This window comes from Bacillus sp. 05T22 (assembly GCF_056396765.1).
This window is the reverse complement of sequence record NZ_JBFTMC010000004.1, coordinates 57,672-105,790: the sequence shown is the minus strand read 5'-3', so window position 1 is coordinate 105,790 and position 48,119 is coordinate 57,672. Positions and strand designations below refer to the sequence as shown.

Genomic DNA, 48,119 nt, shown 5'->3' with positions numbered 1-48,119 from the left:
GCAGTTCGGTAGCTCGTCGGGCTCATAACCCGAAGGTCGCAGGTTCAAATCCTGTCCCCGCAACCAAATGGTCCCGTGGTGTAGTGGTTAACATGCCTGCCTGTCACGCAGGAGATCGCCGGTTCGACCCCGGTCGGGACCGCCATTTATTTCTGGCTCGGTAGCTCAGTCGGTAGAGCAGAGGACTGAAAATCCTCGTGTCGGCGGTTCGATTCCGTCCCGAGCCACCATTTTAACTAAATATGCCGGCTTAGCTCAATTGGTAGAGCAACTGACTTGTAATCAGTAGGTTGGGGGTTCAAGTCCTCTAGCCGGCACCATGTAAGTTTCGGAGGGGTAGCGAAGTGGCTAAACGCGGCGGACTGTAAATCCGCTCCTTCGGGTTCGGCAGTTCGAATCTGCCCCCCTCCACCATTTACATTTTATATAGGGGTATAGTTTAAAGGTAGAACAGAGGTCTCCAAAACCTCCAGTGTGGGTTCAATTCCTACTACCCCTGCCAAAACATAACATGGCGGTTGTGGCGAAGTGGTTAACGCACCGGATTGTGGCTCCGGCATTCGTGGGTTCGATTCCCATCAGTCGCCCCATTTTCATTTTTTAACATTTGTAAATAAAGTAGTTAATACTTGCATATAATGAATTAAAACTTCGGTGGGCTATAGCCAAGCGGTAAGGCAACGGACTTTGACTCCGTCATGCGCTGGTTCGAATCCAGCTAGCCCAGCCATTTTTGCGGAAGTAGTTCAGTGGTAGAATACAACCTTGCCAAGGTTGGGGTCGCGGGTTCGAATCCCGTCTTCCGCTCCAAATTAATTTAATATGGCGGCATAGCCAAGTGGTAAGGCAGAGGTCTGCAAAACCTTTACCACCGGTTCAAATCCGGTTGCCGCCTTTCTTATTATGCCGATGTGGCGGAATTGGCAGACGCGCACGACTCAAAATCGTGTTCCTTCGGGAGTGTCGGTTCGACCCCGACCATCGGTATCGTTAAATGTTTATCGGGAATTACAGAAGAATTAAGTAATAGCAACGTTTAAAACGTCTTTCTACAGTTTGTAGGAAGGCGTTTTTTTGTGTTTTCAGAGATGTTTTTTACTGCAAAATCCACTTTTAAAATCGTATTCATTGGTCGTGTTCACAGGTAAAGAAAGGTGGTTAACTTTTGGCTAGAAGAAAAAACACTTTAGATGAAAGTGAATTAGCTGTTATTAAAAAACAAAGTAAATCTTATGTTGAAACGTTTGATGAAGCTATCACTTTGTTTGTGAAGGACTGTGAATTAAGAAATCTTAGACCGTTTACCATTAAATATTATTTAAATGAGTTACAAGCTTTTCTAAATTTATTAACAGAACAAGAAATAGACGCTTCTATTCTAAAGCCTTACAACATGACAGAAGAACATGTTAAAGAAAACGTAATACTTTACATGAAAAATTATAGGGGAATTAAGGTAGTTTCTATTAACACTCGTTTACGTGCATTACGTGCTTTCTACAACTTCTTATACAAACAGAAGCACATTCCTAGAAATCTAATGGAAAACATTAAGTTGTTGAAAGACAGAAAACGAATCATTCCCACTTTTTCAAAGGAACAGCTTAATAAATTGTTTCGTCAGCCTAATTTAAGGACGTTTACTGGCGTTAGGGATTACACAATTATGATGTTAATGCTTGAAACGGGAATACGTGTAAATGAACTGGTAGGGCTATCAGTAAAGGATACTCGCTGGGAAGATAGTTTACTCGTAATTCGTAATGCTAAAAGCTATCGAGAACGGCAAGTGCCTATACAAAGGGATATGAAAAACCAGTTGAAAAAATATATTGCGATTCGAGGTTATGTTGAAAGTGATGCTTTATTCGTCACTGTTGATGGTACACGGCTTACTAGAAGAGGAATACAACAACGAATATCCATATATGGCAACATGGCACAAATAAAAGATGTGCGTTGTAGTCCACATACCTTTCGTCATACGTTTGCGAAATTAAGTGTTCAACAAGGGGCGAATATCTTTGAATTACAAGCTATATTAGGACACACCAACATGGAGATTGTTAAAACGTATGTAAATCTATTCGGTACTGATGTAAGAGAAAGACATAAAGAATTTTCACCGTTAAAAGTGCTTAATAAACGGTACGTATAAAAAGTTTAGACAAAGAAAAAAGTCACCTGTTACAGCAGGTGACCCAAAGTTTGAAAAATCGACTCAAAACTAAATAAAAGGAAAATTAAGGTCTTAAAAACAATATTAAACTTCTTGTTTTTATGCAGAGAAAACAAAAACAGAAAATATAGTAAAAATAATAGAATCACATTAATAATTATAGTTCCTCTGATGTACCATACTCTTTCGCTTTTACTCCACATTTTGTTGAGGTCGTCGTAAAAACCAATATTGAAGACTACAGCAGCAAATAGATAGAAAATAGCACCTAAGAGTGTAGATAAAATCACATTCCAAAATTTTAATTTTACTTGTGTGGCTTTATTTAAATACAATTTATCAATTTCCTTAGTTGTTGCCGCTATTACAAGTTGATTAGCACTATATAGTACAGCCGTTATAAGTAGACCTATAAGGGTAGTTATAATCGCAGTGAACGCAGGTGGAAGCTTACTAATTGTATCAATTGTTAATCCATTGAACATTCTCTCTGTTCAGTCCTTTCATGGTTAAATTCCGATAAAAAAGAACGTCACCTTTAGAGAAGGACGTTCTTTTTATTAATTAAATTATTGTTTCACCATGCGTATTCGTAGGTGCAGGGGGTCTTCCATGGTCATAAGCAGGAGAACCAGTGTTACCATCAGCTACACCCCAAGGTTGTCCGTGTGTGTAAGCAGGTGCAGGCGTGTCATCTTCAGCTTTATTACTTGCAATACCAGTATCTCCATGTGCGTAAGATGGAGACCAAGTGTCACCTATATTTAATGCTAAATCAGGTCTTTGAGGTGACCAACCTTCTCCATGCGTTGATTGTAACTTATTAATGTTATCTGCCTGTGCAGTTTGTTGTGTTTCTGGATTGATACTTAATCCGAAAGACATAAGACCTGTAGTAGCTAAACTCATTACCATTAAACCAAGCTTTTTCATTATTTTAACGCCCCTTTAGCTAATAATTTTGTTCTTGCTTCAAGACCTAAACAGAAATAGTCACTAGATGTTTGGTAGTCACACACAGTATGTAATCTAGTTGCTAACAGTTCTGCATATTCTTCTACATAATCCCAAAGTGCTTCTCTTTTGAAATAGGAGATACCTGCAATAGTTACTCTTTTTAATTCTTCAATAGAAGCATTGTTATTTAGTGCTTTTAAAATGGTAAAGTGATGTGTGTATTCTTCATTCTCTAGGTTTAAACAAATTTTTAAACCTTTTTCAACAAAGTCAGAAGCAATATTTGTTTCACCTAACTTAGAATATTCTCTAGCTTGTAGAAAAATAGCTTTGAAATGATTAGGGATTTTCTCTGTTACTTCTGATAAGTGACGAATAGCTGATTCAGAAAGGTTTTGACTTGAATATAACCAACCCAAATTGTGACGGACTAATGAAATTAATGTTTCTTCGTTATTCTTATATAATAAGTTTAATGCAGAATTTAAATGTTCCTCGGCTTGTTCAAATTGTTTTAGAGATACACAACTCATTCCAATTGTATTTTCACAAGAAGCTGCATTACTTTCATAACCTTGGTATTTAGAGAAGATATCTTTTGAAGTAGTTGCATAACGAATAGCTAAAAGTGGTTCGTAGGTGTTATGGTAAAACAAGGCTAACTTAGATTGAAATTCAGCTTGTTCGATTTCATTGGAAACATATTTCAAAAGAGATTCAGCTTTTTCATAATGATTTTGTGCCTCGTTATAGTCAGTAAGTATCATGAAATGTACAGCTTTATAAAAATGATAATAATAAGCTAAGAAACCATCAGTCGGAGTTTCAAAAGAATCAATTTCATCAAAACTATTTTTTGTGATACTGAATCTATCGGTAAGTGTTTTGAAACGGAAATCTAGCAAAGAGTAGTATAATAATAAATTTCGGTTTTGTAGTTCTGTGTTTTCTTCAGTCTTTAAAATGTTAATATATTCATCAAGTTCTTGTTTTAAGTTTGTTACTTTTGAAAGTTGTTGTTGTAACATTGATTGATACCAGTCATTAAGTAACCTTGTAACCTTTTCATTCCCCTTCACTGGAACGTGCATATAATCCCTTCCTTTTCTGAATAGTCTTACATTAAATGATAACAAGAATAAGATTTAATAAAAATAAAATTTCTATATTTCTCAACATTTGTTTAACAATTTTATTTTCAAGTATATAACTAATCGCATTCGTTCTCCCTGTTAGTAATTTCAAATATTTGGAACAGTAGAATGATTTAACATGATATAATTTTCTTGATGAATATGGAACTAGAAAGGATTTAAGCGATGGGAAAATTTCAAAGTAATTTTCAAGTGGCACAACAAATCGCTACTCAAATGAGGAATGCTTCGGATACAATCCAAAGTGCAACAAGTCGTTCTATAATAAAGGCGACGCGTACAACACTATCTGTTAACTCCAAAGCACAAGAAGCGAATCAACAAGTTTTAGATTTAACAAAACAATTTTCTGCTGCTTTTCAACAAGCGGCTGATAATATTCATTCGGTAGCTAACGAGTTTGAGAGAATGGATAAAGAACTTCAAAATACTTTTCGCTAATGTAATAACCTATATAAAGTAAAACGATAGGAGGAAAAAGATGAGTCAAGATATTGAAAAACAAATTAATCAATTAAATCAAAAATTACGAAGTGTATTTGAAGAACAGAATCGAAATCAATCTGCGATTCAAACACAGGGACAAGCAGAAGAAGATTTTCATGTATGGAAAAATCAAAACCATCGTTTGTTTGACCGTATTTTAGGAACTTGGCATGGAGATAGAGAAATGTCACTGTTTTTTATGGATATGCGTCAAGATGCACAACAAATGGAACGAAAACTCACATTCGAATTGGAAAATCAAAAAGAAACGTTGCTTAAAGAGAAACGAGACCTTAGTGATTTAGAAAACGACCTTTCCTATCAGCAACAACAATTAGCAAGGGGGACCAATGCATGAGTTTAAATATGTATTTGGGAGAAGTACAGAACCAAACTCAAAGCATGAACGCTGTATGTACCGCTACCATTCAAGGCATGGAACAAGCCATTCAGTCGATTGACGCTTTTACAATTGATACTGTTCTACAAGGACAAACATATAGCAGTGCAAAATCATTTTTTGTACAAACCTTTCGTCCTTTAGCACAAGGAATCATTTACTTATGTGAAGAATTAATCCGTCAGAATGATGCCTTTCCAAGTCAATTTCAATCAAAGGTAGCTTCAACTGATGTYATTGAACAAGAAATATTAGAACAAATCCAAGGGATTGACCAAACAAAAGCAGGTATTGAAGGAATTAGTAATGTCCTTCCAGGTATGCAAGCAATGATGGGTATTTTTGATATGATGAAACGGAAACTGCAAGAAAAGTTAGAACATCTACATGAATTTAATTATACTTCTAGTAGTAACTATGATACAGCACTTCAACTAGCTGCTAGTATTGCGACGGGTTTAGCGGAAGTCCAAAACGGAAAAGGTTTTATTCCTGCAAGTGGTACATTTAGTACACAAGGGTTGAATATGGAATGGGCAACGTCTATTCAAGCGATAGAAGAAGAGAGGGCACGTAAAGCGGACAATTCAATTGAAGAAGGGGCAATGTGTGGCAAGCTTCTTCCGAAATCTGACCTCGAAAAAGCTTGGGATAAAGAAAAAAAGGATTTGAATGCCGCATGGACTGGTATTTCTACTGGTTTTGTAGATGGTGCTGAAGATGCATGGGAAGGGTTCGTAGCTTTAGGCGATAAAGAAACCTGGTTGAATATGCGAGATGCGATTATAAACTATGATGAAACTTTTCCTGCAATGTGGAATACTTTTTCAGATTCGTTTATAAATAATTTTTGGAATGGGGATTTGGAAAGCAGAGAACATTATGTAGCTTATGGTGTAGCATCGTTGGGGCTGGGGTTTCTGGGTGATAAAGGTCTTAGTAAAGCAGGACAAGTAGGGAGAATAGCAGCCGTTACAGGCTTTACAAAAGGAAAGTCGTTCATAACTAATTCTGCTACGTATAGAAATGCGTTAAATACATTAAATAATTTTAAGTTGAACACTGGAAACCGCTTTGCTTATGCTGGTGTTGGGGGAAATTCTTTAAAATCCAGCTTTGTTGATACTTAAACTATCGCCTTATCAATATACTAAAAGTACTACGGACGGAGACGTTTTTGTTGGCAAATTATACGGAAAAGATGTACCTCTTAAAGACGTCAGAGTTGATGACATTACGTATACTAAGAGACCTAGAGAAGAATTTGAACAACTTAGGAAAGCTTTTGATAGCAGGATAAGACAAGAGTTTCTTAAATCCTTGGTAAATGACCCTGTTAAGCTTACTGAACTTAAGAAAGCGGGAATAACAGATGGTAATATAGAATTAATGAAAAAAGGAAGACCTCCAGTAGGGTGGCAAGTACATCATAACCTTCCTTTAGACGACGGAGGAACAAACGCATTTGAAAATTTAACTTTAATACAAAATCACCCATATCATAAAGCTATAACTAATACACAACGTACATTAACTAGACACTTACAAGATGGCGATAGTACAGACATAAGTTGGCCTATACCAAAATATAACATCTATCCTAAGGGAGAATAAATAAACTTAGAAAGAGGTTTTTATATGTGGAAAAATCTGGTTTTAGAAATTGGAGATATACTGAAAAGTGTTAACTTTAATTTGAACACACCAGCAACAGATACTGAAGTTCATAGATTAAGAGAACACGTGAAAGAGAAATTTAATGTTGATTTATCGATTGAATTTGAGGAGTTTCTTAAAAACGTAAATGGTTTAGATTTTGGTGGACTAGTTATTTATGGAGTTGATCCTTCTTTACTAGAAACAGAAAGAAACGAACCAATTTGTGGATTTATAGATACGAATGAGATTTGGTATGAAAATGAATTTCAAAAAGAGTATCTTTTCTTTGGAGATTCAAGTATTGCGTGGTTTTGTAAAAACTTATCTGACGGTACTTACTTAGAACTTGATAAACCATCGGGAACAGTGATGAAAACATATAATAATTTCAATACAATGCTAGAAGAAGCATTGAAAACAGCCCTTCTTTAATAAGGAGGATTACATATGAACAATATTACATGGTTTGATGTAAGTGAAAAGAAAATTACGGATGAACAAATTCAGAAATTAGAACAGTATTTGGGTATTAAATTTCCTAACGACTTTATTGAATGTGTGAAACAATATGATGGAGGGTACCCGCATCCAAAAGTATTTGATATACAGGGACAAGATGGAGGTTCATTCAGTTACCTATTAACTTTAGATTCAGAAAGTAGGTACTCCATTCTTCGGGTGTATGAAGGCATAAAAGGCAGATTAGTAGATAAAGTATATCCGTTTGCCACAGACCCGTATGGAAACTTCTTATGCTTTGATTATCGAAATAATCCCGAAGCACCAACGGTTGTATTTTGGGAACATGAGGAAGAAGAAATGGAAAAAGCAGTTTATCCTGTTTGTTCGTCTTTTACAGAACTGCTTGATAGCTTATGCGATTATGACGATGAAGAGTAATTAATTATGAGTAACAAAAGTGAGACTTATGTGAATTACGCATAAGTCTTTTTAATATGTACCAACACAAGTTAAGAGGAAGTTTTTATTGCTTTTATAGTAATTCATATGTACTATATGAAATGTAAAGCACTATTAGTATGAGTGTTAAATGACAGAACAAGGGAAGGGAATTGCAGTTGGAATTATTTAAACAAACAAACTTAGATAAAACGGAACTATTGTTACTATACATTATGAAAGAATTAGAGGCAGATAAAGTACCAGTGAAATTATCATATAACCAGTTACAGGACTATTTAAGGGCTAACCGTAATACAACATCTAAGGCGATAAAAGGACTGAAAGAACATGGTTTACTGTCTGTTACAGTGGGGCAGGGAAAAGCTTCCAACACTTATCAACTTACATTAGAAACAGATGTATAAGGAGAAGGGTGATTATATAATAGTAGAAAAAATATATTGAAAATCTCGCCTGCTAGAATTATACTGTAAAGTATATAGTAGTCGTGTGAACAGGCTAACTGTAATACCCTGCAATTACTTGTAGAATTACTTAATATAACTGTAAAGAAATGATAATAAATAATGATATAACGGAAAAAACCGACTCAAAATCGTGTTCCTTCGGGAGTGTCGGTTCGACCCCGACCATCGGTATAAAAAAGACGAGTAATCGTCTTTTTTATTTGTCTTCGGATTGATTATATCGTACATATTAAGCGCTTCTTACTTCGGTAAGGAGTGCTTTTTTTGCGAATAAACGTAAAAATTCTTGTCCACAATAACTAAAGAAGATATCTTAAGCTATTCGTAGCAACCTCCAGCAAATGTTTTTTGTACGACCGTTCTTGTAAAAGAGGCGGTCTTATTTACGTATTGCTATAAATACAAAGAAAATCTCTTATAGTATCAGTCATTCCGTTATTGGTACTAACTGAACAAAAGTTAACACTACGAGCAGTTCTCACCGTTCGCACCACGCATTAAAACCGTGCATCGTAATCGGCAGTGAGTCCGAGAGTCCGATGAACCAAATCATGCGCATTATGAGGAAACGCACTTTGTATTAAATAAATTTGGAGATGAATTGCTAGATTATTAACGAAATCTGGAGACCTTTCAGAACCAAAATAATGGGTTGTAAAAGTAGGCTTCCATTTTAGGAGGCTTTTTTCATGTACATTGTCAAATCATGTTATTTGAGTGTTAAATTCGTAATGAATTATGAATTTAAGGTATAATATAATTTGGTGAATGAACAAAATTATATTGATTTATATTATGTCAGTAATGCGAATCAATAATGAACTTTTTGTATTTATTTTGAAAAAGTGTTGAATAAACATTGTATTTCATATTAATATTTTTATGTAGATTTAAACGTGAAAGAGAGTGGAACAGTATGGGCCGTAAATGGAATAATATTAAAGAAAAAAAAGCATCAAAAGATGCAAATACAAGCCGCGTATACGCTAAATTTGGACGTGAGATTTATGTAGCGGCAAAACAGGGTGAACCAGATCCAGAATCAAACCAAGCTTTAAAAGTGGTATTAGAGCGTGCAAAGACGTACAGTGTACCAAAAACAATTATTGACCGTGCAATTGAAAAAGCAAAAGGTGGTTCAGAAGAAAACTATGACGAACTTCGTTATGAAGGATTTGGACCAAACGGATCAATGGTAATTGTAGATACACTTACAAATAACGTGAATCGTACTGCAGCAGATGTACGCGCTGCATTTAGTAAAAATAGCGGTAACATGGGTGTGAATGGATCAGTAGCATATATGTTTGATGCGACTGCTGTTATTGGGCTTGAAGGAAAAACAGCAGATGAAGTGCTTGAAATATTAATGGAAGCAGATGTAGACGCGCGTGATATTCTAGAAGAAGAGGAAGCAGTTATCGTTTATGCTGAACCTGATCAGTTCCATTCGGTACAAGCAGCGCTTAAGGATGCTGGTATTACTGAATTTACAGTTGCTGAGCTAACAATGCTTGCACAAAATGATTTAACACTTCCAGAAGATGCACAAGTACAATTTGAAAAAATGATTGATGCATTGGAAGATTTAGAAGATGTTCAACAAGTGTACCACAATGTTGATTTAGGTGAATAATATATAAAAAAGAGACCTTTTGTTATTTATAACAGAAGGTCTCTTTTCTTATATTATGTAAGTAAAAGTGTCTAGTATGATGTGTAATCGGTGAAACTAGGTAAGGTAGTAGGATATATATAGTAAATACATATTGATTACAGGAACGTTTGTTTGGTAATATGTTTATATTGCTCAAATTGTATTATTGTATTAATTTCTTTAGAAATGCTGTAGAAAAATTTTAGGGGGGAACCAGCTAAATCTGAAAATATGCCAGGTGATATAATAGAAGAAGGATGGATATGTGATTTTTAAAGCGATTCATCTGAATATATATATCCATTTTGATTTCCAAATATATAAGTCGCGGCTATGCAAACAAACTCTCTTTGTTTGCACGTGACATGGGGATAAAAAAAGTACTGACCGCTTCTATACATGATCAGATTCTCTCTCCCAACTAAAAAGAAGAGGATTATGTCATTTTTTAAGTTGAATGTATATAGAAGTTTGCTACTTTTTCTGCTAGAATATGTATTTTATAGCTTACAACATTGTAAGGTAAGTGTAAGAGAAATCAATTGGGGATTGCTTTGAGAAACAGTATTCTTAATGTAAAGATTATATGGTTGTAAGGAAAAGAGGTGTGCATAATGAAAGAACGAGTACTATCTAAAGTTAACTATCATCAAAAAGTTTCATTCAATCCAATTACAAAGTTTCTTTATAAAGCTATTATTTTATTATTACTACTTAGTTGTACATTATTATTCATAGGAAATGTAATGATTGAAAGAAGTGATATTAGTAAGCTACATGTACCTGCTAAATTAGAGGTACCAGAATCTCTGGCTCACGCATTTATTGCGACAGAAGATAAAAGGTTTTATCACCATAACGGCTTAGACTATATAGCAATTGTTCGAGCTTCTATTGAAAATATAAAAGCTGGTGGTATTGTACAGGGCGGAAGTACAATTACACAGCAGCTTTCCAAAAATGCTTTTTTATCTAATGAACGTACATTTTCTCGTAAATGGAAAGAAGTTTTTTATACAAAAAAAATTGAGCGAACATTTACTAAAGGTGAGATTTTGAAATTATATGTAAGCAATATTTATTACGGAGAAGGTGCATGGGGGATTGAAAAAGCATCCAAGCTATACTTTGGCAAAACGGTAAATCAATTAACATTAAGTGAGAGTGCAATGATGGCTGCTGTTGTGAAAGCTCCTGCTTATTATTCTCCTGCTCAAAATTATGACAAAGCAGTAGAAAGACGAAATGTTGTTTTGAAATTAATGGAACGAGAAGGATATATTAGTCATGATGAATATGTGCAAGCAATTAGTGAAAAATTAGTAATTCGTCATGACATTTTAACTCAGCATTCATTGCAAAAAGTAGCTCGTGAAAAAGCGGTAAGTTAAAAGTGAAGTTCCATAGGGGAACTTCACTTTTTTTTGAATAAGACTGCCAAAGAAGAGACACAATATTGACACATTTGTTGTGTTTTCGGAAATTATGTGAGCGTGTTCATTGCATGATGTATAAAAGTATTGATATCATGTGTAATGTGTACAACAATGTATACAGAATATGAATTTAAAGAGGAATGTATATGAAATCATCAAATAAAATCATGGCTCTTGGTATTGTTTTTTCTATTGCAGTGTTAATTGTAATTGGAACAGTTGCGTACAGTATCATAAATGACAAAAAAGATAAAGGGAATGAAATGTTTGCTTATTCCACGCAGCAATCTTTAGGTAAGGAAGATGCACCCGTTAAGGTTGTTGAATTTGGGGATTTTAAATGTCCAGCTTGTCGAACTTGGGATACGACAGTATTACCTCGTTTAAAAGAGGAGTATATTAATAAAGGGAAAGTCCAGTTTTATTTCATTAATTTTCCGTTTGTTGGAAAAGATTCTAATTTAGGTGCAGCGGCTGGTGAAGCGATTTATAAACAAGACTCAGAATCTTTCTGGACATTTTATGATGAAATTTATCAAATTCAGAAGAAAGATACTGAAGAATGGATTACAGAAGAACTGCTTCTTAATATAGTGAAGGAAAAACTTCCGAAAGTTAATATAGAACAGTTTAAAAAAGATTTACATAGCAAAGAAACCCAAGACAAAGTACGTAAGGATTACGATCGTGCACAAAAATTAAAAGTACAAGGTGCTCCTTCAGTATATGTAAATGGGAATCTTTCAAATCCTGATTATGATAGTATGAAAAAGGCAATCGATAAAGAATTGAAAAAGTGATGATTATTCATCACTTTTCGACTTTTTTCGATAAAATTCTTGCTTGGGCTTTTATTACATGCTATACTATTTTACATAAGTTATTTCAATATCTTATGTTTTTTCATATTTGCGGGTGTAGTTTAGTGGTAAAACAAGAGCCTTCCAAGCTCTGGTCGAGAGTTCGATTCTCTTCACCCGCTCCAGATATTATTTCATATTCTCATAATAAATTGTGATCAACGCAGTGTTTCGTTTCTAGGATAAACGAGGCATTGCGTTTTTTAATGTTTGGAAATGAAGATTTTATGCGAAAATAGAATTAAGGACTATGATTACGAAGTGGATTGCTAACCATCAGTAGGTGATTACTTGTTTGATGAGGATATGTATTCATCGTAGAAGGAGGCAAAGCATGAATTTTGAGCAATTAAAGCAAGATGTTATAGCGTATAGTAAAACAATTGGAATAGATAAAATAGGCTTTGCGAGTGCCTCACCATTTGAAGAATTAAAACAGCGTTTAATTCAGCAGCAACAATTAAATTATCAGTCTGGTTTTGAAGAACCTGATATTGAAAAAAGAACAAATCCACAGTTACTATTGCCGGGAGCAAAATCAATTATTGCAATTGCATTAGCGTATCCATCARAGTTGAAAAATGCACCGTTAAGTAAACGAGGAGAAAGACGTGGTATTTTTTGCCGGGCATCTTGGGGACAAGATTATCATCTTGTTTTGCGGGATCGCTTGCAAAAATTAGAGGCGTATTTAATTGAGAAGCTTCCTGATATAGAAGTGAAATCAATGGTAGATACGGGAGAATTGAGTGATCGTGCTGTTTCAGAGCGTGCTGGTATTGGATGGAGTGGTAAAAACTGTTCCATTATTACGCCAGAATTTGGCTCTTATGTGTATTTAGGAGAAATGATTACGAATGTACCATTCCCACCGGATCAACCAATAGAAGACCAGTGCGGAAGCTGTACAAAGTGTATTGATATTTGTCCAACTGGTGCACTTGTACAAGGAGGACAATTAGATTCAAAAAAATGTATTGCTTTTTTAACACAAACAAAAGGATTTCTTCCAGAAGAATATCGGGATAAAATTGGAAACCGTATTTACGGATGTGATACGTGCCAAACAGTTTGTCCAAAGAACAGAGGGAAGGATTTTCATAATCATCCAGAAATGGAACCCGATCCAGAGCTTGTGAAACCACTGTTAACGCCATTATTAACGATAAGTAACCGAGATTTCAAAGAAAAATACGGTATTATGTCGGGGTCATGGCGCGGGAAAAAACCATTGCAACGAAATGCAATTTTAGCCCTTGCTCATTTCAAGGAAACCACAGCAACTCCGGATTTAATTAGTGTTATGAAAGATGATCCAAGACCCGTAATTCGTGGGACAGCAGCATGGGCTCTAGGGAAAATTGGTGGTGAAGGTGTAGGAGAAGCGATTGAAAAGGCGATGGAACGTGAAAAGGATGAAGAAGTTCTTCATGAAATGAATCGTGGTCTTGAAATGTTAGCTGAGAAAAAACAGTAGATAATACCTCTTTTTTTCATATTGTGTAATATGGGGGGGAGAGGCCTATGTTGGTAAAGAAACAGCTTGAACAACAGATGCAACAATTTTTAGCGTATATTACAAATAAACGTGTAGGTGTCGATAAGATTCCTGCTGATTTACTACAAGTATTACAGCGAAAAAGAAATTTGTTTCAAAAACGTGATGCTGAAATTGTAAAGGCAACAGCAGACGTATCTTTTATAAGACAATGGAATAGTAAGCAATATCAAGAAGTAGATTATCAAGTTCATTTGAAATATTTAGTTCATCATCATGAATTATTCTACATGGAAGAAGAACAATTAGAACGGCGTGTTTATCTGAAAGATGGGCGTATTGTAGAAGATAAAGATATTACAGTGAAAGAAGAAAAGGTCCAAGGGGAAATGTTAGAGCGTGAGATAACGAAAGGAAAGTATGATTCGTATCAATATAATCGCTTAGAAGCTGTCAAATATGCGGAGCGTTGGTGGGATGATCGAAACCCGGCGTATCGTAATTTTCCTGATAATTGTACGAATTTTATTTCACAGTGTCTGCATATTGGTGAAACACCAATGACTGGGTATCCTAACATTCGTAAAGGATGGTGGCAAAGGGAGAATCAGTGGAGCTGGAGCTGGGCAGTTGCTCATTCATTTTATTGGTATTTATCAGGGGCTACAACAGGACTTCGTGCTAAAGCGGTAGAAAATCCGGAAGACCTTCTACTTGGTGATGTAATTGTTTATGATTTTGAAGATGATGGTAGATGGAATCATACAACAATAGTTGTAGCCAAAGATGCGGACGGCATGCCGCTTGTAAATGCCCATTCTGCTAATAGCCGCAGGCGTTATTGGAATTATGAAGATTCCAGTAAATATACACCACAAATGAAATATAAATTTTTTCATATTATTAATGGGTAGAGATTTTTCACTCAAGTGGTATAATACGTAGTAGACAAAAGATTGAGGTGAATATAACGTGGGAGTACATGTTGTTTTATATCAACCAGAAATTCCAGCAAATACAGGGAACATTGCACGTACTTGTGCAGCCACTGGAACAGAATTACATTTAATTCGACCACTTGGATTTTCAACGGATGATAAAATGTTAAAACGTGCCGGTCTTGACTACTGGCAGCACGTAAAAATTACGTATTATGATTCGATTGAAGAGTTTTATGAAAAAAATAAAGACGGTGAATTCTTCTATTTAACAAAGTATGGTGAAAAAGCACATACAGCGTTTGATTATAGTAAGGTAGAGAAAGATTATTATTTTGTATTTGGAAGAGAAACAAACGGATTGCCAGCAAACGTAATTGAAGAAAACTTCGATCATTGTTTACGTATTCCAATGACTGACAAAGTACGTTCTTTAAATTTATCCAATACAGCAGCGCTTTTAATTTATGAGGCATTCCGCCAACAAAATTATCCAGGTTTAGATTTAGAGATTGTATATTAAAATTTAAATGTAATAGCAAACAAAAAGTGATGGGCTTAGGCCCATCACTTTTTGTTTGTACCTGGTTTATCATTATATCCTGAAGTGAAAATTGCAGTAAGAAATGTAAGTGAGACACCTAAAATTAATAATAATTTCATGTGGGACCTCCTTCTTCATATTTTATTTAAAATAATTTTGATCTGAAGTTTATGTAGATTCTATGGAAGTAAAGAAGATATATCCTGTAAGAATGGAGAACAAGTTCCCCGGTATTTTCATTATACCGAATTTTCTTTTAACTTTGGGATAAAATTTATAATGTTTGTAGAAGATTTCATTTTGATTTAAAGAATGTTTAAGGACATCCTCGCATACCTTTTATAATAATCCGATTGAACAAGGAGATGGGGGAGGAGCTATAATGGATATTCTAAAGAAAATTGAACAGCATCGAGAAGCAGAAGAACGTTTACAATGGGAAGGTACGTTTGCGGAATATTTGGAGCTTGTTAAAGAACGACCATGGGTGGCTCAAACTGCACACTCTCGCATTTACAATATGATTAAAGATGCTGGCATTGAAGAAGTAGAGGGTAGAAAAAAATATAATTTTTTTAGCAATCGGCTATTTGGATTAGAAGAAGCATTAGAGCGCCTTGTAGAAGAATATTTTCATCCGTCTGCGAAACGTTTAGATGTTAGAAAACGGATTTTATTATTAATGGGACCAGTGAGTGGTGGGAAATCAACGTTAGTCACTATGTTAAAACGGGGATTAGAGACATACTCGCGTACAGATCGAGGAGCTATTTTTGCGATAAAAGGTTGTCCGATGCATGAAGATCCTCTTCATTTAATACCACATCATTTACGTGATGACTTTTACGATGAATATAGCGTAAGAATTGAAGGGAATTTGTCACCATTAAATGTGATGCGTTTAGAAAAAGAATATGGTGGAAGAATTGAAGATGTAATTGTAGAACGTATTTTCTTCTCGGAAGATCGCCGGACAGGAATTGGTACATTTAGTCCTTCAGATCCAAAATCACAGGATATTGCAGATTTAACAGGGAGTATTGATTTTTCTACAATTGCAGAATATGGTTCAGAGTCAGATCCACGTGCATACCGTTTTGATGGAGAGTTAAATAAAGCAAACCGTGGTATGATGGAATTTCAAGAGATGTTAAAATGTGATGAGAAATTTTTATGGCATCTATTATCTCTTACACAAGAGGGGAATTTCAAAGCGGGGAGATTTGCACTTATTTCAGCAGATGAATTAATTGTAGCCCATACGAATGAAACAGAGTATCGCTCCTTTATTTCTAACAAGAAGAATGAGGCGTTACATTCAAGGATTATTGTAATGCCGGTTCCATATAATTTACGAGTGAGTGAAGAAGAACATATTTATGAAAAGATGATTCATGAAAGCGATGTTGCCAATGTACACATTGCACCGCACACACTTCGCGTCGCAGCAATGTTCACGATTTTAACACGCTTGAAGGATCCGAAGCGCCCGGATATTGATTTAATTAAAAAGATGCGTTTGTATGACGGAGAAATGGTAGAAGGTTACAATGCAATTGATGTAGAGGAATTGCAGCGTGAATATCAGGATGAAGGTATGAGTGGTATTGATCCGCGTTATGTCATTAACCGTATTTCTTCTACTATTATTAGAAAAGAAGTACCATCGATTAATGCGCTTGATGTGTTACGTTCATTAAAAGATGGGTTAGATCAACATCCATCTATTAGTAATGAAGATCGGGAGCGCTATATGAATTTCATTTCATTAGCACGGAAAGAGTACGATGAAATTGCCAAGAAAGAAGTACAAAAAGCATTCGTGTATTCGTATGAAGAATCAGCTAAGACGCTTATGGATAATTACTTAGATAACGTTGAGGCATATTGCAATAAATCAAAATTACGTGATCCATTAACAGGTGAAGAAATGAGTCCAGATGAAAAGCTGATGCGTTCTATTGAAGAGCAAATTGGTATTTCAGAAAATGCAAAGAAAGCGTTCCGAGAAGAAATTTTAATACGCATTTCTGCTTATGCTCGTAAAGGAAAACGTTTTGATTATAACTCACATGAACGCCTTCGCGAAGCAATCCAGAAAAAATTATTTGCTGATTTGAAAGATATTGTGAAAATTACAACATCCACGAAAACACCAGATGAAAATCAGCTGAAGAAAATTAATGATGTTGTAGCACGCTTAATCGATGAACATGGCTATAATTCTTCATCAGCAAATGAATTGCTTCGCTATGTAGGTAGCTTGTTGAATCGATAGCTTGATAATAAAACGCTGTCTCTAATGAAAGCAGAGGCAGCGTTTTTGTATCTATGTAAATTTAGGCTGAAAAAACGCCATAACCCCTATTCTTTTTAGTTGGGAGCGAGGATTCAGCCAAGCATAGAAGTGGTCAAATCCTTTTCCTGTCCCATGCCAAGTAAGAACAGAAAGAGAAAACGAGTGAATTCACCTTTTCTTCTTCGCGTGAGCGACTTATATGTCGAAATCCTAAAGTGAATTTATATATCTAATTGAAGTAATGGGATTTTACTAGTGAACGCCTCGTTTTATGTATGGACTTGTCCAAACATAATAAATTAAGGTGCAATTTCATGAATTTATTGTCAATTATTTTTACAATACGCATATGATAGAGTAACCAACCATTCATATAGAAAAAGCCAACACAATACAATATGTTGCAGAGTGGAAAAGTGTGCAACAATGAATTGTGTTTCTTTCTTATCAGCTAAAGAAATTTCAATTTAAAGTGAATGTCAAAGTTTTTGTTAAGGAAGTTCGGAGCAATACGTAAAAAAGCTATGGGTGCCTTATGATTATGGAAAAAGTAAGTTCTAATGAACAGATACTTTTTAACGATTCTTGTTGCTACATCATAACCTCAAATTCGTATATTACTGTTTATTAGAGAAAATAAGGAAAATTACAGTAAGGAGGGAAAAAGATGGGCGAAGAAAATCAACCAAATTATACAATTTCACAGGAAAACTGGTCCCTCCATCGCAAAGGACATGACGATCAAAAACGCCATCAAGAAAAGGTGCAAGAGGCAATTAAGAATAACTTACCAGACCTTGTGACAGAAGAAAATATCGTGATGTCTAATGGTAGGGACGTTGTAAAAATACCAATTCGGTCTTTAGATGAATATAAAATTAGATATAACTACGATAAGAATAAACATGTTGGGCAAGGAACTGGTGATAGTAAAGTTGGCGATGTGGTTGCAAGAGATGGGTCAGGTGGTCAAAAGCAAAAAGGACCAGGAAAAGGGCAAGGTGCAGGGGATACAGCTGGAGAAGATTATTATGAAGCAGAAGTATCAATTTTAGAATTAGAGCAAGTATTTTTTAAAGAGCTAGAGCTACCTAATTTAAAGCGGAAAGAAATGGATGAAAATCGTATTGAACATATTGAATTTAATGACATTAGAAAAACAGGATTATGGGGAAATATTGATAAAAAACGGACGATGATATCAGCTTATAAACGAAATGCGATGAATGGAAAGCCCGCTTTTCATCCAATTCGTCAAGAAGATTTGAAGTTCCGAACATGGAATGAAGTGTTGAAGCCAGATTCCAAAGCTGTCGTATTAGCAATGATGGATACGAGTGGATCTATGGGGATTTGGGAAAAGTATATGGCGCGTAGTTTCTTCTTTTGGATGACAAGATTCTTACGTACAAAGTACGAAACGGTAGATATAGAGTTTATTGCGCATCACACAGAAGCGAAGGTCGTGACAGAAGAAGAGTTTTTCTCAAAAGGAGAAAGTGGTGGAACAATCTGTTCCTCTGTTTATAGAAAAGCACTTGAGCTTATAGATGGCAAGTATTCACCGGAACGCTATAATATTTATCCATTTCATTTTTCAGATGGAGATAACTTAACATCAGATAATGCTCGGTGTGTGAAGCTTGTGCAAGAATTGATGAAGGTATGTAATATGTTTGGGTATGGGGAAGTAAATCAGTATAATCGTCACAGTACGCTTATGTCAGCCTATAAAAATATTAAAGATGAGAATTTTAGATATTATATCTTAAAGCAAAAGGCTGATGTATTCCACGCAATGAAGAGCTTCTTTAAAGAAGAATCGGGTGAGAGAATGGCGTGACCCCTTTTTTAAGGGGTTTTTTATTAATAGAATATTCATTCATGTGTAATAAAAGGGAAAAAATTGAAGTAGAAATATTTATATAACTTTACTTTTTATGTAAAATAGTATATTATATAAATATACAATATAACGGTTATTTTCTAGGAGGAGCCTGTCACCATAGGCTCCTCSTGTTCTTTTTTAAGCAGCCTGTCGTACAGGTTTTTCTTTAAAGATTAAATAACTGAAAATTAGGAAAAATAATTTGAAAGAGGTGAGGCATACATATAACAAAGAGAGAGGTAATGATGAAAGGGGGATAAGGCATGACATTGTTGAGTTATCCGCTTGAGACAATTTATTTATATGGATTTATTATTGCTACCGTACTTACTGTTATTTACATCTTTTTTGGAGATATATTTGAATCCATATTTAGCTTCGGAGGTGGATCTACATCTATTGTAACGTTGCTGCTCAGTTTCTTTGCCATGCTCTGTGGTTTTAGTTATATAGGAGAGTATTTATTTACTTGGAATAGTATTGTTATTTTTAGTCTTTCTTTCGGCATATCTTTTATTGGAGTTTTTCTAATGAAAATATTGATTTTAAAACCAATTGCAGAAGCTGAACAAAATACAGTGCAACGTATGGATGAATTTGTTGGATGCAAAGGAGAAGTGATTATTACCATCCCGAAAGAAGGATTTGGAGAAGTATTAGTTTCTTCACAATTTGGAAGTAATGCGATACCAGCTAAGACAATTGGAAAGAAAGATATTTTACAAGGAACCGAGGTCATGATTGAGGAAGTTCAAGATGGTGTTTTGCTTGTACAGAACATCGCTTATTCTTTAAAAAAACCAAAGTTATAAGGGGGAATTTGAATGATTCCATTAATTATCGGTGGTATATTACTTGCAATCTTACTTTTACTTATTTTGGTGTTTATCACAAAATATCGTACAGTTGGTCCTGATGAGGCGCTGATTGTAACAGGGAACTGGCTTGGTGACGGGAAAAACGTTGTCACAACAGATGATGGTAAAAAAATTAAAATTATTCGTGGTGGCGGTACGTTTGTTGTACCAATTATGCAACGAGCAGAACTTCTTAGTTTATTAAACTATAAATTAGAAGTTGGAACACGTGATACGTATACAAAGCAAGGGGTGCCAGTTACGGTAAATGGTGTTTCTATTATTAAAGTAGGTTCAACAATTGAAGAAGTATCTACAGCAGCTGAACAATATTTAGGGAAAGAAACGGAAGAGTTAAAAGTTGAAGCGAAAGAAGTATTAGAAGGCCATTTACGTGCTRTCTTATCTTCAATGACAGTGGAGGATGCTTATAGTAATAGAGAGCAATTTGCACAAAAAGTACATGAAGTTGCTTCGACAGATTTGAAGAAAATGGGGCTTCGTATTGTCTCCTTTACGATTAAAGAAATCATGGATAAAAATGGTTATTTAGATGCTTTAGGTCAACCGCAAATCGCAACAGTGAAACGTGATGCAACAATTGCGAATGCAGAGCGTGAAAAAGAAGCACGTATTGAAAAAGCTCGTGCGGAGAAAGAAGCAAAAGAAGCTGAATATCAACGTGATGCACAAATTGCTGAGGCTGAAAAGCATAAAGAATTAAAAGTACAATCATATAAGAGAGAGCAAGAGCAAGCACGTGCCGATGCGGACCTTTCTTATGAATTACAACAAGCAAAAGCACAACAAGGTGTTACAGAAGAGCAAATGCGCGTTAAAATCATTGAGCGTGAAAAGCAAATTGAATTAGAAGAAAAAGAAATTGCGCGTCGTGAAAAACAATACGACGCGGAAGTAAAGAAGAAAGCAGATGCAGATCGTTATGCAGTTGAACAATCAGCGGAAGCGGAAAAAGTAAAACAAATAAAAAAAGCAGATGCAGATCAATATAAGATTGAAGCAGAGGCAAGAGCACGTGCGGAAGAGGTGCGTGTAGAAGGTTTAGCAAAAGCCGAAATTGAAAAGGCACAAGGGCAAGCAAAAGCAGAAGTTCAAAAAGCGCAAGGTACAGCGGAAGCGGATGTTATTAGGTTAAAAGGTTTAGCAGAAGCGGAAGCGAAGCAAAAAATTGCGGAAGCGTTCGAATTATATGGGCAAGCGGCAATTATGGATATGGTTCTTAAAATGCTTCCAAGCTACGCAAAAGAAATTGCAAGCCCACTTAGTAACATTGATAAGATTACTGTTGTGGATACAGGCGGCGGTGGCAAAAACAGCGGAGCTGGAAAAGTGGCAGGATATGCGACTGATCTAATGGCAACGATGCAAGAAACATTAAAAGCTTCTTCTGGTATTGATTTAAAAGAACTATTAGAAAGTTTTGCTGGAAAAGGTGCTGTGCAGCAGGCGGTGATTGAGAAGCCTGTTGTGCAAGTAGTGGAAGAAAACGAGAAAAGTGAAAAATAACGAAGGAAGGCCTCTAGTATTAGGGGCCTTTTTAGGCTCTAATGCAAAGCGAAAATAGCGCATATATTTCTAGCGGAATTATATTTGATGATATAAGTGCAAACAATTGATGGATGAATTCTTTCTAGTTTGGACAGGTTGATTCTGTAAATCAATTTTTCTTTTTCATACTGATCATGTCCTTTTTTAGATTGATAGTATCAGTATGTCAAGGCTTTATAAATTTCTCGCACCAGAATCTCGCTAGCATCATACATGCCGCACTCATGCCACCTAATGCTTTGGAAAGAAATAATCCCCATATATGATTGGTAAATTCAAATAAAGATTCAGATGAAGAACAAAGAGATAACCCCAGTATAATCAATTTTTGATTGAATCTATCTGCCTATCTGTATATATATTCCGGTGATAGGAGGTGTTAGTAATTGAGTAAATGTAAATGTAGCAATATTTCATTATATCAGTAATTAATTGTAACGTATTCATATAAAAAGACATTATAGGAACAACAAGATCGATTCCTAAAAATAAAGAAATTGAATAATATCAAGGCTAAAGATATCTTTTCTGTTGCATACAATTATGTTATTTCTTTCAATGTGTTAAATTTAATTGAAATAAAGTAAATTTAGATTAATGGAGAAATGATTGTGTGTTAAACTACATTAAAATGTGTTTAATTATAATTCGTTACACAACTTGCTACAGGAACATTAGGAGGATTAGAAAGATGAGGAAATTGAAAGCAAAGATATACAAGTATGGAAAGATTAATATTTTACTAAACAAGCTCATTTCAATGGAGGAAGTATTTTGAATTAATCCTGATATCGAACAATTTCAAAAAGGATTGAAAATAGCGTTAGAGAAACGGAATTAATTTAATATGGGAATTTGAACTTCATATAGCGTTTGAAAAAGCTACTTCTATTCAAGTGAGATTACAAATAGGATGGACTGTTGTGTATAGCGTAACTCAGATGATTTTTATAGTTATATAAACAGAATTGTTAATGTGATATAAAAATTATGTGCAACTCCATTTTTATTTTTAACATTCTTTAAAGATGGTAAGAAGCGAGAAATATCTTAGGAAGGCTATTTATATCAGCATTATTTCGTAAAAGTATAATAAAAATCATGTATTTTTATCCCGCATTAACGGGCAGTAAGATCCCCCACTGATTAAAGTTTCACTTTATTTAGTGTGCTGTTATCGCAGTTTTTATAAGGAACAGAGGAGAGTTAATGTATGAAAAAAAGAATTGTAATCATAGAAGATGAAGATAATATCCGAGAAATATGTAAACGGTACTTGGAAAGAGAAGGATATGAAGTATACACCGCTGTAAACGGAACAGAAGGTTGGAATGCATTTCAGCAATATCAACCAGATTTAATTATTTTAGATTTGATGATGCCGAAAAAGGATGGCTGGGAATTATGTGAGGAAATTCGCCAATACTCTAATGTCCCTATTATTATGTTAACCGCTAGAGGAGAAGAAAGAGATCGGATTTTAGGATTAACAATGGGCGCGGATGATTATGTGACAAAGCCGTTTTCACCTCGTGAATTAGTATTAAGGGTGCAAATTATATTAAGAAGAGGAAATCAAGCAACGATACAAGAGAAAGAACCTGTATCAGAAATGATAGAGTTCCTAGATTTGAAGATTGATCCAACGAAAAGACGTGTATTTGTTTGTGGACATGAAATTGAGTTAACAGTGAAAGAATTTGAGGTGCTTTATCTAATGGCAAAACATCCAAAACAAGTATTTTCACGATCTCAACTTTTGGAACAGATATGGAATTTTGAGTATGAAGGGTGCACAAATGCAGTAACTGTATTAATGAGTCGTCTACGTGAAAAATTGGAGAAGCATACAACAAAGAACCGTTGGATTCATACAGTTTGGGGTATTGGTTATCGTTTTGAGCCAGAGGAAGGAAGTCAAGCATGAAATTACGTAATCAATTGTTATTGATGAATCTATTAAGTACAAGTATCATGTTAATTTTTATTTGGTACAGTGAAAGGCGAATGTTACTTAGACCGGAACAAACAAAATTATTAATAGGAATTGTGATGGTAGCAATGATTCTTTCAACGATTATTTACTGGTTAATGACACGTCCTATTATGAGATCTATTCAAAATTTAATTGCATTAACGAAACAATTTAGTGATAGGCACTTTGAAACGATGTATATAATCGGGAAAGAACCAGAAGAGTTTAAAGAATTAGCGACAGCTTTTCAACAAATGGCTAAAAAATTAGAAGAAAGCTTTACTAAGTTAGAACAAGGAGAAAAAGCACGTACAGAACTAATTGCGAATATTTCCCATGACTTACGAACCCCTATGGCTAGCATACAATTGATGATAGAGGCGTTACAAGATGGTTTAATTGAAGATCCTAATATGAAAATGCAGTATCTAACGACAATCCTAAACGAAATTCAAAGATTAAGTGGATTAATTAATAATTTGTTTGAGCTTTCTAAGTTAGAACTTGGACAAGGAGCCTTTCACCCCAGTTTAACACATGTGGACAGCATTCTATTAGAAGTACTAGATTCCCATGCGATCTTATTGAAGGACAAAAGTATCGATTTGCAATTGCACGTTTCGGATACATTGCCACGACTTTGGATTATGCCATGTAAAATAGTGCGGGTTATTAGTAATTTGTTACATAATGCGATTCGGCATTCCCCTACATTTGGAACAATCGAGTTAATTGTAGAGGGAAATAAACAGAAACAGCAAGTTACATTCACCTTGCGTGATGAAGGGGAAGGGATTTCTTACGATGATCAATTACGTATATTTGAACGTTTTTTCAGAACAGACCCATCAAGAAGTTCACAATCTGGAGGGTCTGGACTTGGACTCGCCATTGCGAAATCACTAGTTGAAATACACAAAGGAGAAATTGGTGTTCAAGATCGTTCAGATGGGAAACAGGGATGTGAATTTTGGTTTACTCTTCCCATTGCATCAGAAAAGAAATAATACGGTTGAAAGACTTTTGTAACATTTATGAGAGAAAAATGAAAGATTTGTTAGCTATGATGAAGTTAATCTTACTAGTAGATGTTCTAACTCATCTAGAAAACTTAGCGACCTATGCATATTTGAAAGCTACGTGCGGTAACAATTAATAAAAGTTAAGTGTATCTCTTTATTTACGCGGACAGTAATACTCCTGCCTAAAAATAAAGAGTGGGGTATTACTGCCTGTGAAATTCTGGTTGGTGAGGACTGATAATCAGTGGGGATGAAGAGTTTGCCACTGATTATCAGTCCTCACCCATGTAATCTTACAAAACTGTCATCTTTATGTAAGGTTATTAGATAGTCCATTTATTATTTCAATGTGATAATAAAGGTATAAGAAATACTAGTAAATTTTTAGATATTATAGGAGAGTGTCAGTGATGATTATAACAACAACTTCAACTATTCAAGGAAAAGAAATTATTGAGTATATCGATATTGTAAACGGTGAAGCAATTATGGGGGCAAATATCGTACGTGATCTATTTGCTTCTGTTCGTGACGTTGTTGGTGGCCGTGCTGGTGCATATGAAAGTAAATTGAAAGAAGCACGTGATATTGCAATGGAAGAAATGAAACAACTTGCGAAGCAAAAAGGTGCAAATGCAATTGTTGGTATTGATGTAGACTACGAGGTCGTTCGTGATGGAATGTTAATGGTTGCTGTAAGTGGTACAGCTGTACGTGTATAAAAAAGTGAAACTTTAATCAGTGGGGGGTCTTCATCCCCTCACTGATTATCATCCCTCACCAATCGGATTTTTACGGGCAGTTCAGCTCTCACCTAACTTCTTTGCTTTTTCCGAAGGGTCTTACTGCCCGTTAATGCGGGATAAAAAGTATAATTGCTAAAGCACCTTGTTAAGAGTGAGGTGCTTTTTCTTTTTTATAAAATTAGAAAGGTGAAACATCTGAAAGGAAATAATATCTTATTTTCTTTCAGTTACTTTAGTGTTTTTTATACCGTTAATATTTCCAATTATAGTATATTCCCTTTTATTTTATCTTTGCACCAGCCAACCTTTTTAGACACTATTTAGAAATGTATTTCATTCCTTCTAGTCTATCTAGTACCCTTCTTTTCTTATAAAGCATCTTACCTACTTCAGCAATTTCCTCAATCGTTTTTCGATTTAAATAAGCACCAAAAACCATACCAGCAATGGGAATCATCTGAAATAGCTTCTTCCAACCGTAATTGTCACGATATACAGTAAACACTTCGCGCCATGATTTAATTTGGGACATACTATTGTCGTGATTGACACGAGCATCAAAATGTTTTAATTCATGAAGAATGGTTTGTTTCCCTACAATATCAGACGAGGAAAATTGTAAGCATTTTACGATAAATAATCTCTCTTGAATATCTTCAGGATTATAACCGTAGCAAATTGCAATTTCTTGCAAAATGTTTAGTGACATGCTTAAAACAGCTGGAATATCAATTGCGAGGGTGAAAATGCCACCAAAACCAGTTGTGGCCCCTTGTGCAGTTGCGACAGATTTTCTATTTTCGATAATTTTATCAACGATTGTATCCATCTCACTTAAAAGGGATTTTTGAACATCTGCTAAAGAAGCTGCGTTTTCAAATTTCTTTATTGTTGTTTGTGGATGAATCAAATATTTACTTCCAGAATTGAGATATTGAATGAGCTCATCTAGTAAAATATTAATTTTTTTATGGATAAACTTTGGAGTTAACTTATCAAGAATAGTAAATGGGATTTTCCCCCACTTTTCAAAGAACCAAAGATCTTCCTGTTCTTTCTCCCATTTTTCAATGATTGCGATTTCCTGTAATAAAAGTTCTTTTGACTCCATTTTTCGCCCTACTTTCTTATAACCGTGTCTTTCTATTTTACTTGGTATTTTATAATAAATAAAATTTAGCGTTTGTATTTATATGGGATGCTGTAAATAAGAAAAAGAGATAAGAGAACCGGCTTGAAGGAAGTATAGAATTAGATAACGTAATACAGCATTTCAGTTGGGATTTCTTGTGTAGGAAGTAGATATACGAGTACAATAAATATGTTAGTTTTACTTAGCTTTTAACATTTGAATAAGCTTAATTGATCTTTGTGAGGTATCCTTTTTTACTGATAAAGAGCTTAATCTATTTGTAGATATCAGTATTTTCTGTAAAAAAGGTTATTTGTAAGGAGAACCTGCTGAAGTAAATGCTTATTTGACTCAATTAAATACGCCGGAATTGTTACATGCTTTTGTATTACATTTTAATTGGGATGATGATTTACAGCCGATGAAAATGGTATTGCAACATGCTAATTGTCAGGAAATAACTGCTATTGAAATGTTTGATTTAGTGGATGGGGATTATTGGCTGAATCAGGGAGATAGTAGTGATGAAGAAAGGGAGTATGTATGGTAAATAATTAGGAAAATAACGTTATTAAACGCATAATCGTTATTTTGTTCATTTTATTCATGAGTTTTATTTTGAATTTTTAAAAATATAATGCGTTTATTGCAGGAGTGATAGAATAGATGAGAAAATAGAGAAGCGTGAAGTAGGGAGTAGATTTTGAATGAAAGCAATGATTGAAGAGATTTATAGTTCATATAAAGGAAGAGTTGAAGAGATTTTCGTTGATGAATCCTCTTACGTATATGAATGGGAAAAATTAATGACGATTCGAAAAAATGACGGAACACTGGAGAAAGTAGCAGTGGGAATTAGTGGTCATATACGATCTGTAAATATAGAGGTTGGTCAGGAAATTGATATGGATACATTGTTACTTAAGTTAGAAGATGATTTATTGATTACTGGCTGCGAATGATAGAAGATGTGTAGAAATTGCTGCACATCTTTTTTTATTAGTGGAAATTCCATTTATTACAAAAGATGCATTGTTTTTTCACAAATCTCACACAAATTTCACACAAATCTTTGGTATTCTCCTAAATGAGTAAGTGAATAGAATTTGATAGAGAAAGGAATTACATATGAAAATGATTCGATTTTCTTTTCTCTTATTTTTTGTATTACTTTGTATCCCATTTCGTATTCATGCTGAAGCAACAATTCAATCACAAATTGATGATACTCCTGCGTACGGAACTGTAAAGCTAAAAAATGGTATGTATAATGAAACGATTGAAATATCAAAACCTATTACGTTGGAAGGAGAGAAAAATACGAAGATTCGTTTTTGTGGTAATAAACCTGTTATTAAGGTGAATGGGGAAAATGTTACTGTTAAACGACTAAAAATAGAGCAGTGTAAGAAAAGAGAGGGAACAGCCGCTGTATATGTTGCAGGAACCGGGCATAATTTCACTGATTTAGAAATTCGTACACAGCAAATTGGGATGAAGTTGGAAGGTACTCAAAATACGAAAATCCAGAATAGCAGTATTCTAGGAGAAGCTAACGGTAATGGAATTGATTTATGGAAGTCCCATTGGAATCAAATTGAAAATGTTCGAATGAAAAATGTAAGGGATGGGATTTATTTAGAGCAAAGTGATAATAATCAAATATTAAGAAATTCCATTAGGCAATCTCGTTATGGTATTCACCTTATGTATTCTGATGGTACGAATGTGAGCAATAATATATCACAATATAATATAACTGGTGCGATGATTATGGGTACGAAAAGAACGACTGTAAAGGGAAATCAATTTATCAATAATAGAAGAAATGTTCATGCGCAAGGATTACTTTTGTACGATTCGATAGAAACGGAAGTTATGCAGAATCAAGTTACTAACAATAGAGTGGGAATGTATGTTGAAAAGGCGAAAGATAATCGAATTATAAAAAACATCGTTACAAATAACTTTATTGGAGTGCAATTAAAAAATGCAAATGAAAATGAAATAGCTGAGAATACCTTTTTAAGTAATATCAATGGATCACAAGCTACGAAAAGCACGAATAATGTAATTCATCGTAATTATTGGGATGGTGCTTTAAAAGTAGATTTAAATCATACAGGTATTAGTGCATTACATTATAAGGCTGATTCTTTTTTTTTAGTTTTAACGCAGGATATTCCTGAATACCAGTTGTTTTTTCATTCGCCTGGGATGCTTGTTTTACAAAATTTAATCAAAATTCCAGATGAATCGATGTTAATTGATTATAAACCAAGTATGAGTATGCAGTTTTCGAAGATAGAAAGAGGTACAGAAAGTCAATTTGAAGCTTGGATTATTAGTGTAAGTATGTTGCTTATGGGGAGTATATTATTCTTTTTAGGGAGGAAATATTGATGAAAATAAAACATGTTGTATTTGTTATGTGTATGTGCCTAGTATTTGCAGTGGTAGGGTGTGGAAAGAAGGGCGCAGAGCCAGTCGCGGTCGATGAAAAAAATGATAAGTGTGATGTTTGTAATATGGCAGTAATGGATAATCAATTCGCAACGGAAGTTATTTTAGAAAATGGTAAAGCGCTAAAATTTGATGACATTGGTTGTATGTATAAATGGATGGACGAACATAAAAATGAAAAAACACAAGAAAAATTTGTTCGAGATTATCATACAAAGGATTGGATTTCATTAGATAAAGCTACTTATGTGTATGATAAAACAATTAAAACGCCAATGGCATACAATGTAATTTCTTTTAAAGAGAAAAAAGATGCTGAAAACTTTGTATCTAAACATGCTGGAAAAGTCTTTTCATATAAAGAGTTAACGGATCATAAATGGGAAATGAATAAAGAAATGATGGGGAAAATGAAGAAGGAACATGGGAAAGAGAATAACTCAGGGCACTCCCATTAATATAAAATAAAATGGAAAGAGGCTTTATAGCCTACAAATAGCTGGATAAAAGACAACCTTAGGCGGTTGTCTTTTTCTATAAAAAGGGTGATGATATGTGGAATATATGCTATTCAGAGTGGCGTAGAACAGTAAGAGAAAAGTCTTCGTATACATTTTTATTACTTTGGATTGTAATACTTTCTTTATTATTTTTGATGGAACGGAATGTACCATCCTTAGCGGGATATACGAACACAATGGGAACAATTTTAAACTTAATTTTATACATTATCCCTTTATTTATGTTAATCGCAGGATCATTTTCAATTGCAAATGAGATGGAAAATGGACAATGGCGGCTTCTGTGTACATATCCTTTAACTACATCCTCATATGTAATAGGAAAGATTGCTGGTCAATTTATAGCGCAAATTATTCTTTTTACACTTAGCTTTGGAAGTAGTGTAATGATTGGATTATTAAGTGGAAGTATGTTTAAAAGTAGCTGGATACTAGCAATTTACTTATTTTCTATTATTCTCATATTCTTTTTTATAGTTTTAGGTATAACAATTGGTGCATTTTCTTTGACAAGGTGGCAAGCGTTAGCAATTTCAATTGCAGTTTGGTTTTTACTCATTATGATGTGGCCTACGGCAGTAATTAGTATTCTTAATCTTGTTCCATATACGATGATAGCGTCGCTTATAAAAGTTTTTGTGTTTTGTAATCCGGCTGAACTGCTAAGAATCATATTTGTTATTCAATTAGGGGGAGGGGCAGTATTTGGACAATCCTATGATCAGCTTGTGATGTTTTTTCAGAGTGGGACAGTAGTTATCATTCTTTTTATGTATAGTGTGATCTATACAGTAATCTTCTTATTATTAGCTGTTTGGCGACTAGAAAGGAGAAGAAACCAATGACGGTATTGCAAATTGATGGAATTTGTAAGCAGTATAAAAAGAAAACGGCATTATTTCCTACTTCGCTATACGGTAGAGATGGAGAATGTATTGTACTATGCGGTGGAAACGGAGCGGGGAAAAGTACGATCCTTAATATATTAGCAGGAATCTCTTCACCTACATCTGGAACAGTAAGGTTACAGGACATAGAATTGCATAAAAATAGAAGGCGATATGTAGCTGAAATTGGTTATATGCCAGATGATTTTCATGCGCAACAATCTATGACTGTACAAGAGTTTCTATCATTCTATGCAGCTTTTCGAAAGGTTGGAAAAGAGAGAGTTCAGGAAGTAATTGCATTACTTGGATTAGAAGAGAAGCAAAGCGAGTGTTTACACAGACTATCAAAAGGAATGAGACAAAGGCTTTTATTTGGACAAGCGTGGCTCGCCAAGCCTAAATTACTACTATTAGATGAACCAACAAATGGTTTAGATCCATATTGGGTAAATGAATTTGTTACATTATTAAAAGATATAAAGAGAAGTGGTACAATCATTGTTTTTTCTACACATATGATGGATGTAGCAGCAGATATTGGAGATGTGATTCTCTTTATGGAAGATGGAAAGGTTACACAAGAAATAAGAGATGATGGAAATACGGAAAACTTGATATTACAATTATTGCAGCTTCATCGTAAGTAATAAAATAGATTTTTTTCATATAATCCAAACAGCTGTTGAAAATGATTCAACAGCTGTTTGGATTATATACCTGTTCTTACTTTTGATAATATAGGCATAGAATATAGTAGGAAAGAAGAGCGATTGCAACGATTATCATTCCTGAAAAAGAATGAGAGGCGAATAGAAATGGGGAAAGAACTGTTTGTGACAATTGAAAGTACTTTTACACTTCAAGGAACATTAACAATTCCTACATATTATTCAGAAACATATCCAGTTATTATGTTGATTGGTGGTACTGGGAAGGAAAATCGTGATGGAAATACAGGTCGTTTACAGTTAAACTTATATAAGGAATTAGCTGATTATTTTACCTCTTTAGGATTTGCAGTGCTTCGTTATGATAAACGTGGTACTCATAAAAGTAAGGGGAATTACTATAAAGCAGGGGTAACAGATTTTATTGATGATGCTGCTTTATGGATTAGATTTTTAAAGGATCATCCGCAAATAGATCCGAAACGCGTTATTATCGCGGGGCATAGTGAGGGAGCTTTGCTTGCACCAGCTGTCTACGTAAGAGAATCAGTTGCGGGATTAATATTACTTGCTGGTGCAGCAGAACCATCTAAATCGCTCTTAGAAAGACAAATAGATAAAGTTGCTAACGAGTTAGAAATAGCGTCAGGATTCAGAGGATGTTTATCTAAAATGTTGAAAATCCCGCGGCGTATGAGAAAGCAAAATGAAGTACTGGTGAAAAAGGTACAACATTCAACAAAAGCTGTTATATGGATAAAAGGTACGAAAGTGAATGCAAAATGGCTAAGAGAACAGTTACAATATAATGTAGTTACATATTTAGAGCAAGTATCATGTCCTGTTTTAGCAATTACGGGAGACAGTGATATACAAGTGCCACCCGAGCATGCTAAACTGATTGCTTCATATGTTAATGGTGAAGCAGAGTGGCATATCATTCCGAACATGAACCATATTTTAAGAAATTATGAACATAAGCATACAATGATTCGATTAATGAAGGAATATAAGGGGCTTATGGATAAATCTATTGAAGAAGAGTTGTTACATGTGATGAAGGGATGGTTAAAAAAACATTATCTTTCATAGGAGCTGTAGTTGTGAGGAAACAAAATTTTTTATTATTTATGTTATTAGGGCTTTTCATTATGATAGTAGCTTGTGAGAAGCAAGAAGAGGTTGAATCTAAACCGGTTCAAGTGAAAAATGAAAAAAAACAAGAGAAGACGCATAAAGAGGAAGAAGAGAACAAAGAGAAAAAGAATATGAATTTAATGGATAAGCAATTATTACTTTCTGCAACACTAGGCGATACAGAAACAGTTATGAAATTAATAAAAGATGGAGCTAACATAAATGTATCAGGGGATAAAGGAGAAACACCTGTAATGGCAGCGACATATCATAATCATGTTGAGACAGTGAAAGCATTGATCGATGCAGGTGCAGACATTGAATTTCCAGATGAAAATAAAGAAAATCCATTCCTTTATGCGAGCAAAGAGGGCTATGTTGATATTGTAAAACTAACAATTGATGCAGGCACGAATATTAGAGAAACGAATCGTCATGGTGGAACAGCACTCATTCCAGCGGCTGAAAGAGGGCATGTGGAAGTTGTAAAAGAGCTAGTAGGTCGCACGGATATCGATGTGAATTATAGGAATGATCTTGGTTGGACGGCATTACTAGAAGCAATTGTTCTTGGAAATGGCAGTGAAAATCATAAACAAATTGTTCAGTTACTCATTGATCATGGGGCAGATGTAAATATGGCAGATCGAAACGGCGTTACGCCACTAGAGCATGCGGAAAATCGAGGTTTTAAAGAAATCGCAAATATGCTAAGGGTAGCAGGAGCAAATGAAATTATCAAGCAACCTACAGAATAATATATATAAATACAAATTGAAAAACCGACATAAAACCCTTCTTTTTAGGTGGGAGAGAGCATCCAGCCATGCATAGAAGCGGTCAGGTCCTTTTCCTGCCCCATGCCAAGTAAAAACAAAGAGAGAAAACAAGTAGCGGTCATCTTTTGTTTTTCGTCGCCGTGACTTATATGTTGAAAAATCAAAATGGATTTATATAGATTGTGAAAAAAGAGATAAGGAGGAAATCTTATCTCTTTTTTGTGTTTAAAACTGATGTTTTTTTGCCATCGGTTCTATACATGTATTTAATATCCAACTTAAGATTCTCCAGACTTTTTGTTGTTTATGTGGCAAATGGTCATTATATATATAGCTGTATTCAATCTGCTGTTTTGCACCACGATTTCGTTTGAACTCTCCAGCCCCAGCGCTACAATGACAAATTAAATTTTTTTCGATAGAATCCATTGTAATAAGGAGGGAAAGAATACGATATAAGCCTTGTTGCTGACCAGAGTTTGTATCATAGCCAAGTATAGGAGTTGTCATAACTCCATCTCTAATAAAGTAAGCAATGACACCATCAATTATCCCCTCTTTTTTTATAACTTTTATCTCAAATAAATGATGCTGAAGTGCATTCCATAAATAAGCTGGTGTAAACATTGGATTATGATCGGAATATTTCTCGATATATAGTTGATTGTATAACTCGGAAATCTGTAAAATATCCTCTTTTGTTAACTCCTCATTCGTAATTATTTCATAATTACTTTTCTTTAATAAACTTTTATCATTTAATAAGTCTTTTCGTGCTTTTCGGTTCATTTTTTTATAGTCTTTTGGATTAAATAAATATATAGAACGAGACATAATTTTATTGTAACCTACAGTAGACAATGCTTGTGTAATTGTAGGGTATAATTCGCTATTTAAAGAACGGAATAAAATTGTATGCTCTGGAAATTTCTCAATAAGTAAATTCGTAATCTGTTCGATTTGTTGTTTATTGATAGAATGGTAAAGATTTGTTGATAGCATCCAATTATTTACTATAATTACTTTATTAATATTCGTTCGTCGTAGCCAGCTTCCGATAAGATGAATTGGGTAGGTTAGTAACTTCTCTAACCACGGTTTTTTTAATTCCCATAACTCTTCTAGCGCATAGGATATGTAATGTGTATAAGGAGAACATACATATGAATTATCAAACTCCTCATGATTAACAGTAACTGGTAATACAAGATCATCAATTTCTAATAGAAAAAGTTGAGTATTAACATTTTCAATAAATGCTGTAATGCCATTTTGTAAGAGTGGTAGGAAGCTGTCTCTTACATATGCTCCATCTCGTTTTGTGGTCCAGTCAATGCTGTGTAGAGAATGAATATCATGTAGCTTAATCATATATTCTCACCATGCTTTATAAGGTTTTCTATTCTTTTTAATTTTTTATCATATAACTGAATATCATAATGTGAAAATAAAAAGTGTGGTACAACACATTTTTTAGTGTCCCATAGTGTATGTAGCTCCTGTATTACGATAGATTTACATGATTTGAAATGTTCAGGTGGTACTTTAAGTTTAATCTCAATTTTGTCTGTGCTGTGCTGAATCACTTTAAATTCTTGAATTTCATTAGATGCAAACATAATTGCTCTTCGGATGAAATCAGGAAAAATAGATATCTCACTCTTATCCAATTCACTTATCCCAATAAATATATCATCACATCGACCATCAATTCGTTCTAAGGCTAAGAAGGGAGAGCCGCAGGCGCATGTTGTTTTTTTCTCAATTAATATGTCATTGAGACGGTAGCGGATTATAGGCTGTGTTTTCCTCATGAAATCAGTAATAATAGGAACGAATATCCCTCTTTCCTGATCTAGGTATTCTTTTTCAATATGAACGAGGTCTTCATTGATATGTAATGTACCATGTTTACATGTTGTAGCAAGAAAGCCTTCTGTACATTGGTAAATTTGGTGTACTGTTTGTTGAAAAATTGTACTGATAAACTCTCCATCAATATCTTCAAGTACTTCTGCTACAGAGATAATTTTTTTGGGACAAATCATAATAAGTCCTTCTTGTTGCCAATGAGCGATTTTTCGCAACATAGAAGGAGGTGCAATTAAAATAGATGGATTTACTTCATTTAGTCGAGCGATATGTTGCTGAAACGAATCTAGTAAATCAAAAAAATGAAATGAGATTCGCTTATTTTTTGTCGCTTCATATAAATTGCTGTTCGCTCGTAGGAAAAAAGCGATAGTGTGTTTATGTAGAATGCTAGAAGGAAGTACTTTACCGATAATAGAACCAGCCCACATCGTTTGTTCTTCCTCAGAAACGAGAAAAACTCCGCGATTTCCACTAGTGCCTGATGATAGCCCAACAGTTATATTGCGAATAGTCGGAGAAAAATTCCGGGTCTTTTCAGCCTCAAATGCCACATGAAAGGCTTCTTTCTTTGAAATAGAAACTGTATTTAATGTATCAAAATTTTCCATCATTACCTCTTTATTAATGAGAGGGAGTGCAGCCAAGTTCCCTTTTTCGATTTCTTTTGAAAAAGGTGTATATAACTGGCGATAGAAAGGAGACATCTCTAGAGTGAACAAAAGTTGTTTTTTTATTTGTTGTTTATGAAATTGTTCCAATTGTTCGCGATTTGAAAATCGTAAGCGATATTTTGTTTTCAAATATTGCTGGAGAATTCGTAATTTATTCATAGTACACCCCTGCTTTAATTTGATTCCATGTGCGTTCGCAATGAGTTGGAAGAATTTCAATTTCAGGTGATATTTGCGATAAATGATGTAATTTTTCAATGTTGAGACGATAAGATTTTGCATCCCCAGTTAAAAGATTGGCGATCTTACTTGGAAATACAAGGTTTTCATACGTTTTACTTAGCCACACTGCATCTGCACAAAGAAAAACAATTTTATTACTATGTAAATGGACGAATACACCAAATTGTCCAATTGCATGTCCCGTTAAATCAACAGCGAGCAATGAACCATCACCAAACACGTCATAAGCCTCTTCAAATTTTCCATATGTAGGAGGTAAGCTTGATGGCGGGATTTGATCAATGAATGTCAGCCGTTGTTCTAAATCAATTGGTAATGTGTCTTTTAAGCAACCTTTTAATAGAGCACCAAATTTACTTCTCTTTTTTATATCTTCATAAGCTTTCGCGAAGGTTAGTATTTTTGCTTTCGGAAAGTCAGGTAGCCCTGCTGTATGGTCACCGTGAAAGTGAGAAAGAATAATATATTTAATTTCTTCTGGCTGGATGCCATCAAGAAGTAGTTGCTGTTTAATAGATTGCTCCTCTGTAAAATGAACAGGGGTAAGTTTAGCGTATACAGAGTAAGGAAATTTTCTTGTTGCTTCTTTAAAGTGCCGAGCATATCCGGTATCAAACAAGATATAACCTAAGCTTGGATGTTGAAGTAACCCCACTGTAGCTGGAAAGCGAATTTGTCTCCAACTTCCCTTGGAATATGCAACTTTTTCAGGGTGTGTACAATATCCTGTATCGTATAGCTTTAAAGATTTGATTTTCATTGTGTTTTCCACCATTCTACAAATTTTGTGATTCCTTCTTCTATGCTGATATTCGGAGCATAGCCTAGTTCTTTTTGAGCTTTATCAATGCTTAAAGTCTGACTTTTTGAAAGTACACTAACCGTATATTTTGTGAGAATAGGTTCTTTTCCAAGTAAAATGGTTTTTGAAATACCTTCTAGTATAGCGGCAATTGTAAAAGCGGTTTTGTAGGAAATCTTTTTATATTGAACCTCTTTACCAAGGCGTTTCATCACATTCTCAATTACTTCATATAAATTTACACGTTCACCATTTGTTATATTATATTTTTGACCTAATGTATGTTTAGGTGAATGCATACAAAGAAGTAAGGCATCTACAACATTATCGATATAGGTAATATCGACGAGTACATCTTCTGTACCGATTCTTGGTAGAGCGCCTTTTTCACATACTTTAATAAGGCGCGGGAGAATGGCGTTATCTCCTGGACCAAATAAAGCACGTGGGCGTATCGTGATAACAGGTAAACCATGATTGAATGCTTGATCAATAGATTGCTCAGCTAAGTACTTTGTTTTCGCATAATGGTTTACAAATGTATCAGGAAGTTTCGCATTTTCTACTACATCTTGTCGTTCATCATAATAGAAATAAATACTCGGTGTTGATACATGGATGAGGCGTTTTATACCAGATTTTTGACTTCCTTCAATAATATGCTTTGTTCCTAATACATTCGCATTGTAAAAATCTTTATATTTGCCCCAAGGAGAAGAAAGGGCACCGCTATGAAAGATATAGTCTTTATCTTTACAAACTTGTAGAACACTATGCCTGTCTTCAAGAGGGCAATAGACAAACTCAATTCCATTTCGCTCTAATAATTTTCCGATTGTCTTATTTCTCCCGGTTGCTGTTACTTCATAACCCATACTCGCTAATCGAAAAGCAAGTTTTTGTCCCAGAAAACCAGTTCCTCCAGTTACTAGCGTTTTCATAAATTTTCACCGTCCCATGATATGTCATATGTTGTTTGCTCCAAAATAGTCCGTCCATGTTTATAGCTTTCATGCCATAATTTATACATGCTATAAAACTGATAAAAAAATGTTTTTCTATCAGAGCGACTATAAATAATATCTGGATAGGAACATAGGACTTTCCACCATCGTTTACGTGTTTGTTTGCTTTTTAAGTAAGGAATTCCGTATAAAAGCATTGCTAATCGAATTGCACATTGGGAGTTGTGCTTAGGAATGCGCATATTGTTCACCTTTTTAGCAAAAAAAGCGGATACTACTTCTTCGTCGAATAAATGTAATCCACTTGTGGTACGTGGATTACATTCAATCGGAATAGCGTCTCCATCTTCTGGAATGATAAAATCAAAGGCGATTTGCCCAGAGAAATTTAGCTCCTTTACGATATGTTCAACAAATTGGTCAATTTTTGGATGGTTAATATGCTCGAAAGCAATAGTAGCACCTAAGCCCGCCGTGAATTCCGTTTTGTAAACAGAGTGAGCTAATACCTTCCCAGATTGTACAATACTGTAGGAGCAATGCTGCGTTCCTTTTATAAACTCTTGAATGATATAATTTTGCTTGTCCATCGTGATGCCTTTTTCAATATCTTCTTTTGTAATAAACGCTACTTTGTCAGAAAAACGAGAGAAAATAGGCTTTAACACAAAAGGAGTGGCGGGTGATGTTTGTTGAATCATTTCCTGTATGATTTGTTCGTTATTTGTTCTATATGTTGCAGGAACTGGCCAACCTAATTTCGTTACGAACTGAATAAATTCCCACTTATTATGAAGTAATGCAAGTTTTTGAAATTCGTCTACAAATATATGACAAAATCGGCTTAATTTCTCTTTATGTTTGGATATATAAAATATTTCTTCACAAGTAGGAATAAGTAAATCTACATCATGACTTTGAATAATTAATTGTAGTGCAGAGATACATTCATCTGTTTTCCATTTTGGAGAAGGAATTTCATAAAAATGATCAGTGCTCGTTGAAACTTTGCTTAATGGATAAGGAATACTATCTGCAATAATGACGGTATGTCCGTTTTTCTTAAGCAGCCTGCATAAATGCAATGCTGCTGGTGCGCGTGCGCCAGTAATTAATACTGTTTTCTTAGTACTCAAGGAGAATGCCTCCGATAGAAAGCCCAGCAGAAGTACCTAGTAATAATATTTTATCTCCGCGTTGCACTTTCTTTTGTTTAATTGCTTCGAAAAGAGCGATCGGAATGGATGCAGAAATCATATTCCCATAGTCTTCAAAAATAGTCATAAAGCGATCCTCATCGACACCTAGCTTTTTACGAATTAGTTTCATAGCTGGTCCACTTGCTTGGTGTGGAACAATTAAATTGATATCATTTAACGAATAACCTGTATGCATAAGTAGTTTTTCGATAAAATCTAACATATATTTAGAGGACAATTTGAAAATAGCTCTGCCATTCATATCGAATAAAAAATCCTCTTTTCGTTCTTCGCTATATTCTCTAGGATGAATCATCGTTCCCCCGCCGCGAATTTCCGATAGATGTGCGCCAGAGCTATACGTTTCCATATGAGAAGCTATAATGGAAGAAGTGTGATCACTTTTGGTTACAACAACGGCCGCTGCGCCATCGCCGAATAAAATGCTACTTTCATTTTGTCCCCAATTTAATCCTACAGAAGAAATTTCAGAAGAAATGATAACCACATTTTTGTATCTCCCGCATTCAATTGCGTAAGAAATTGTATCAAGTGCTGTTACGAAACTTAAGCATGTTGAGTTAATATCAAAACATGGAATACCAGAATGCTGTAGCCCAAGTTGTTCTTGAATAAGTGATGCAGTAGAAGGAATTGCCTGCTGGATTGTTCCGCTTCCACAGATGATACAATCGATATCTTTCCATGTTAAATTCGCATCTGCTACAGCTTTTTTTGCAGCTTCAGCTCCCATATAAGAAGAAGTTTCCTCATCGACAAAGTATCTCGTTTTCACTCCAGCTTTTTTTAAAGTCCAGCCTTCAGGGACTCCTAACATACGATCTATTTCAAAAGAATCTACTTTTCGTTTTGGAACATATACACCAATACCTTTTATTTTAATATACCTTTTCATCCCATATCGCCTCTTAATCTTTTCATAAATTTATAAAATTCTATCATATTATATATTATTATAGAAAAAATATGGAAAAAAGTATTTTTGGGAAATTTAGTATTTTTATAAATTATTTCTATTTAATTTGTGTCGCTGTAAGAAAAGAAATAACTAACTTTATAGTGAGAAATAAATAATTAATGTGGTGAAAATTGTAAAAAAAAACAAAAAAATATTAACATGTGATTAACATCTTGTTAACAAATCATCAAAACTAACTTAATAAATAAGTAATATAGTAAAGGTAACAACGTAACTAGGGTAGAGAACATTTGAGAACACCTGCTTACATATAACAATCTATTTATATTTCTTACATTTACTCTAGTTTATAGGGGTTAAGCGAGAAGAAGGTTGTTCTATGTAGATTGGTGTTTTAAATTTGCCTGCATGCATATTAGAAATACGTAAAAAGCTGAGGGAAATCAATATTTCAGGAACCCTTCCTTTATAAAATAACTAGTAGAGAAGGTGGCTTTTCCTATTATTGCAGGAAGCTTCATTCAAACGTAAGAAGAGGCGGAGATTGCAGGTAAAGCAGGTTAATAAGCCGTTGTGAAGTATGGTTACAAGAACAAAAAAGGAGCGCAAACTGATGATTGAACTAAGAGATGTGTCAAAAGTTTATAAGAATTCAAAGGAAATAGCAGTTGAAAATGTGTCGGTGCAGATTCAAAAAGGTGAATTTTTTGTTCTAGTTGGTCCTTCTGGGTGTGGGAAAAGTACATTATTGCGAATGATTGCAGGTTTAGAAGAAATTACTTCTGGGGCGTTACTTATTAACGAAAATGTTGCAAATGATTTAGAACCGAAAAATCGAAATCTATCAATGGTATTCCAAAATTACGCTTTATATCCACATTTGACGGTGGAAGAAAATATTTTATTTGGATTAAAAATACGGAAAATTCCAAAAGAGGAACGACAAAAACGATTGATAGAAGCAGTAGAAATGGTAGGGCTTACGGAATATACAAAGTCGAAACCAGGTCAATTATCAGGTGGACAAAGACAACGTGTTGCACTGGCGCGAGCAATTGTAAGTCAAGCGCCAATTTGTTTAATGGATGAACCCCTTTCTAACTTGGATGCAAAGTTGCGTGCACAAATGCGCATTGAAATTAGAGAGATCCAGCAGCGACTAGGTATTACGATGATTTATGTGACCCATGATCAAATTGAGGCAATGACAATGGGGGATCGCATTATGGTGTTAAACAAAGGGAGTATACAACAGGTAGGCACACCGCTCGATATATATAACTATCCTGCAAATGAATTTGTTGCAGGCTTTATCGGTTCACCATCCATGAATATTGGTAATGGAATCGTAGATAAAGGTATGGGGGGATTACATGTTGATGGATTACAAATCCCGTTGTCTTCGGGGCATTTACAACAGTTTTCAGAACAAAAGGTGCGCTTAGGAATTCGTCCAGAACACATCGTATTAGCTGAAGATGGCCAAGAAGTTACACTGCAATCTGTAGAAGTATTAGGAAATGAAACAATTTTAAATTTTATAGTAAATGAAAAAACATGGAGTGCAAAAGTAATCGGACAACTTATTTTGAAAAAAGGTGATAAAGCTAAATTGCAATTTCCAGTACAGAAACTATGTTTCTTTCATAACGATACAAATGAAAGGATTCGATTCGTTGCCGAAGAAGAGTTGAAGGCGGTGGCGAAATAATGATTGAGGTAGAAAATTTACCTGTTCAAACAGAAGTTTCAAGAAAAAAGGCATTATGGGGCCGTACGAAAGATTTGCGCACAGGCTTGTTATTCTTGGCGCCTTCCATCATATTATTTACAATTTTTTTGTTTTATCCATTATTTCGTACTATCTATTATAGTTTTTATTTAACAGATGTTCATGGTGAGGCAAATCTTTTCGTAGGACTGGAAAACTATCAATATTTATTGTCTGATCCAACTTTTTATAAAAGTATAAAATCTACTTTACTCTTTGTATTATATACAGTTCCAACTAGTATTTTGTTTGCACTGTTTCTTGCTTTAATTGCAAACGAAAAAATAAAAGGAATAGGCTTGTTTCGAGTTTTATTCTCCTCAACAATGGGAATTTCAGTAGCAGCTAGCGCAGTAATCTGGTTATTTTTATTCCATCCGAGTGTCGGTTTATTCAATAATATACTTGGTTCGATGAATCTTCCTGCAATTGCATGGCTAACAAGTCCAGATTGGGCATTATTTTCTGTATCAGTTACAACAGTTTGGGTAAATACCGGGTTTGCATTTTTAGTTATATTAGGTGGTTTGCAAAATATTGATACGACTCTATACGAGAGTGCATCTATTGATGGTGCTAGCTATTTACATAAACTTCGGCGCGTTACATTACCGATGCTATCTCCTACATTATTTTTTATTATAACAGTTACTTTAATTAGTGCATTTCAAAGCTTTGGACAGATTGATATTTTAACGCACGGTGGACCGAACGATGCAACAAACTTAATTGTGTACTCTATTTATAAAGAAGCTTTTGCGAATCATCAATTTGGTACAGCGAGTGCACAGGCAATGGTATTATTTATTTTCATTTTTCTTGCCACATTACTTCAATTTAAGTTTGCAGAGAGAAAGGTGCATTATAAATGATTACGAATAAGTGGAAACAACATATTCTTTTATACATACTGCTTACCATAAGCGCAGTGATGGTCTTTTTTCCAGTTCTATACGCATTTTTGCTAGGGTTCATGACGCCAGAAGACATTCAAATGAGAAGGGTGTTCCCGACACAATTTACATTCGATAATTTTGTACATATTTTTCAGAAAGTACCGCTGTTTTCTTATTTATACAATAGTCTGATAGTTTCAATAGCAGTGATGATTGGGCAGCTTGTTGTATCAAGTTTAGCTGCTTATGCATTTGTATTTTTAAATTTTAAAGGACGAAATTTTATTTTCTTTCTGTTTATTTCAACGATGCTTATCCCATGGGAAGCAACGATGGTACCGAACTTTTTAACGGTACAACAATTTGGATGGATTAACACATTTACTGGAATGACGGTTCCGTTCTTTGCAACTGCTTTTGGAATCTTTTTATTACGTCAGCATTTTATGACGCTTCCAAATGAGTTAAAAGAAGCTGCCTTTATCGAGGGGATTGGCCATGTGAAGTTTTTATTCCGTGTTGTCATTCCTTATTGTAAAACAAGTTTTATAACACTAGGTGTATATAGCTTTTTAACAACATGGAATATGTATTTATGGCCCCTCCTAGTTACGAATGATGAGAAAATTAGAACCGTACAAATTGGGGTGAAACAACTTCAATCTCAGGAAGTTGCAACAGATTGGGGCAGTGTGATGGCAGGAGTTACAGTTATTGTGATTCCGACTTTAATTTTATTATTTTTAGGTCAGAGGCAGTTGCAACAAGGTTTAACAAAAGGGGCAATTAAATAAATATACATATGAAAAGGTGGGATTGAGATGAGATTTTGGAAAAAAGGTGCTGTTATTATAATGGCAGCAACGATGGCTTTATCAGCTGCAGCTTGTTCAAGTAGTAAAACAGAGGGGAAATCTGAAGCAAAGGAAAAAGTAGCTCCCGCAGAAAAGAATGGAGATAAAACAGTTATTCGCTTTTGGCATGCAATGGGTGGAAAAACGCAAGGTGTGTTGGATGGAATTGTTGCAGATTATAATAAGTCACAAAATAAATATGAGGTGAAAGCTGAATTTCAAGGTTCCTATGAAGAATCTTTAACGAAGTTTAAAAATATAACAGCTTCAAAAGAATCACCAGCTCTCGTTCAATCTAGCGAAATTACAACGAAATATATGATTGATAGTAAAAAGATTACGCCGATTGATAGCTGGATTAAAAAGGATAAATATGATATATCGAAATTAGAAAAAGCGATTACGAATTACTATTCAGTTGATGGGAAAATGTATTCCATGCCATTTAATTCATCTACACCAGTATTAATTTATAATAAAGATGCCTTTACAAAAGCGGGGCTCGATCCGGAAAAAGCACCGAAAACATACGCTGAATTAAAAGAAGCAGCAAAAAAATTAACTGTTAAAGAAGGCGAAAGCGTAAAACAGTACGGTTTTTCAATGTTAAATTACGGATGGTTCTTTGAAGAGCTTTTGGCAACACAAGGTGGGTTATATGTTGATAAAGAAAATGGGCGTAAAGGTGCAGCGAAAAAAGCTGTATTTAACGGAAAAGAAGGACAAAAAGTATTTGGTTTATTAGATGAACTGAATAAAGCTGGTACATTAGGAAAGTATGGGGCGAGTTGGGATGATGTTCGTGCCGCATTCCAATCTGGACAAGTTGCGATGTATTTAGATTCTTCAGCAGGTGTTCGTAATGTGATTGATTCGTCTAAATTTAATGTAGGAGTAGCATATATCCCATATCCAGAAGATGTGAAACAAAACGGAGTTGTTATTGGCGGTGCATCACTATGGATGACGAATATGGTCGCAGAAGAAACACAAAAAGGTGCTTGGGACTTTATGAAATACTTAACAAAAGCAGATGTACAAGCAAAATGGCATACGGAAACAGGTTATTTCTCTATTAACCCAGATGCATATAATGAGCCTTTAGTAAAACAACAATATGAAAAATATCCACAGTTAAAAGTAACGGTAGAACAGTTACAAGCAACAAAACCATCTGTTGCAACACAAGGTGCACTTATTAGTGTATTTCCTGAATCCCGCGATGCAGTTGTAAAAGCGCTAGAAGCAATGTATGATGGAAAAAATAGTAAAGAAGCATTAGATGAAGCAGCAAAAACAACAGATCGGGCAATTAGTATTTCGAACCGTACAAATCAAAAATAAAAGAAAGCCGTATCTGTAAAAAAGATACGGCTTTCCTATCTTTCCTTTGCTTGTTGTCTCATTTCTTACTTTAAGTATAGCGGGTAGCAAGTCTTGTAATTATCGAATTAGGTGACATGAGGATTACGGTGTTGTAAGGGTACAAATTCTCCTTTTTGAAACTTCTTTTGTTAAGGGAAAGTTAAGGAATAGCTTTCATAATAAAGTACATATATAAACGGATGGTAAATGAGCAAGAAAATGATTCATGTTATGACAGGTCTACATAGACAATGATATATAATTATTATAAGTACGTAGGATTTAGAGGGAGCAAGGCAAGGTGAAGTATTCGGATACAAGACTGGAAATCGTTTGGAAGTAAGGATAAGTATGTTGTGCTGCTCTCTTTTGTTATTATGAAAAATGGTAACAGTAATTATTTATCCCGCTATTCGCGGGCTACTAATAATCAGTGATGGATGAAGAAAATCACTACCGATTAAAGTTTCACTTTATATTTGATGAAAGGTGAGAAAGTGGGATGCGCTTATTAGTTGTAGAAGATCATGCACCTTTATTGGAATCAATTACACAAATTTTATGTGATGAGTTTGAAGTTGATACAGCAATGAATGGAGAAGACGGTTTGTTTTTGGCGTTACAAAATATTTATGATGTAATACTTCTTGATGTAATGTTACCGGTGATAGATGGTTTTGAAGTAATTCAAAGAATACGGAATGACAAAATTGAAACACCTGTCTTATTTTTGACTGCTAAAGATTCTTTGGAAGACCGTGTGAAAGGATTAGATTTTGGAGGGGATGATTATTTAATAAAGCCATTTCAAGCTCCCGAGCTGAAAGCGAGAATTCGAGCTTTATTACGAAGAAGTGGTAATTTAACAACAAAGCAAACCATTAACTACCGTGGAATCGAGTTGTTCGGAAAGGACAAGGATATTCAAGTGGATGGAGAAGCAATTAAATTAACATTAAAGCAATATGAACTTTTAGAGTACCTCATTCAAAATAGTGGAAAGATTTTAATGCGTGAACAAATCTTTGATCGCGTTTGGGGATTCGATTCAGATACAACGGTAGCCATTGTTGAAGTGTATGTTCATCATTTACGAAAAAAGTTGGAGCCATTTGGTTATCAAAAAGATATTCAAACCGTTCGCGGGATTGGATATATGTTAAAAGAACAATGAAAAATAAGAGTATGTTTCAAAGAACCCGCATTCGCCTTACAATTTTAAATTCATTAGTGTTTATTATATTAATTGGAGTTCTAGGGAGTATTATCTATGGCTATACATATAATCGTATTTATAGTGGAGTAGATAATTCGCTAGAAATGTTTAAAGCAAAAGAGAAGAAACATTCTAAGTCTAATCCAAAAGGGTCCGTTAAGGATATTCGTATTGGAGATCCGAGGATTACTGTACTGTTATGGCATGGAAAAAAAGTAGCCCTAATAGATAAGAATCCTAAATTTGTTGATCCTGTTTTTGAAGAAAATGCTTTAGCGTTTTTCCCAGAACAATTAGAGGGTTTTCAGGATATTGAAATCAATGGGAAGAGTTTTCGAGCGTTGGCTTTTCAGCGTAATACTGAATTTGGACAAATGACGGTTCAATTTGTACGCGATACAACAGCAGAAAGGGATATGTTGCATACGTTATTACTAATTCTTATAGCGGGATGCAGTATAGGAAGTTTATGCGCAATTGGGATGGGATTTTTCTTAGCTGGAAAAGCTCTTGTACCAATTCGTAATTCTTGGGAAAAGCAACAACAGTTTGTTTCTGATGCATCTCATGAATTAAGAACGCCACTAGCGGTCATTCAATCTAAAACGGATGTACTATTTCAGTCTCCTTCCGCTACGATAGAGGAAAAGGCAATTGATATTTCTACAATTTCAAAGGAGTGTAGAAGGTTATCGAAGCTCGTTGCCAATTTATTATTATTAGCTCGTTCGGATTCAAATCAAATTGAAATGGATAAAAAGAAATTTGCATTAGATGAATTATTAACAGAAGTAGTAGAGCCTTATGCAGAGATTGCTGCGTATCAAGAGAAAAAGATGACATTGGAAATCGAATCTAAAGTATCTTTTATTGGTGATAGAGAACGAATTCATCAAATGGTGGTAATTTTATTAGACAATGCGATGAAATATACTGATGTGGGTGGAACGATTCAAGTAGCATGCATGCAAACCAATAGTTCAATTACGATTCAGGTAAAAGACAATGGAATTGGAATAAAAGAAGAAGAGATTCCAAAGTTATTTGATCGTTTTTATCAAGGAGATAAGGCAAGAACGAAAGCAGAAGGTGCTGGCTTAGGCCTTTCAATTGCCAGCTGGATTGTAGAAAAACATCATGGGAAAATAAAAGTAGAGAGTAAAATGAATGAAGGTACTTGTTTTGAAGTAATTTTACCTAAAAATCAAAGAATATAAAGAAATTAGAGACGATCTTGTTTTTACAAGGTCGTCTTTTTGTTAAGGGAAAGTTAAGAAATATTTTTCATAATAGAGTTTACACAGAATGAGAAGGACAAAAGAGAGAAAAAGTAATCACTTTGTATTCTTTTTGCGGATAGATAGTTATATTCATGAGTGATTTTAATACGAGCCGAATTGAGCGTATCTTTTACGATAATATGGAAAAAATGGAAGGCAGATCGTACGAAAAACATAAAGGAGGAGAAGGAATTTGGAAAAGAAAAAGATAGTGTCATTATTTGTTATTGGCATGATGAGTTTAAGCGTAATGGGAGGGGCGTCTGCTTCTACAACGTCAAAAGGTAAAACTAACTTTTCGCAGTGCAGTAATGAACAACTGAATAACGGAGAAACGCATGTGGCCTATACAGAGGAGAAAGCGCAAAAACTAGGAATTGAAACGGATGGAAAAGAGCAGCTTACGTTAGAAAAGGAGATTCATGAAACAGAAGTTGATCAAGAAGCGACACAGTTAGGAATCTCTACTGAGGGAAAAGATGTAGGAGCTCTTTCAGAAGAAATCTATGAAACAAAAATAAAACAAGAAGCAAAAAAATTAGGAATACCGATCGAAAATACATCCATTGTCGATTTAGTCAATCAAATTAATACAATCAAAATAAATGATGAAGCAGATAAACTCGGTGTTTCAAAAGAAGGAAAAAAAATAGATGAAGTTGCTGAAGAGGTTTATGGAACAAAGGTAAAAGAAGAAGCGGAAAAGCTTGGAATTTCTCAAAAAGGAAAAGGTATAGAAGATTTGGCACAAGAAGTATACGAGGGGAAAATTCAGGCCGAAGCAAAAGAACTTCATATTGATTTATATGGTAAAGATATTTACCAAGTGCTAAGAGAAATAAATGAGCAGAAAGTAATACAAATTGCAGACGATCTTGGCATAGATAGTACAAATACAAATATCGAGCAGTTAACAGAGAAAATAAAAAAGGAACAA

44 protein-coding genes, 11 tRNA genes and 1 pseudogene (1 of these 56 only partly in view) are annotated in these 48,119 nt (G+C 34.7%); 47 read left to right on the top strand and 9 right to left on the bottom strand.

Features of this window, described 5'->3' with window-relative positions; genetic code table 11:
- The first annotated feature begins 69 nt into the window (after positions 1–69).
- From AC1DIT_RS02805 to AC1DIT_RS02755, 11 genes are all read left to right on the top strand, one after another.
- Positions 70–145 (top strand) — tRNA-Asp (locus AC1DIT_RS02805).
- Positions 146–154: 9 nt separating this feature from the next.
- Positions 155–230 (top strand) — tRNA-Phe (locus tag AC1DIT_RS02800).
- A gap of 14 nt (positions 231–244) precedes the next feature.
- A tRNA-Thr gene (locus AC1DIT_RS02795) sits at positions 245–320 on the top strand.
- 10 nt (positions 321–330) lie between these two features.
- A tRNA-Tyr gene (locus AC1DIT_RS02790) sits at positions 331–414 on the top strand.
- A 14-nt stretch (positions 415–428) separates the two neighbouring features.
- A tRNA-Trp gene (locus AC1DIT_RS02785) sits at positions 429–502 on the top strand.
- A gap of 12 nt (positions 503–514) precedes the next feature.
- Positions 515–590, top strand: a tRNA-His gene (locus tag AC1DIT_RS02780).
- Between the two features lie 65 nt (positions 591–655).
- A tRNA-Gln gene (locus AC1DIT_RS02775) sits at positions 656–730 on the top strand.
- A 5-nt stretch (positions 731–735) separates the two neighbouring features.
- Positions 736–810: transfer RNA gene (locus tag AC1DIT_RS02770), tRNA-Gly, on the top strand.
- Positions 811–824: 14 nt separating this feature from the next.
- Positions 825–895, top strand: a tRNA-Cys gene (locus AC1DIT_RS02765).
- Between the two features lie 10 nt (positions 896–905).
- A tRNA-Leu gene (locus AC1DIT_RS02760) sits at positions 906–987 on the top strand.
- A 178-nt stretch (positions 988–1,165) separates the two neighbouring features.
- Complete coding sequence (locus AC1DIT_RS02755) at positions 1,166–2,158, top strand: tyrosine-type recombinase/integrase (RefSeq protein ID WP_016132536.1); 993 nt, start codon at positions 1,166–1,168, stop codon at positions 2,156–2,158.
- A gap of 585 nt (positions 2,159–2,743) precedes the next feature.
- Here AC1DIT_RS02755 and AC1DIT_RS02750 read toward each other — a convergent pair.
- Positions 2,744–3,112 carry a hypothetical protein gene (locus AC1DIT_RS02750; protein WP_016113004.1) on the bottom strand — a complete coding sequence of 123 codons (369 nt, stop codon included), beginning with the start codon at positions 3,110–3,112 and terminating at the stop codon, positions 2,744–2,746.
- A complete protein-coding gene (locus tag AC1DIT_RS02745) occupies positions 3,112–4,227 on the bottom strand; it encodes a response regulator aspartate phosphatase (RefSeq protein WP_016132537.1) in 1,116 nt (371 codons plus the stop codon). Before AC1DIT_RS02745 ends, AC1DIT_RS02750 begins: the two co-directional genes overlap by 1 nt.
- 228 nt (positions 4,228–4,455) lie before the next feature.
- Here AC1DIT_RS02745 and AC1DIT_RS02740 point away from each other — a divergent pair, with 228 nt between their 5' ends.
- The 21 genes and pseudogenes from AC1DIT_RS02740 to AC1DIT_RS02640 all read left to right on the top strand — a co-directional run bounded on the left by AC1DIT_RS02740 (position 4,456) and on the right by AC1DIT_RS02640 (position 25,491).
- The gene (locus AC1DIT_RS02740) at positions 4,456–4,731 is read left to right on the top strand and encodes a TIGR04197 family type VII secretion effector (RefSeq protein WP_016113006.1); all 276 of its coding nucleotides are present in this window, start codon (positions 4,456–4,458) and stop codon (positions 4,729–4,731) included.
- Positions 4,732–4,771: 40 nt separating this feature from the next.
- Entirely contained in the window at positions 4,772–5,134 is a 363-nt protein-coding gene (locus tag AC1DIT_RS02735) for a DUF3958 family protein (protein WP_016113007.1), read from the top strand.
- A pseudogene (locus AC1DIT_RS02730) lies at positions 5,131–6,138 on the top strand (T7SS effector LXG polymorphic toxin); the annotation flags it as partial. The gene AC1DIT_RS02735 and the pseudogene AC1DIT_RS02730, both read left to right, overlap by 4 nt.
- Positions 6,139–6,295: 157 nt before the next feature.
- Positions 6,296–6,790, top strand: coding sequence for an HNH endonuclease family protein (locus AC1DIT_RS02725; protein WP_016113009.1), 495 nt, complete (start codon positions 6,296–6,298; stop codon positions 6,788–6,790).
- 24 nt (positions 6,791–6,814) lie between these two features.
- The gene (locus AC1DIT_RS02720) at positions 6,815–7,267 is read left to right on the top strand and encodes a YrhA family protein (RefSeq protein WP_016113010.1); all 453 of its coding nucleotides are present in this window, start codon (positions 6,815–6,817) and stop codon (positions 7,265–7,267) included.
- Positions 7,268–7,282: 15 nt separating this feature from the next.
- Positions 7,283–7,735, top strand: a complete 453-nt coding sequence (locus AC1DIT_RS02715) for an SMI1/KNR4 family protein (protein WP_016113011.1) — start codon at positions 7,283–7,285, stop codon at positions 7,733–7,735.
- Between the two features lie 179 nt (positions 7,736–7,914).
- The gene (locus AC1DIT_RS02710; protein ID WP_033670992.1) at positions 7,915–8,163 is read left to right on the top strand and encodes a winged helix-turn-helix domain-containing protein; all 249 of its coding nucleotides are present in this window, start codon (positions 7,915–7,917) and stop codon (positions 8,161–8,163) included.
- Between the two features lie 979 nt (positions 8,164–9,142).
- Positions 9,143–9,862, top strand: coding sequence for a YebC/PmpR family DNA-binding transcriptional regulator (locus AC1DIT_RS02705; protein WP_016113013.1), 720 nt, complete (start codon positions 9,143–9,145; stop codon positions 9,860–9,862).
- A gap of 635 nt (positions 9,863–10,497) precedes the next feature.
- Entirely contained in the window at positions 10,498–11,274 is a 777-nt protein-coding gene (locus AC1DIT_RS02700) for a transglycosylase domain-containing protein (protein ID WP_016113014.1), read from the top strand.
- 191 nt (positions 11,275–11,465) lie between these two features.
- Positions 11,466–12,119, top strand: coding sequence for a DsbA family protein (locus AC1DIT_RS02695; RefSeq protein ID WP_016132538.1), 654 nt, complete (start codon positions 11,466–11,468; stop codon positions 12,117–12,119).
- A 111-nt stretch (positions 12,120–12,230) separates the two neighbouring features.
- Positions 12,231–12,304: transfer RNA gene (locus AC1DIT_RS02690), tRNA-Gly, on the top strand.
- Positions 12,305–12,513: 209 nt separating this feature from the next.
- The gene (gene queG, locus AC1DIT_RS02685; protein ID WP_476998047.1) at positions 12,514–13,656 is read left to right on the top strand and encodes a tRNA epoxyqueuosine(34) reductase QueG; all 1,143 of its coding nucleotides are present in this window, start codon (positions 12,514–12,516) and stop codon (positions 13,654–13,656) included.
- 47 nt (positions 13,657–13,703) lie between these two features.
- On the top strand, positions 13,704–14,591 hold the full coding sequence (locus AC1DIT_RS02680; RefSeq protein WP_016113017.1) for an amidase domain-containing protein: 888 nt from the start codon (positions 13,704–13,706) through the stop codon (positions 14,589–14,591).
- 58 nt (positions 14,592–14,649) lie between these two features.
- Positions 14,650–15,138: a tRNA (uridine(34)/cytosine(34)/5-carboxymethylaminomethyluridine(34)-2'-O)-methyltransferase TrmL gene (trmL, locus tag AC1DIT_RS02675; RefSeq protein WP_016113018.1), complete on the top strand. Its 489-nt coding sequence runs from the start codon at positions 14,650–14,652 to the stop codon at positions 15,136–15,138.
- A gap of 403 nt (positions 15,139–15,541) precedes the next feature.
- Positions 15,542–17,437 carry a PrkA family serine protein kinase gene (locus AC1DIT_RS02670; protein WP_016113019.1) on the top strand — a complete coding sequence of 632 codons (1,896 nt, stop codon included), beginning with the start codon at positions 15,542–15,544 and terminating at the stop codon, positions 17,435–17,437.
- A gap of 688 nt (positions 17,438–18,125) precedes the next feature.
- Entirely contained in the window at positions 18,126–19,301 is a 1,176-nt protein-coding gene (gene yhbH, locus AC1DIT_RS02665) for a sporulation protein YhbH (RefSeq protein ID WP_016113020.1), read from the top strand.
- Positions 19,302–19,609: 308 nt separating this feature from the next.
- The gene (locus AC1DIT_RS02660; protein WP_016113021.1) at positions 19,610–20,158 is read left to right on the top strand and encodes an NfeD family membrane protein; all 549 of its coding nucleotides are present in this window, start codon (positions 19,610–19,612) and stop codon (positions 20,156–20,158) included.
- A gap of 12 nt (positions 20,159–20,170) precedes the next feature.
- On the top strand, positions 20,171–21,730 hold the full coding sequence (locus tag AC1DIT_RS02655; RefSeq protein WP_476998046.1) for a flotillin family protein: 1,560 nt from the start codon (positions 20,171–20,173) through the stop codon (positions 21,728–21,730).
- Positions 21,731–22,985: 1,255 nt separating this feature from the next.
- Positions 22,986–23,699, top strand: a complete 714-nt coding sequence (locus AC1DIT_RS02650; RefSeq protein ID WP_016113023.1) for a response regulator transcription factor — start codon at positions 22,986–22,988, stop codon at positions 23,697–23,699.
- A complete protein-coding gene (locus AC1DIT_RS02645) occupies positions 23,696–24,754 on the top strand; it encodes a sensor histidine kinase (RefSeq protein ID WP_016113024.1) in 1,059 nt (352 codons plus the stop codon). The genes AC1DIT_RS02650 and AC1DIT_RS02645 overlap by 4 nt, the downstream gene beginning before the upstream one ends.
- Positions 24,755–25,179: 425 nt before the next feature.
- Positions 25,180–25,491, top strand: coding sequence for a heavy metal-binding domain-containing protein (locus AC1DIT_RS02640; protein WP_016113026.1), 312 nt, complete (start codon positions 25,180–25,182; stop codon positions 25,489–25,491).
- Positions 25,492–25,831: 340 nt separating this feature from the next.
- Here the strand turns inward: AC1DIT_RS02640 and AC1DIT_RS02635 are convergent, their stop codons facing one another.
- Positions 25,832–26,626, bottom strand: a complete 795-nt coding sequence (locus tag AC1DIT_RS02635; RefSeq protein WP_016113027.1) for an EcsC family protein — start codon at positions 26,624–26,626, stop codon at positions 25,832–25,834.
- A gap of 367 nt (positions 26,627–26,993) precedes the next feature.
- Here AC1DIT_RS02635 and AC1DIT_RS02630 point away from each other — a divergent pair, with 367 nt between their 5' ends.
- From AC1DIT_RS02630 to AC1DIT_RS02595, 8 genes are all read left to right on the top strand, one after another.
- Positions 26,994–27,197, top strand: coding sequence for a DUF4274 domain-containing protein (locus AC1DIT_RS02630; RefSeq protein WP_033670995.1), 204 nt, complete (start codon positions 26,994–26,996; stop codon positions 27,195–27,197).
- 157 nt (positions 27,198–27,354) lie between these two features.
- Entirely contained in the window at positions 27,355–27,609 is a 255-nt protein-coding gene (locus tag AC1DIT_RS02625; protein ID WP_016113028.1) for a hypothetical protein, read from the top strand.
- Between the two features lie 166 nt (positions 27,610–27,775).
- Positions 27,776–29,050, top strand: a complete 1,275-nt coding sequence (locus tag AC1DIT_RS02620) for a right-handed parallel beta-helix repeat-containing protein (protein WP_476998045.1) — start codon at positions 27,776–27,778, stop codon at positions 29,048–29,050.
- Complete coding sequence (locus AC1DIT_RS02615; protein ID WP_003195015.1) at positions 29,050–29,568, top strand: nitrous oxide reductase accessory protein NosL; 519 nt, start codon at positions 29,050–29,052, stop codon at positions 29,566–29,568. The genes AC1DIT_RS02620 and AC1DIT_RS02615 overlap by 1 nt, the downstream gene beginning before the upstream one ends.
- Before the next feature lie 95 nt (positions 29,569–29,663).
- Entirely contained in the window at positions 29,664–30,476 is an 813-nt protein-coding gene (locus AC1DIT_RS02610) for an ABC transporter permease (protein WP_016113030.1), read from the top strand.
- The gene (locus AC1DIT_RS02605; protein WP_016113031.1) at positions 30,473–31,168 is read left to right on the top strand and encodes an ABC transporter ATP-binding protein; all 696 of its coding nucleotides are present in this window, start codon (positions 30,473–30,475) and stop codon (positions 31,166–31,168) included. The genes AC1DIT_RS02610 and AC1DIT_RS02605 overlap by 4 nt, the downstream gene beginning before the upstream one ends.
- Before the next feature lie 168 nt (positions 31,169–31,336).
- Positions 31,337–32,281 carry an alpha/beta hydrolase family protein gene (locus AC1DIT_RS02600; protein ID WP_016113032.1) on the top strand — a complete coding sequence of 315 codons (945 nt, stop codon included), beginning with the start codon at positions 31,337–31,339 and terminating at the stop codon, positions 32,279–32,281.
- Complete coding sequence (locus AC1DIT_RS02595) at positions 32,254–33,084, top strand: ankyrin repeat domain-containing protein (protein ID WP_098116753.1); 831 nt, start codon at positions 32,254–32,256, stop codon at positions 33,082–33,084. Before AC1DIT_RS02600 ends, AC1DIT_RS02595 begins: the two co-directional genes overlap by 28 nt.
- Positions 33,085–33,330: 246 nt before the next feature.
- On the opposite strand, the gene AC1DIT_RS02590 is transcribed toward AC1DIT_RS02595, so the two are convergent.
- The 6 genes from AC1DIT_RS02590 to AC1DIT_RS02565 are packed head-to-tail and all read right to left on the bottom strand — an operon-like array spanning position 33,331 to position 39,776.
- The gene (locus AC1DIT_RS02590; RefSeq protein WP_016113034.1) at positions 33,331–34,476 is read right to left on the bottom strand and encodes a hypothetical protein; all 1,146 of its coding nucleotides are present in this window, start codon (positions 34,474–34,476) and stop codon (positions 33,331–33,333) included.
- Positions 34,473–35,810, bottom strand: a complete 1,338-nt coding sequence (locus AC1DIT_RS02585; protein WP_016113035.1) for a F390 synthetase-related protein — start codon at positions 35,808–35,810, stop codon at positions 34,473–34,475. The genes AC1DIT_RS02590 and AC1DIT_RS02585 overlap by 4 nt, the downstream gene beginning before the upstream one ends.
- Positions 35,803–36,654: an MBL fold metallo-hydrolase gene (locus tag AC1DIT_RS02580; RefSeq protein ID WP_016113036.1), complete on the bottom strand. Its 852-nt coding sequence runs from the start codon at positions 36,652–36,654 to the stop codon at positions 35,803–35,805. Before AC1DIT_RS02580 ends, AC1DIT_RS02585 begins: the two co-directional genes overlap by 8 nt.
- Complete coding sequence (locus AC1DIT_RS02575; RefSeq protein WP_016113037.1) at positions 36,651–37,637, bottom strand: NAD-dependent epimerase/dehydratase family protein; 987 nt, start codon at positions 37,635–37,637, stop codon at positions 36,651–36,653. Before AC1DIT_RS02575 ends, AC1DIT_RS02580 begins: the two co-directional genes overlap by 4 nt.
- Positions 37,634–38,797 carry an ATP-grasp domain-containing protein gene (locus AC1DIT_RS02570; protein ID WP_016113038.1) on the bottom strand — a complete coding sequence of 388 codons (1,164 nt, stop codon included), beginning with the start codon at positions 38,795–38,797 and terminating at the stop codon, positions 37,634–37,636. Before AC1DIT_RS02570 ends, AC1DIT_RS02575 begins: the two co-directional genes overlap by 4 nt.
- A complete protein-coding gene (locus tag AC1DIT_RS02565) occupies positions 38,787–39,776 on the bottom strand; it encodes a beta-ketoacyl-ACP synthase III (protein WP_016113039.1) in 990 nt (329 codons plus the stop codon). The genes AC1DIT_RS02570 and AC1DIT_RS02565 overlap by 11 nt, the downstream gene beginning before the upstream one ends.
- 637 nt (positions 39,777–40,413) lie before the next feature.
- On the opposite strand from AC1DIT_RS02565, the gene AC1DIT_RS02560 reads away from it, so the two are divergent.
- From AC1DIT_RS02560 to AC1DIT_RS02530, 7 genes are all read left to right on the top strand, one after another.
- Positions 40,414–41,511: an ABC transporter ATP-binding protein gene (locus tag AC1DIT_RS02560; RefSeq protein ID WP_016113040.1), complete on the top strand. Its 1,098-nt coding sequence runs from the start codon at positions 40,414–40,416 to the stop codon at positions 41,509–41,511.
- A complete protein-coding gene (locus tag AC1DIT_RS02555) occupies positions 41,511–42,443 on the top strand; it encodes a carbohydrate ABC transporter permease (protein ID WP_016113041.1) in 933 nt (310 codons plus the stop codon). Before AC1DIT_RS02560 ends, AC1DIT_RS02555 begins: the two co-directional genes overlap by 1 nt.
- Positions 42,440–43,261 (top strand): carbohydrate ABC transporter permease, encoded by an 822-nt coding sequence (locus tag AC1DIT_RS02550; protein WP_016113042.1) that lies wholly within the window; start codon positions 42,440–42,442, stop codon positions 43,259–43,261. Before AC1DIT_RS02555 ends, AC1DIT_RS02550 begins: the two co-directional genes overlap by 4 nt.
- Positions 43,262–43,288: 27 nt before the next feature.
- Positions 43,289–44,665, top strand: a complete 1,377-nt coding sequence (locus AC1DIT_RS02545; protein WP_016113043.1) for an ABC transporter substrate-binding protein — start codon at positions 43,289–43,291, stop codon at positions 44,663–44,665.
- 523 nt (positions 44,666–45,188) lie between these two features.
- Complete coding sequence (locus tag AC1DIT_RS02540) at positions 45,189–45,860, top strand: response regulator transcription factor (RefSeq protein WP_016113044.1); 672 nt, start codon at positions 45,189–45,191, stop codon at positions 45,858–45,860.
- Positions 45,857–47,119 carry a sensor histidine kinase gene (locus AC1DIT_RS02535; RefSeq protein WP_016113045.1) on the top strand — a complete coding sequence of 421 codons (1,263 nt, stop codon included), beginning with the start codon at positions 45,857–45,859 and terminating at the stop codon, positions 47,117–47,119. The genes AC1DIT_RS02540 and AC1DIT_RS02535 overlap by 4 nt, the downstream gene beginning before the upstream one ends.
- Positions 47,120–47,414: 295 nt before the next feature.
- Positions 47,415–48,119: the 5' portion of a hypothetical protein gene (locus AC1DIT_RS02530; RefSeq protein WP_044880782.1), read on the top strand. 81 nt of this gene lie beyond the right edge of the window; only the first 705 of its 786 coding nucleotides appear in the window; its start codon is at positions 47,415–47,417; its stop codon lies beyond the right edge, outside the window.

Coding starts and splice junctions, on each gene's coding strand:
- AC1DIT_RS02585 (WP_016113035.1), bottom strand. CDS start 35,810: ATGAATAAATTACGAATTCTCCAGCAATATTTGAAAACAAAATATCGC.
- AC1DIT_RS02640 (WP_016113026.1), top strand. CDS start 25,180: ATGATTATAACAACAACTTCAACTATTCAAGGAAAAGAAATTATTGAG.
- AC1DIT_RS02620 (WP_476998045.1), top strand. CDS start 27,776: ATGAAAATGATTCGATTTTCTTTTCTCTTATTTTTTGTATTACTTTGT.
- AC1DIT_RS02680 (WP_016113017.1), top strand. CDS start 13,704: ATGTTGGTAAAGAAACAGCTTGAACAACAGATGCAACAATTTTTAGCG.
- AC1DIT_RS02745 (WP_016132537.1), bottom strand. CDS start 4,227: ATGCACGTTCCAGTGAAGGGGAATGAAAAGGTTACAAGGTTACTTAAT.
- yhbH (WP_016113020.1), top strand. CDS start 18,126: ATGGGCGAAGAAAATCAACCAAATTATACAATTTCACAGGAAAACTGG.
- AC1DIT_RS02625 (WP_016113028.1), top strand. CDS start 27,355: ATGAAAGCAATGATTGAAGAGATTTATAGTTCATATAAAGGAAGAGTT.
- AC1DIT_RS02580 (WP_016113036.1), bottom strand. CDS start 36,654: ATGAAAATCAAATCTTTAAAGCTATACGATACAGGATATTGTACACAC.
- AC1DIT_RS02605 (WP_016113031.1), top strand. CDS start 30,473: ATGACGGTATTGCAAATTGATGGAATTTGTAAGCAGTATAAAAAGAAA.
- AC1DIT_RS02595 (WP_098116753.1), top strand. CDS start 32,254: ATGGTTAAAAAAACATTATCTTTCATAGGAGCTGTAGTTGTGAGGAAA.
- AC1DIT_RS02735 (WP_016113007.1), top strand. CDS start 4,772: ATGAGTCAAGATATTGAAAAACAAATTAATCAATTAAATCAAAAATTA.
- AC1DIT_RS02575 (WP_016113037.1), bottom strand. CDS start 37,637: ATGAAAACGCTAGTAACTGGAGGAACTGGTTTTCTGGGACAAAAACTT.
- AC1DIT_RS02600 (WP_016113032.1), top strand. CDS start 31,337: ATGGGGAAAGAACTGTTTGTGACAATTGAAAGTACTTTTACACTTCAA.
- AC1DIT_RS02700 (WP_016113014.1), top strand. CDS start 10,498: ATGAAAGAACGAGTACTATCTAAAGTTAACTATCATCAAAAAGTTTCA.
- AC1DIT_RS02715 (WP_016113011.1), top strand. CDS start 7,283: ATGAACAATATTACATGGTTTGATGTAAGTGAAAAGAAAATTACGGAT.
- AC1DIT_RS02590 (WP_016113034.1), bottom strand. CDS start 34,476: ATGATTAAGCTACATGATATTCATTCTCTACACAGCATTGACTGGACC.
- AC1DIT_RS02645 (WP_016113024.1), top strand. CDS start 23,696: ATGAAATTACGTAATCAATTGTTATTGATGAATCTATTAAGTACAAGT.
- AC1DIT_RS02560 (WP_016113040.1), top strand. CDS start 40,414: ATGATTGAACTAAGAGATGTGTCAAAAGTTTATAAGAATTCAAAGGAA.
- AC1DIT_RS02550 (WP_016113042.1), top strand. CDS start 42,440: ATGATTACGAATAAGTGGAAACAACATATTCTTTTATACATACTGCTT.
- AC1DIT_RS02670 (WP_016113019.1), top strand. CDS start 15,542: ATGGATATTCTAAAGAAAATTGAACAGCATCGAGAAGCAGAAGAACGT.
- AC1DIT_RS02650 (WP_016113023.1), top strand. CDS start 22,986: ATGAAAAAAAGAATTGTAATCATAGAAGATGAAGATAATATCCGAGAA.
- AC1DIT_RS02545 (WP_016113043.1), top strand. CDS start 43,289: ATGAGATTTTGGAAAAAAGGTGCTGTTATTATAATGGCAGCAACGATG.
- AC1DIT_RS02540 (WP_016113044.1), top strand. CDS start 45,189: ATGCGCTTATTAGTTGTAGAAGATCATGCACCTTTATTGGAATCAATT.
- AC1DIT_RS02660 (WP_016113021.1), top strand. CDS start 19,610: ATGACATTGTTGAGTTATCCGCTTGAGACAATTTATTTATATGGATTT.
- AC1DIT_RS02705 (WP_016113013.1), top strand. CDS start 9,143: ATGGGCCGTAAATGGAATAATATTAAAGAAAAAAAAGCATCAAAAGAT.
- AC1DIT_RS02615 (WP_003195015.1), top strand. CDS start 29,050: ATGAAAATAAAACATGTTGTATTTGTTATGTGTATGTGCCTAGTATTT.
- AC1DIT_RS02720 (WP_016113010.1), top strand. CDS start 6,815: ATGTGGAAAAATCTGGTTTTAGAAATTGGAGATATACTGAAAAGTGTT.
- AC1DIT_RS02740 (WP_016113006.1), top strand. CDS start 4,456: ATGGGAAAATTTCAAAGTAATTTTCAAGTGGCACAACAAATCGCTACT.
- AC1DIT_RS02565 (WP_016113039.1), bottom strand. CDS start 39,776: ATGAAAAGGTATATTAAAATAAAAGGTATTGGTGTATATGTTCCAAAA.
- AC1DIT_RS02535 (WP_016113045.1), top strand. CDS start 45,857: ATGAAAAATAAGAGTATGTTTCAAAGAACCCGCATTCGCCTTACAATT.
- AC1DIT_RS02610 (WP_016113030.1), top strand. CDS start 29,664: ATGTGGAATATATGCTATTCAGAGTGGCGTAGAACAGTAAGAGAAAAG.
- AC1DIT_RS02635 (WP_016113027.1), bottom strand. CDS start 26,626: ATGGAGTCAAAAGAACTTTTATTACAGGAAATCGCAATCATTGAAAAA.
- AC1DIT_RS02750 (WP_016113004.1), bottom strand. CDS start 3,112: ATGAAAAAGCTTGGTTTAATGGTAATGAGTTTAGCTACTACAGGTCTT.
- AC1DIT_RS02695 (WP_016132538.1), top strand. CDS start 11,466: ATGAAATCATCAAATAAAATCATGGCTCTTGGTATTGTTTTTTCTATT.
- AC1DIT_RS02555 (WP_016113041.1), top strand. CDS start 41,511: ATGATTGAGGTAGAAAATTTACCTGTTCAAACAGAAGTTTCAAGAAAA.